This window comes from Lysinibacillus composti (assembly GCF_016908465.1).
GTDB lineage: Bacteria > Bacillota > Bacilli > Bacillales_A > Planococcaceae > Ureibacillus > Ureibacillus composti_A.
Genome location: NZ_JAFBDY010000007.1, coordinates 115,343 through 173,013 on the forward strand (window position 1 = coordinate 115,343; position 57,671 = coordinate 173,013).

The window sequence follows — 57,671 nt, forward strand, 5'->3', positions numbered from 1 at the left end:
TCATTATCATTGTCCGCTTCATCGAATTGAATTGGGTCTGGGAAGCGCATATCCTCTTCAAGTTCTGACCCATCACGCATGCGTTCCATTTGCTTCCCTAGAAAAATTAAATCTCCCATATTATTGGTCATATATCCACTTGGTTCTTGTTGTTTATCATTACCCATAGTTTCATCAACCTCCTAAATATATTATCTCCGAGTAATGAGATTTGAACCGTCACTTAGGATATTTTAATGTAGTAAACTGGAAATAGTTGAGCTATACTAAGATGAGAGATTTTTTATAACATGAGGAGGACTCTTCCATGAGCTTAATCTTAATTCTTATGGTTTGTATTTCATTCCTAGTTGCTATTTTCACAGCTGGTTATGAAGGCGACTATACAGAAAAATAATCTCGCTAAAGCATTACGAACAAAAAGGCAGCCGTTTATGGCTGCCTTTTTGTATGTAATAAAACTTTCCGGGAAAAATATACTGCTTGACATATGCCGTTATACAAAATAGACTAAGTTACATAAAGTAAGTATATTGTAAAAAATAACTTCGTGGAGGAATAAATACAATGACTACTCATTTTCATAAAAAACCAAATATGTATGTTTCTCATGTTCAAATAAAAGTTTCAAATTTAGAACGTTCAATTGAATATTACAAAACAATTATTGGCTTTGAAGTACTTGAACAAACGGATAAAACAGCTTACCTAACTTTTGACGGTTCAACAAGTATTCTTTCTATAGAGGAAGTTCCAAATGCACAACCATTACGCGGTGGTCAAACTGGACTTTACCACTTTGCCATTTTACTGCCGGAACGAAAAGATTTAGGAAACTTTATTGAACATTTAATTGATAAAAATGTTCGCGTTGGAGCTGGTGATCACCACGTTAGTGAAGCTTTCTATTTAAACGATCCAGATGGTAACGGAATTGAAGTATATATTGACCGCCCTGAAGAAAACTGGATTTGGTTCGATAATGGTATGGTTCATATGACAACTGAACAAGTAAATGTACAATCTGTTCTTGCAGAAGCAGATGGTACATGGAATGGTCTACCAAATGGTACTGTAATGGGACATATCCACTTATCTGTTGCAGATTTAGCAGAAACTGAAAAATTCTATACTCAAGCTTTAGGTTATGAGGTGGTTACTCGATATGGCGGCCAAGCATTATTCATTTCAACAGGTAAATACCATCACCACATCGGTTTAAACACTTGGAATAGCGCAGGTGGTACTCCAGTTCCTGAAAACGGTGTTGGCTTAAAATCATTTACGGTCGTTTTAGATAACGAACAACAAGCTGAAAAAATTAAAGCTAACTTAGCTGATATGGGGGCAAAAGTAGAACCTTTCAATGGCGCTCCAACTCACGGAGGCAATCAAGCATTCTCTACTGTTGACCCTTCAGGTATTCGAATCGTCTTTACTTTTGATGGTGAATAAGATTCTTTAGCTTGCGATTTGATGTTTGGGGAGATATTGTCACAAGTTGGGGCGATACTTTCACAAATTGGTGTGATTTTGTCACAAGCTGGGCCGATTCTTTCACAAATAAGGAGGATCACTTCATATAGTTAGCAAAATCATAAAAGCATCTTTACTCAAATTTTTGAGCAAAGATGCTTTTATTTATTTCAAACCTGGGTAATTTTGTTGTCTCAATGCTTCATAAATCACAATCGCCGCGGTATTTGATAAATTCAATGAACGCACTTTATCGCTTTGTGGAATACGTAAACATTTGTCACGACGCTCATAAGCAAAGTCTTTAGGTAAACCTGTCGTTTCCTTCCCAAACATAAAGTAAATATCTTTTTCTTGATCACTAAAATCATGTGTTGTATAAGGTTCATCACTATATGTTTCGATTAAATAGAGATCGCCATCTTTAGCATAGTCGAGAAAATCCTCTAAACTATCGTGATAGAAAATATTTACGTCATTCCAATAATCTAATCCCGCGCGTTTCAGCATTTTATCATCCGTAGAAAATCCCAGAGGACGGATTAAATGTAATGCGGTATTTGTTCCAGCACAAGTTCGTGCAATATTCCCTGTATTCGCAGGAATTTCTGGTTGGTATAAAACAATATGCAATGGCAAAACTAGACACTTCCCTTAATTCATTTTTGCATTTTTTATAATTCTTCAACTAACTGACAAACATAAAACTAACTGACCACTTAGAAAACTTAAAGAGTCTAATTAGGATTTATAAGTGCAGCTTAGCTTGATGAAATCCCTTATAGTGTTCAGACTCCTAATTATGGTCTTCATCGACTTGATGAAAACCTTTGCTACGGTTCGGTATTCCAGTTTTGGTCTTCATCGGCTTGATGAAGACCTTTTCTCTGATTCCGGTTCCTGATTTTGGTCTTCATCGGCTTGATTAAGACTTTTTTTGATCAGTTCAACAGCTTTTCGTCCGCATAGTCACTTGTTTCGTCCGTTCACGAGTTGATTTCGTCCGCTTAGCTGCCCGTTCCGTCCTTTCAGCCACATATTTCGTCCGCTCACGAGCTAATTTCCGCTCAGCTCCTCATTTCATCTGTTCAAGACTTAATCAACAAAAGCCCTTTTTCAATCTCCTTTAGTACCTCTACGTCCTTTTCTTTTTCAAGAGCCGTGCGTAATGCTTGTTCAGCTAAGGGTCCGCCGATTTTCCCTACTGCCCAGGCAGCAGTTCCTCGGATGACAGGGCGCTCATCTTTTTTCATTAACTCGACTAAATCTGGTACTGCATCTTGTTCCTTAAAGTGGGCCAACGCAATAATGGCATTACGCTGAATGGGTTTCTTCCCTCTCCAAGATCCAGACATTGGACCAAATTTTGATTTAAACTCTTTATTTGAAATGTTTAATAATGGCTTCAATAAAGGTTTTGCTAATTCTGGATCAGGTTTGAATTCATCGTGAATCCAGTTAAACTTTCTTTTATTTTTAGGACACACGGTTTGGCATGTATCACACCCGTAAATACGGTTACCGATTTCCCCACGAAATTCATCTGGCATAAAATCTTTTGTTTGCGTTAAAAAGGCAACGCAGTGTTGGGCATTTAGTTGCCCTGGCTGAACTAATGCACCTGTTGGGCAAACATCTAAGCAAAGTGTACAGTCGCCACATTCATTTTCGATTGGCTCATCTGGTTCAAACGGTATATTTGTAATCAACTCACCTAAATAGACATAAGATCCGAATTCAGGTGTAATAATTGAACAATTCTTTCCACTCCAACCGATTCCCGCACGTTCTGCAACTGCTCGGTCCACAAGTTCACCTGTATCAACCATTGATTTCAGTTTAACACCAGGAACTCTTTGTTCTAACCATTCTTCAATTAACTGTAGCCGTTCACGAACCGCAACATGATAATCGATTCCCCATGAAGCGCGAGCAAAGATTCCACGCCTTTCCCCTTTTTTTCCTGTCGGCGCATTCTCCATTTTCGATGGATACGCAAGGGCTATAGCAATGATGCTTTGCGCTGAATCTAAAAGACGAAGTGGTTCCGTTCGCTTCTCTATATCTGATTCTTCAAATCCTGATTGGTAGCCTAACTCTTGTTGTCGCTTTAATCGGTTTTTTAATTCATTGAACGGTGATGCGGTTGTAAAACCAATTTTATCGACCCCAATCGATCTTGCGTATTCAATTAAGTCGGTTTGTAATTGTTGGACGTTCACCTTCGCATTCCGCTCCTTATTTTGGTAATATATAGATATTTCAATGATAATAGATTAATTTAAAAACTAGTAGGTGATCGAATTGAAACTTTCCATCAATGATTCACTCTTTAATATTAATAGCCAACTAAAAATCGGCATGATCCATTATACCAAAATTGTCGTATCAGAATCTCCTCAAATGTTAAAAGGAAGAACTCGCCTTTATCAGGAAAATTTGTTTTTTGAACTTCAGGAAAAACCAGTAACAGAAAGACCGGGTATTGCGGAATGGCGGAAAGTGTGGAAATCCTTTGGAGCCGATCCAAATCGTTATCGTCACTCTGCCGAAAGCCTCATGCGTCGTATTGCTAAACAAAATTACTTAGACCCTTTCCATACAGCAGTCGATCTAAATAATTTCTTTTCCTTACAATACGAGATTCCAATTGGGGTTTACGACGTCAACCAGATTCAAGGGGATGTTGTGCTAACTTTAGGTGAGGAAGAAACAGGTTATGAAGGATTGAATGGGCGATTCAACTCATTAAAAAACATTTTATGTAGTGTAGATGATTTAGGTCCATTTGGTAGTCCCTTTGTTGATTCTAAACGCACCGCAGTAACAGAACTGACAACGAAAGCTTTACAAATTTTTTATTTACATCCTTCTTTAGATGAAGATGAGTGCCAAAAACTACTAGTATCTGCAGGAAAAATGTTTAGTCAAGTCAGTGGCGGTGACTATGAAACAGCATTACTCTCTGTAAACAATCCAATGATTTCAGTTCAAAGGGGCGAATAAGATGAAAACAATTCCACTTGCAGAAGCTGTAAAACTAAAAAGTATATTAACAAAGAAAATTTCAGAGTTAATAAAAGAAATTCACTTAGTGTCAAATGCAGTTGTTGAAAAAGGGAAAGATCCTAAGCCGTCTGGAAGAAAGTTAACTGAAGTCGAAGCTGAACTTGCGCAAGTGAGAAAGGATTCTAGAACTTTGGACAAACTAATCTATCGTGCTAATATAGATTATACACTCACATTTAAAGATGAAGAGCTTGCAATAGTTGAAGCAATTGAATTAGCAAGTCAACTTCGTGCAGAGGCAAGTCTTTGTAAAGATCTTGGAATGGCTGAAAAAGAAACACTTTATCATAGCACTGGCGATAGTGTAATTTTTTATAAAATGGCCATGTACGACCCTGCTGAGTATCGACATCGAGCGAACGAACTAGAAAAAGAAGCTCACCGGTTATCCAATTTAATTAACGCGAAAAATTATCAAGTCCAAGTTGAATTTGATGATTCGAGATATTTCTAGAAGTAAAATATTTTTTCCTCGGGGCGGTGAGAATCCAAACCGAGGCGTAACGGTCTGTCATGATTGTCTTTTTATATACCTATAATGGTAAACCAATCACCATTGACCAGTTACCTTGTTACCTTTCACTAATTACCAACCGTAGTAAAAGCATACAAAATGGATCAATAGTTTTTTTGAACAGACGACCGTTATGTAAAAAGGGCAACTCAAGGGGCGACCCTGAGTTTGCCCTTTTTTATTTATTGAACGCCCGGTAACAAACGAAGCCCTTTTTGATCTGCGTCTAAGATTGCTTCAACCCCTAATGGAATTGAAATATTAGGTTCACAATGCCCAATCATAAAGCCTGCCACTGCTGGTTTTCTAAGTGGTTTTAAATATTCATCAAATAGTCTCAACACATCTTCATTGCTTGTACCATCTTCTAGATTTGCAAAGTTGCCAATGACAAATCCAGCAGCATCATCTAACTTACGAGCAAGGCGCAGTTGATTTAACATGCCATCAATATTTTCTAATGACTCGCCTACATCTTCGAACAATAAAATTTTCCCTTTTGCATTAAGCTCAAATTTTGTACCTAGAGTGCTAACTAGACGTTGTAAGTTCCCGCCTGTTACTTCCCCACGAACTGAACCTGGAACGATTGTTTGAAGGGGTGAAATGTTTTCATCATATTGAATTTCTAATGGTGTAAACAATTGTTGAAACATCTTCTTCGATAAATCTGATAGTTCTTCTTTCGTAACGGAAGATAACATTGGTCCATGGAAAGTAACAATATTTCCATATTCTGAAATAGCATTATGAAGATAAGTTACATCTGAAAAGCCCCAAAAGACTTTTGGGTTCTCTTCAAAAGACTGATAATCGATTTTATCGGCGATTCGAGCAGCCCCATAACCTCCACGAAGACAAAAGATTGCTTTTACCTCTGGGTCACGTACCATGCTATGTAAATCGTTTAAGCGTTCTTCATCTGTACCTGCTAAATAGTTTCCTGTTAACCCCACAGATTGACCAACTTTATAGTTTAAACCTAATTCCTTTAGTAGTGCTAATTTTCCAGGTAACTTTTCCATTGCTAAAGGGCTACTTAACGTAACAACCCCTACTGTATCCCCTACTCGTAAACGGTTAGGACGAATTTTCATTTTGGTATTCCTCCATTCAGTATTAATGATGATTGTATCATATCGAATTATTATACTTTCAAAATATGGTTGAAGATTTTAAAGTTTTGTAGCTATAATTGTTTTATTATTTTGAATTTAAGGAGTCCTGTTTTATGAAATTTCCACCATTTGTCTTACTAATCATCGCGACCTTACTCTGGGGAGGAAATTTTGTTATTGGACGCGCGGTGACAGGGGAAATCCCCCCCTTTACCCTAGCATTCTTGAGATGGTGTCTTGCCTTTTTTGTGTTTCTTCCAATTTGTTATAAGCAATTAAAACGAGATTGGCAACAGATTAAAGCACATTGGCCGATTGTTTTGGTTCTTGCGTTAACTGGGGTTGCTGCATTTAACACCCTAGTCTATATAGGTGTATATTCTACCACTTCCATTAATGCCTCATTAATGAATTCAACAACACCAATCTTTATCTACATCCTATCATTTATCTTTTTAAAAGAACGTCTAACAAAATATCAAATTATAGGCACCGCCATATCTTTAATTGGGGTAATATTTATTCTTTCTGGTGGTTCATTAGAAAGTATTCAACACTTTCACTTTAATAAAGGAGACTTGATTGTTCTATTAGCCGTATTTTGTTGGAGTATTTATTCACTACTAGTCAAGCAATATAGTGATCGACTACCGGGGTACTCTACCTTTTTAGTAACTATTGCAATCGGAGCCATTATGTTATTACCCTTCACTTTCTATGAATGGTCCACATTATCAGGACCAATCGTCTGGTCTGGTAAAACTATTGGAGCAATTTTATACGTAGGAATCTTAGCTTCTATTATTGCTTTCTTAAGCTGGAATAAAGGGGTTGTACAACTGGGGGCAAACCGCGCGAGTATTTATTTAAATTTCATCCCTGTATTTGCAACAATCTTTGCTACTTTATTCATTGGTGAAAGTCTACAATTAGCGCAAATCATTGGTGGCCTTGCTGTTATTTGTGGGGTGATCCTAACGAATCGAAAATAAGTGTATGCTAATCAGGATTGTCTACAAAGCATATTTTCGATATATTGCTACTTCATTTTCCATTATTTATGTAAAATCATTAAATTATTCAAAAAAGATTGTATTTTCCTCAGAAATTAGTATAATTTAATATAAGTTAGTTGAATCAAAGGGGAGTAGTTTTAACAATAAAGCCGTCATTTCATGGGTAAGCCCATCGGTTTTATTGGCGACTTCGTGTTGTTAACAAGACCTTTGAATTATGAACTGTTTTTTTTGGTTCATAATTCAAAGGTCTTTACTTTTTCTGAGATTTAATAATTTTATAGGAGGTTTAAAATGGATTTATCATTATTTTTACAGTATGGTTCAATTTTATTAGTACTAATCGTACTCGAAGGTTTATTATCAGCAGATAACGCCTTAGTACTAGCAGTATTAGCTAAAGGTTTACCAGAACAACAACAAAAAAAGGCACTAGATATCGGTTTAGCACTTGCCTTTGTTTTCCGAATCGGTGCGATCTTCCTAATTTCTTTCCTATTTAATGTTTGGGAAGTACAAGCGCTTGGTGCCGCTTATCTATTATTTATTGCAATCAAACACTTCCTCAAGAAAGATGATGGAGAAGTTGAAGTTAAACAAAAGAGTTTCAAAGGCGCTGTTCTTCAAATCGCATTTGCGGATATTGCCTTTGCGATTGACTCAATTTTAGCTGCTGTGGCACTAGTTATTGCTTTACCGGCTACAAGCTTCGGTCATATTGGTGGAATGGATACTGCACAATTTATTATCATTGTATTAGGCGCACTTGCTGGATTAATTGTCATCCGCTTCGCTTCACAATTATTCATCAAACTATTAACTGAACGTCCAAGTCTAGAATCAGCTGCTATGTTAATTGTAGGTTGGGTAGGGGTAAAACTCGTTATGCATACACTTGCTCATGAAGCACTGCAAATCATTCCTCATAGTTTCGTAGAAGGTCCAATCTGGAATACAATCTTCTGGGTTGTTATGATTGGTATTGCTGTAGGTGGCTGGTTTGCATCAGGTAAGAAGAAAACAACAGAAGAATCAAGCCAATCATAAGTTAGCCAACTTTAACTAACTTATTTAACTAACACATACAAATGTTCACTACAAGGACATTTGTATGTGTTTTTTATTGTACTAATAATTTCTACAAAATGACTCAATTTATTAAGACTGTTCTTGTTCTGTATTTTCAACTATTATGTTAAAGATCCGCGAAAACATTAGGATCACTGCAAGATGAAGGATAGATAATGGTCTTTAAATTCCGATATATTCCGTATATAAAATATCGAGTGCAAAATAAATTTTACCGATAATATGTATTTGTAAAGGAGGGACATGAATGTTACAAGAATTCAATAATCTAATGGACTACATTGAAACACATCTGACGGAAGAAATCTCCGGAAAAGATATATCAAAAATTGTAGGACTATCTGATTATCATTTCAAAAGAATGTTTTCGTATATGGCTGGAATGTCACTGAATGAGTATATCAAAAACAGAAGATTATCCGTTGCAAATGTTGAATTAATTAACGGGGCAAAAGTGACAGATATTGCCTATAAATATGGATATCAATCAATAGAAGGATTTTCGAGGGCATTTCGTGAATGGTGTGGTTTTTTACCTTCAGAAGTAGCGAAGAACAAAATTCAAAAGTCATTTCCCAAGTTTACATTCTTTATAGATATACGAGGAGGAAAATCCATGGAATTTAAAATTGAAAGAAAAGAAAAGTTTAATATAGTCGGGGTATCGAAAAGAGTACCAATTCAATTTGAAGGTGTAAATCATGAAATTTTAGAACTTGCCCAGTCAATTACCGAACAACAAAGAAATGGTATGCATCAATTAGCCGATCTATATCCTCATCAGGTTTTGAATGTATCCTTTGATTTTGATGAAGGTTTCTTGGAGGAAAAAGGCTATTTAACTCATATGATTGGTTTTGCAACATCTAAAGAAAATCCATTCGATGATTTAAAGCAAATTACTATTGAAGAAAGTCTATGGGCTATCTTCCCTAACCAAGGGCCATTTCCTACTACACTTCAAGAAACAACTGCAAAAATTTATTCTGAATGGTTGCCTTCTTCAAATTATGAATTAATAGATCTACCTGGAATTTCCTTTACAAATCATAATGGTCCCTCAGAAAATGTATATAGCGAAATTTGGATTCCAGTAAAAGAAAAAAAATAGTTAGCGATAAATTCCAATGATTCATAGAAATGTTATTCTGTTAAACTTTTCATTTACATTAATAGACCAGTTAGGAAAAACCTTACTGGTCTTTTTAAAATTGATATAAGGCATTCTATTATGTATAATGCCTCCGATAGTTTTGGCTTCAACTTAATACATAAACGTCAGCTAATTATTGAACTGTTATGTTATCAAAAGGGATTGATTCACCATTCACTTGAACGTCTATTGCATGGTGTTTCGTATCTGTTGTTAAGTAGAATGTGTTTTGCTTTTCAACGTCATTTACTTGATTAGTTACATTAAACTTTATTATTAAAGTATCCCCTTTTGTTTCTATATCAGTTTCAACATCGCCACGTGAATAAAACACAATATAATATCCTTTTCCTCCATCAGTAATTGATTGAAGTTTTAAATTGGGATCAACTGCTTGTTGCACATTTTTAGGTATCTTTTCAATTTCCTTAAAACTCAATGTTGAAGAATTACAAGCCGCTAAAATCGAGATTAACAAAAACACTAATAAAAGTATTTTCTTCAATATATATCTCCCCCTTCTAACAGTTTTCCTATTTTTATTACCTATATCCAATTTTGTTCCCTTCCACTTTAAGATGCTTTATGTACTTTACTAAATTTAGGTGATCGAAATTTTTGACTCTCTGTTTTGGAACTATATATTGATATTTTACTTTTTATTTATGAAATTTTAATCAAAATCATTTCTATGCCCTTTTTAAAGAATATGCTTACTTGCCTGTAAGTACCCTATCTTAACGAATGAGAAATTTTTAACTTTTTTGATCTGCGTCCATTGAAATGTAGCTTTTCTAAAAAGTGTACTAAAATCAAAAATTAATTGCTCATGAATCTCATGTGTTAACCATATATTGATTTTGTAATTTAGAATGTGCATAAAAAGAGGAGGAAATATATATCGTGCAGACAAAAGAAGTGCGTTTACGACGGATTCAACATCTCGCTCATGAAATCATGGATGAAATTAATTTAAGTGAAGAACAAAGACAATCTGAGGAATCAAGGATTATAATTGATAATCTCTCCCGTGCAATTGGTGAATTTGCAGATCCATCAGGTTATTATTCGCTGGACTATATTGAAGAAAAAGTCGAAAATGCCCATCGTCAGTTAATTAGAAACCCCAAAAAAATCAAATTTCACCTCTAACATTTTAGAATATCCTGGCTAACCAACTAATATATAACCCCGTTTTTTATAGAGATAAAAAATATTCGATAAATTTGAATGAAAATGATAGTTATTATCAATACTATAAATAATAAAAGGTAACCAAATTTGGTTACCTAGAGAAAAATTAATGCTCTGGTTTAAACGTTTTACAATCTGTTTCTTCACTATTAGATGCTTGTTCACCTTTATTACTTACTACATAAATAGTATCTGCATTACATTTGTTTCCAGAACCCCAATACGTACAGTTATTTACTTCACAAAGAACATCTTGAGCCATAGTATCACACCTCCTTTATTGTTATCATTGACAATTTTGAGGAGGTTGATACTTTTTTTACCTAAAGATCAAAATATAATTTAACATCCCAAATTAGTTGATGGAGTCTTTTTACGAAGTGTTTCAAAAAAACTTACTAAACATTTACCACCTATTCATTTAGAATTACGTATTTCAAAATCATTGATAGCAATAAAAAGCCAAGCGTTAGTGAAAGAAGGAGATCTTGGCTACCCCCTTATTTTCGTTACCTTCCACCACTTACATTAATAATCTCCCCTAATATGTAATTTGAAGCATCGGAAGAAAGGAAAGCAATTACCTCTGCTATTTCCATTGGTGATGCTGCCCGTTTAATAGGTACCGATGAAACCATGCGCTCAAGACGATTATCGTTTGGAGCAAATTTCTCATGGAATGGCGTTTCTACCATTCCTGGTGCCACTCCATTCACAATAATTCCATATTCAATTAACTCTCTGGACATACCAATGGTCAATGTATTTACTGCTCCTTTAGTAGATGCATAGTGAATACTTTCTCCCGCACCTCCAATTCGAGCTGCTGCGGAAGATACATTGATGATTTTGCCATTTTTCTTAGGAATCATATGTTTTAATACGGCTTGAGAACATAAAAGAACACTATTTACATTTAATCGAAACGTTTCCTCCCACAGTTCTTCACTCATATCCATAAAGCTGCTTTGACGGATTCCACCTCCAGCATTATTAACGAGAACATCAATCGTATTAAATGAGGAAATAGCTTGATCGACCATTGATTTCACTTCCTCTTTTTTCGTAACATCAGCTTGAATCGCTATCACTTCTCCGCCTTTTTCTCGAATAAGTTTGACAGCCTCCATTGCTCCTTTTTCATTGGAATGAAAATTAATAATAACTTTCGCTCCTCTAGATGCCACTAAATTGGCTGTAGCAAGCCCAATCCCTGAACTTGCTCCAGTAATAAGAATCACTTTGCCTAACAAGCTTTGCATAGGCCTTCCTCCTGAAAAGTTTGATTGTAATAAGTTTTCTACCATTTAAGTCCAAACCCTTTTGTTGAAGAATTTTTTTAAAAAATTAGATTCTCAACAATCATGCTTTCAAAGGATTAAATAGATCATCGTGAAACTAAAATAGGCAGACACCCAACATATAGGCCTAAAAATAATAAAGAAGATGACTAAAGTTTTTTAATCATCTCCTTAAAAGTTATGTATTAATTTCCGAATACTTATACTTATTTCCAAAATATTGGATATACTCGATCGCTTTGTAAATTATTAACGATAAGTGCCATTAATACAATTAGTACTGTTCCTAGTAATATAGGCATAAATAAAAAGCTCCAGCTATGAGCTCCTAATATGACAATAATCGGATTTCCTCCTGCAGGTGGATGCGTTGTTTTAGTAAGCATCATTGCTGCAACCGCTAAGCCTACTGCTAATGCGATTGTCCACGGCTCATTTCCAAATAAATGATACATAATTAGGCCAACTAGCGAAGAAATCACATGCCCTCCAATTATATTTCTTGGTTGGGACAACGGTGAATTCCAGACTCCAAAAGCTAATGTACAGCTTGCCCCAAACGGCGCAATTAGCCAGTTTGTTGACGTATTTGTAGTTAAGCTGATCAGTATAAGGAGTGTAATAAACCCACCAATAAATGCTGCTATCACATCCTTCATGTTTACCTGTAGTGGATTTTCTGCTTGCCCCTTCATTTTAGAAAGAAATACTAAAATGAAGGGGCTTTTTTCTTTTGGAATCGTTTTTAAAACTTTGGTTAAAATAGTAGACACATCCTTTCTAGTTTATTTTCGATATTATTTGAATAATCAATTAATTATACAAAACTTCATTTCAATTATGCTAGATATTTTTTTATGAACCGTAGTTTTTATAATCACTTTATCGTGTACATGTGATTCTATTGCTCCATAAGCTAAGGCGAAATGCGTTTTCTTTTCGTATATAGTAAAACTTTTTCATAAACATCTAATGTGACCTTCTAACCGTACATTTATTCATTTTTTATAGATTATAGTTTTTTTTTTACAAATGATATGCTATTATTGGACCAGTGACCGAATTCGATTTATAGTCAGTCGAGGTGAAAAAATGAATAAAAAAAATGATATTTTAGAAGCAGCTACTAGGTCTTTTTCGATGTTTGGCTACAAGGCAACTACAATTGAACAAGTAGCAAAACTTGCAAAAGTCGGAAAAGGTACAGTTTATAATTTTTATGATAATAAGGAGCAACTGTTAAAAGAAGCCGTTCTATTAATGATTGATGACATGAAAAAAGAAACTGAAAACAACTTTGATCCTTCTATTAGTTTTATGGAAAATGTTCATCAATCCATTGTTCGACTATTAAACTATCGTGAGCAACATTTATTATTTGCAAAATTATTAGAAGAGGAACGGCAGCTACAAACACCAGAAGTAATCGAGATGATTTCGTCAATTAATCGAGAAATTGTTATGTATATATCCGAAAAATTAGGCTTAGCTGTTGAGCGAGGAGAAATTCGTCCATGTAACGTAGAGGTTGTTGCCTTCGTATTTTTAAAATCGTATTTAGCATTGGTTGTAGATTGGCAAACAACTTATTCTGAACCTTTAACACAACAAGAAATTGCAGAAGTAATCCAACAGACAATTATAAGTGGTTTATCGAAATAAGTTGCGTTAACTAATTTTTTTTAAGTTGAAATGACCAAAAAACGATTTTGGTCATAGCGGTTTTATTGAGAAATAGATATTATTGGGAGGAAAACAGGATTGTTAAAACAGGAATGGTTATCGATTTTGAAAGATAAAAAGTACTTTGCGTCGATCGCCGTCATGTTCATTATACCGCTATTATATAGTGGGATGCTTTTATGGGCATTTTGGGATCCGTACGGTCAATTAGAAGAATTACCAGTGGCACTTGTTAATAACGATAAAGGTGCAAATTTCGAAGGTGAATCTTTACAGTTGGGCGACGAACTAGTTAAAAATTTAGAGGATAGTGCAAAGTTTGATTTTAAACAAGTGACCGAAAAAGAAGCAAATAAAATGCTAGCGAATAAAGATGCATACATTGTCATTCAAATTCCTAAACATTTTTCAGAAAACGCAACAACGTTACTTGATGAAAATCCACAAAAATTAGAGCTCGAATATAAAATAGATGAAGCATCGAACTATATTACATCTAAAATTGGAGACAGTGCAATTAATCAAATTCGTACAGAAGTAAATGAACAAGTTTCGAAAACTTATGCTGAGCAGTTGTTTGCTGTGATTGAACGTTTAAGTGATGGTTACGGTGACGCTGCAGATGGGGCATCGAAAATAAAAGATGGCGTTGTCCAATTGCAAGATGGAACTGTAACGTTAAAAGATTACTTATATGAATTAGCGAAAGGCACTGTTACGTTATCTAGTAGTACGAGTAAGTTAGTAGATGGAGCTTCATCTGCTCAATCAGGTGCCGAAGAGCTAGCAAATGGTGCACAAAAACTTTCGCAAGGGAGTCAAGCGTTAAGCGACGGAGCAAGTACTCTACAAGAAGGAACATCTAGTTTATCGTCTGGTATTTCGCAATTTACAGGTGGTGTCGAAAAAGTTGCTTCAGGTCAGCAAGCACTTTTAGAAGGACAGCAAACATTCCAAACAAAATTAGATAGTTTTTCAAGTGGCACTGAACAAGTTGCAGCTGGTTCACAAAACTTAGCAGCGAGTACGGATCAATTAGCAGCTGGGATTGCTTCATTAGGCGACAATTTATCTTCTGCGTTAGCACAACTACCAGAAGAACAACGTCAAGCACTAGAAGCTTCAATTGCACAACTTGAAGCAAGTAGTAAGCAAATTGCACAAGGTGCAAATACGTTAGCAAGTGGTTCAAATAGCTTACAAGAAAATGCTCAGGCATTAGCGAATGGTCATGCAACTATTGTTGCAAATAGCGAGCAGTTAACAAATGGATTACAGGAATTAACTTCAAATTCGAATTCACTTGTCGAAGGTGCAACAAAGGTAGCAAACGGTGTGTCAAGTTTATCCGAAAATTTAGGGCAGTTTAATACAGGTGTTGCATCTGTAGCAAACGGTGCAAGTAGTTTAAATACTGGTTTAAGTACATTAGCAGATGGAGCTAAAAAATTATCGGATGGTACATCAACGTTAAGTGGAAAATCTGGTGAACTTGCGGATGGATCGAACGAATTAGTAGATGGAGCAGATAAACTAGTCGATGGTACAGAACAATTAACGGACACATTATCAGATGCGAAAGAGGAATCATCCATTTCAGTCTCTGATCAAAACTATGATATGGTTGCTTCTGCAGTAGAAGTTGATAAAGATGTAAAAAATAGTGTCGATAACTACGGAACAGGTTTAGCTCCTTACTTTATTTCATTAGGTTTATTTGTAGGGGCGCTTATTTTAACGAACGTTTATGCGTTTGTACAACCTGCTGTTCAACCAACAGGGTTATTACGATGGTTTGTAAGTAAATGTTCAGTACCATTTGTCGTTTGGATTTTCCAAACAGTGCTTTTATCGGTCGTATTATTATATGGTTTAAAAATGAATGTTTCGAACGTTCCGTTATTCTTATTGTTAATGGCTGTTACAAGTTTTGCATTTATAGCGATTGTACAGTTGTTAGTTGTTGTTTTAGATGATGTTGGCCGATTTGTCGCATTATTATTTTTAATATTACAGCTTGCTTCAAGCGCTGGGACATTTCCTTTACAACTATTACCAAAAACGTTACAAGCATTCAATTCATATATGCCAATGAGTTATTCTGTTGAGGCGTTCCGCCATGTGATTTCAACAACGGATTATGGTGTTGTATATGAAAATATAGCTTTACTTGCTGGAATAGGTATTGTATGTGTATGTTTAACATTCATGGTCTTTGGAATACTTTATAAACACCGATATTCAAAACAGGCAGTAGAAAATTAGTTTAATTGAAAGTGTGATTGGACATCTTAAAATAAATGAGCCAGTTTCCATCATTTTCAGCTCACTTAGGTAAAGAAATATTAGGAAAAAGCAGAAGGTCAATTGGAGTGCATAGTTGCACTTCTAAACCTTCTGCTTTTTTTATTTCAACGAATATTAAAATACATATACAATAAGAAACATCCTTTTAAAAGTATTTACTATAAAAGTCATGTCTTAGTTTTCCGCTTAACTGAGCATAAATTTTTGTAGTCTCACTCTTTTCATGACCTAGTAAACTCTGGATGACATCAATTGGAGCACCGTTATTAATCATATGCGTTGCATAGCTGTGTCGTAATTGATGGGGATGAATATTCTTTTTTATTCCAGCTCGATTTGATATGCGCTTGATAATATATCTTAGATTATCAATACTCATACGCCTTTTCGGTCTTCTGTCCGTAATAAATAATCCAGGATCCTCATCGTCCCGTTCATCTAAATACCTTTTTAACCAAATGGAGCAGCGAATATTAAAGTACACTTCCCTTTCTTTATCACCTTTTCCATGTACAATAACTGAATTCGTTCGAAAATCAATATCATCGCGATTTAATTTTGCAACTTCTCCAATACGGCAGCCTGTGGAATACAAAAACTCAAATAGCGCATTTTCCATCGTTGTTTGACAAGCTTCCCTTAGATGTTCTATCTCTAATTCTGAGAGAAACTTAGGAATCCTTTTCCCTAACTTTGGCTCTTTTAATTTAGCAGCGGGATTTTTTTTAATATAGCCCTCTTCATGTGACCATCTAAAGAGCGATTTAATGCAACGAATTCTGTGTCCTAAACTAGAGGCCTTTAAGTGATCTCCTGACTGTATTAAATATTCTTTTAATTTCTCTGTACTAAACTCGTTCATATCAATATCACCAAAAAATCGTAATAAAAGATTATATTGGAAAGAATACGTTTTTAATGTAAGTGATGAATATCCCTCGATTGTTTTATCTATTTGATATTTTTCCCACGCTTCGGATAATAACATGAGTCTTCCACTCTCCTAGAATTTAAATCTATTGTTCTAATTCTATTATGTTCAAGGAAAGTATTTTTCATACGAGGGTATTAAAGAATCTTAAAAAATAGAAGATTACCAAACCAAGTAATCCTTGTAAATCAAGAAAAGGACACTTCCCTTTTTACAGGAAGCGCCCGTTGTTTAATAAAACAGTTATAGAAAAATTTCCGTAGTATGATAGGCTATGATCATTATTATGGGCAACCATACAGAGTAGGCGAAATGGATATAATATGCTTTCGAATCTTGATCAAACCTTTTTGCCATGTATCCTCTAAATCCATACAATACAAAAAAATATAGTGAAACCCACAAATATTGTGGAATTGGATTTAATGGGCGATAGATATCCTTTTCAAGAACAGAAATACTCGACATAAATGCACCAATAACAAATATAATCGACATTAAAATTTCTATTAAAGATTGATTCTTAGTGAACTTTTTATTATATTTAATTTCCTTTGGAAGATTAAATTTCCGTTTTACCAGTTTTTCGAGATTCAAAAAACTAAGTATTAAGAGAAAATAGATGGTGAATGCGAACCAAAATATGGCTTTTCCCCTCCATGCAAAGTTTTATTTTTTATTTTATCATTAACCTCTTTTCACTTGTAAAAATCGTATGTTTCCTGTTATAACATGAAATGATTCACTTATTCGCGACTATGCATAAATATTGGATAAACTAAAATGCGAAATAAAGAGTTATTTGAACTAATAAAATCATTATTGAGTTAAAGGGTATAATAAAAAAGCTACCGTCTGCAAAATACAAACAGTAACTTCAGTGAGGTATGTGTTTTTTAATGAAATCTACAAAGGAGGTAAACTGTATAGATTTTATGCGTAATTAAGTAATGTTTGCTTTTCTGTAATTAACTTTAAAGCTTCTTCTTGCGATATGACTATACCAAAATATTGATTCATTAATTTTAAACTTGCTCTATTGGCTTCATTACTAAAGGCACCAACACCTTCATTCACGACAATCATGTCATAGTCTTTTTGATAACCGTCTCGTACTGTGCTTTCTACACAATGTGTTGTTACCACTCCACAAACGATTAAGGTGTTAATGCCTTTCATTCTAAGTAACGTTTCAAGACGTGTATCTAAGAATGCACTAAAACGATGCTTTATAATGATTTCTTCACTTGTTGCTGCAAGTTCTTTCAGTTCGTCGACAAATTGAGAATCCCAAGAATTTTTTATAGCTAGGTTTTTGGGTACGGTTTTACCGCGACGATTGTGTGGTAAAATACGATGTTTTTCCTTTGTAATATCATCTGCATAGTGATGTTGCTTCGTCCAAATGTCTAATATTCCTGCTGCTCGACATTCTTCTACAAGTTTTTTTACATGTGGAATAGTTGCATTCATTTGGCTTACATCTGCACCTGTTGAACCGATGCTACCGTTTAAATGGCAGTAGCCATTTTGCATATCGATAACTAATAATGCAGTTTCTTCAGGAATTAAATTGTATAATGATCTCATCATGGTCCCTCCATCTACTCTTTTATTAAATATTTAAATATTAATCCAATTACTATTAAAAGCAGAGCGAATAATATAAAGACACTTTTTATCCCTAAGAGTAAACTGGTTACATCTTCTGAATTTGTCAGTGTCAGCCATTGTGAAACCGGTGTAGTTGCAAAATGGTTGACGATTGCAATTCCTAATGCAGTTCCAATAACCATGCCGAAATTTCGAAGTAATGCAATGTTTCCACCGATCTCACCTAAAAAAGTTTTAGGTACACTGCCCATTATAAAATTGTAATTTGGTGAAGTAATTAAGCCCATTGAAACTCCTAGTAATGCTAACAATAGCGCTATATGCAGCAAGGGACTATGGATACTTGTAAAACTTAAACCGATAACAGCGATAGTCATTGAAATAATTGCTATAATAATTGTAGTTTTTAAATTATACTTTTGGACAAGGAGACCGCTAAATGGACCTGTAATCGACAAAAATAAAGGGTACACCATCAATACGAGTCCGGTGATTGTTATCGAGTAATGCATTACGCCACGTAGCAAAAATGGTAATATAACTACTGTTCCAAAACAAGTTGCATAGCTGACTACAATGACTATGGCACCTAAACATACTTTCTTTTGTTTGAATAAAGCAATTGTGATAAATGGTGTGGATTGTTTATTTGTCCAATAATAAAAAATGGTTAAACTACTTAAGCTAATTAATCCTATAATCCATTGTTCTTTATAGATAATACCCTCACCAAATTGATTTAATAGGAAGATAGCACCGACTAAGAAAATTGTGAATAGTACGGCGCCACCTAAATCAAATTTGGATTTTGTAAAGCGCTTATCTTTAGGTATGAATAAGATAGCGAATACTGAGACTATGGCAATAACAGGTAATTGGATTAAAAATAAATATGACCAATGGAAAAGTTCAATCAATACGCCTCCGATTGGAGCTCCTAGTAGACCACCTAAACCAGCAGCAGTTCCAACTAAACCTATCGCCTTCACCCTTTTATCTACTGAAACATTTTCCGTAATGATAACCATATTGACAGCTTGAAGCATCGCAGCTCCAACTCCCTGAATAAACCTAGCTATTAACAGAAACATAATATTGTTAGCGCTGAAGGAAAAGAGGACACCTACCCCAAACAATAAGTAGCCAACATTATGAATACGCTTTTTACCAAACTGGTCCGATAATTTACCCATAATTGGCAAAGAAATCATGACGGTCAGTATATAACCTGTTACGACCCATTGAGACATACCTAAAGAAATATGAAATTCCATGGAAATATCGGTTAGGGCTATGTTGACTAATCCAGCAGAAAAATTAGAGAGAAAGGTTCCAGGTATTACAGCGAGTAATAGTAAATAGAAAGCCATTTTTTCGTTATGAGTAACTTGATGTAGTTTTAGCTCAATATTCCCGAAAACTTCTCTCATCTCAATAACACGCTCCTCTATACTTGAATTACAGATACTTGTAATTCTTGTAAAATTTCTTCCGCTGTCAATACTTGACCAAAATACTGACTAATTGTATAAAGAGATGCATCATGTTGTTCTTGAGAGAAGGCAGCTGTACCATTAGATACTGCAACTACATGATAATCGTTCATGTAAGCATCACGTATTGTTCCCTCTACACATACATTTGTTGCAACCCCCGTTACTACAACTTTTTCCGTTTTAAATCGACGGAGTACACTGTCAAGTCGGGTATTAAAGAAAGCACTATAACGATGTTTAATTACAACAATATCTTGATCTGTTGGTGCAACACCGTAAAAATCAGCGCCCCAGCTATTACGGCGGCAGACGCCAGTATGTGTTCTGTTAGGATTATTACCACGTGCAATCCACGCTAACGAATCAGTGGCATTTTCATGAAAAGTCTGTATAAAAATTACAGGTAAACCTTTAGAATGATAAACATCGATCAATTTTTGAATATTGCCTACAATCTTCTCAGCCCCTGACGTATCTAGCTCTTGAATCCCAAGGGCACCTTTTGGATCACAATAGTCATTTTGCATATCAACAACAATTAACGCACTTTTATCCAATGTATTCATCCATAATCACTCCTATTTTTTAATAAATTGCATATCAATTAACTCATCGTAATCATAACCTTTTGTGAAGACTCCTGTTTTTTCTACTACATCCATTGTTTTTGCTAATGATTCTTCACTAATGAAACCATCTTTACTCCATAAATCATCTTCATATGCACGATCTAATGCTGCTTTTAAACTATCTTCCTCTGTTGTAGGGAATTCTTTTTTCAGTACTACTAAAGCTAACTCTGAATCTTTCTCTAGTTCTTTTAGTGCTTTGACAATGGCATTTACAAATCCTTGTACTTTTTCTGGTTCCTCTTCAATTGTTGATTCTTTTACACTTAATACAGAGAATGGATAGTCTCCTAAATCTGTAAATTTATAGAATGGTTCCTTCCAAATATTTTGATCGATACCATTTTTAATTATAGGTTCAAAGCCATTTGCTATATCTGCAGCACCACTTTTCACTAGCGATAAAACTGCTGACTGGTCTGCTGGTTCTTCTAGTTTTACATCTTCTCCAGGTTCAAGCCCAAGGTCTAGTAATAGCCAACGTGTTAGTAAGTTTAAGCTACCACCAAATCGCCCAGCTGCAATTGTTTTACCATCTAAATATTCTTTTAACTTTTCTGGATCAGTCGTTTGTTCATATCCCAGTTTTGAATCAGCCATTAAATATACATTTGCACGGTTAACGACATTTACGATAGATTTGATTGGATCAGAGTTTCCGACGTTGGCCATTGCATTTGATTCAGGTCCTCCCATATTGCCCCATGCTTCTCCAGATACAACAGAAGTTACGTGAGCACCACCTGTTGCGGTTAATATCTCTACATCTAATCCTTCCTCAGCAAAATAACCTTCCTGATCAGCAACGTATAACGGCAGGTATCCAATCGAATGAATCGGTTCAGCTATAACAATTTTCTCCAAATCCTTGTCATCTTTCCCAGCTCCTTCTGCATCTGAACACGCAATTAACGCTAATGCTGTTGCTGAAATTGCTGCTAACTTTAAGTAGTATCTTTTCATTTTTCTCATTCGAATCCACTCCTATCTGTTAACGTTCATCCCTTTTGATAAAAATTTCTCTACATAAATTGTTACTAAATACATCACAATTGATAAAAGTGATAGTGCTACAACACCTACCCAAACTAAGTTTGTATCCATGATTTGACCTGCATATAAAATCATTCGTCCTACACCATATTTTGAAGCAATAAACTCACCTACAATTGCACCTGCCAGAGCTAGGGCAATGTTAATTTTTAAGCTACTAATAATCCATGGCATAGAAGATGGGATAACCACTTTTACAAAGACTTGTCTTTTTTTGGCACCAAGTGAATAAAGGAGTTTTTCCATATCTGGATCAATAGCTTTTACACCGCTGTAAGCTGCTAAGGCTGTAACGATGACAACCATTAAGAATGCAAGCGTTACTTTTGATGTAAAGCCTATTCCTAGAAGGATTACTAATACGGGTGCTAAAGCTAGTTTAGGGACAGAGTTAAAAGCAACTAAGTATGGCTCCATAATTTTTGAGTAAAAAGGAGACCACCAAAATGATAATCCTAGACCTGCACCTATAAAAGTCCCTAATATAAAGCCAATTATTGTAGCGACAGAGGTATAACCTAAATCTATTAACAATGTGCCTTGCGTTAGTGCTACCCAACCTGTTTGAAGAATCGTTGTAGGACTACTCCAGTAATAAGAATCTAATATACCGATACGTGTCAGGACTTCCCATAGAATAATGAATAATGCACCGAATGAAACTTGCCCAAAAGCGATTTTTTTTCTCTCTTTTTTTCTGAGGACTTCCTCATCTAAAACTTCAATAGTTATTGAGTCATCTACTACACTACTGTTTAATACAACACTTTCAGTACCAATTACACCTGTTTTTTGCTTCATGAGCGTTCCCTCCTATATAGCATGATCTTGGTCATTTTCATCTTTTAATAGATCCAGTAATTTTTGTTTTAACTCAATATATTCCCGTGATAACATAGTTCCTTCATTTCGAGGGCGAGGTAAATCAACGGTTATTTTAGTTTTTAAACGACCAGGACGAGGAGATAAAACGTAAATGTCATCAGATAAATAAATAGCTTCGTCAATATCGTGAGTTACGAATAAGATAGTTTTCTTTAAATCTGTCCAAATGTTTAATAACCAATTTTGCATCATTAATCTTGTTTGGGCATCTAATGCTCCAAAAGGTTCATCGAGCAATATGATTTCCGCATCATATAGTACGGTTCTTAATAATGCTGCACGCTGTCTCATCCCACCTGAAAGTTCATTAGGGAAGTGATTTTCAAATCCTTTTAACCCGTATTTATGAATTAGTGGTAGTGCTTTAGCGATGTTTTCCTCTTTCTTTCCACCTTTAACTTCCAAACCTAATACGACATTCTCTAAGATTGTTCGCCAAGGGAGAAGTAAGTCTTTTTGTAACATATAACCAACATGCCCATTCTCACCAATAATGTTTTTCCCATCTAATAACACTTGTCCTTTTGTCGGTTTGATCAATCCTGCAATAATATTAAAAAGTGTGGATTTCCCGCAACCACTCGGTCCAATGATACTAACGAAACGACCTTCAGGAATTTGAAGCGAGGTATTTTCTAAAGCAATAAACTCTTGTCCATTTTTTTTAAAAATCTTAGTGTTATTTAAAATCTCAAGTTTATATCTCCCTTCCATAAAAACCCTCCCAATGTAATATTTCCTAACATGTTTAAAGACTAACATGTTATAATTTATTTGAAAAATACATAAATCAAATAAAATCTATTTGATTATTTAATACATAACAATAAAAAAGCACTTTCATAACATTGAAACCGCTTAATGATGTTATAAAAGATTACATAAGGGGGATGTTTATGGATATAAAACATTTAAAAAATTTCGTTACGGTAGTAAATGAGGGAGTCAATTTATCAAAGGCAGCGAAGAAACTTCATATTTCTCAACCGCCACTTAGTCAACAAATGAAAAATATCGAGGACACATTAAATGTTCAAATTTTTGAACGAGGGAAGAGAAATTTACAATTAACTCAAAATGGGGAAGTATTATATAAAAGAGCTAAGAAAATCGTACAGCTATATGAGGAAATGGAAAAGGAAATGACAGAAATGGGTTCGGGTGTCAAAGGGCAACTCAATATTGCTATTTCTACTTTTTACAGTTCATTATTTCAAAACTCAACGACTTTCAGAAATATTCTGCAATTCAGCCAAAAATATCCTGGTGTCAAATTAAAAATAATGCATACAGACGGCAAAAATTTACAAGAACGAATGGAAAATAAAGAAATGGATTTTGCCATTATTAACCTCCCAATCGAAGAACAGATCTTTGATCATTTCAAACTAGAATTAAAAAATTTCTCATTCATTATGCCAGCTTCTTGGGAACTACCAACATCAACGGATTTAATTGCTTTTAACGACATTCGTCATTATCCATTAATTTTATTAAAAAGAGATACAGGGATTGGCCTCTACGAAAAAGTGTTAGAGCACTGTGCCAAAAATAACTTTAAACCCAAACTTGTTGCGGAAAGCAATAATACTAATACCATTATGTCTCTCGTTAATGCTGGAATAGGTGCAACTATTCTACCGAGTACGTCTGTTGATAAACTGTATAATTTTAATGTAAAAGTAATACGATTTACAGATGCAAATTTTTTTACAGAAACGGTTTTAGTTTGGTTGAAGGAACGTTATTTATCTGCTCCTGCTAGAGCTTTCTTATCAATTTTGCAAGAAAAAAATTTATAAATAATAATAAACAATTTAATTTAGTGTGATAATGTCTCTTAAAATACAAAAGATGATTCTTAATAGACTGATGAATTTTATATTACAGAATTCAAAAATATCGTTAATGTCTTATAAAACTTCATGCAATTCTTTAACGATATATAGATTTAGAAAATATGTTATCTTATTTATTAGATATATTGGAACAGAGAAATAAATTTAAAGCTAATATGGAATCTTAATATTTTTCAAACTTATAATAAAACAGCACCTTCCTCAAAAAAAACGGAGCTGTTACTATTTAAAGGAAAACCGCAATTATTGATGAATTGACTTGATTGCTTGATAAAAAGTTTCTTGCGTTAATTCTTCTGCTAAATCCACATTCGATGTTAAACAAATAAGAAACCGTTTTACTTCATCTGCATAAGATTGATATATTCTACTTAAATCCTCCACCTGCCCCCTCCTTCCATCAAATATTAACTGGGATACTTATATATAGATTTAAAACGATTTTCGTTACAAGAAATTGTAATTTTTATAAAAATGTTCTATCTTACTTTACTATTTATTTTCTATCATAGTGAAATTACCATTTTAGCGACCAAATAAGAAAAGGTTTGGTTTTATGTTACTTAAAACCAAACCTTTTTCGATATTTAGAAATTCTTTTCTCACTCAATAAATAATTTCTTATTTCAGAAACGCGCCCGATTGCTGAGTTATGGTATTCATTCTAAAAAACATAAAGGACAATTACTGCATTAAATCTTGAAGGGCAATAATAAATAAAACAATTCCAGCAATATAGAAAGCAATTTTTTGAGCAACGATACTATTTTTCTTATACAACAAGTAACCGCTTATAAAAAGACTAAGGCTAAGTGACATGTAAAATAATAGAGCTACAACCATATTATCTGAAATAGCGAGGTACATAAATAAAATCAGAGCAATTATTGTAATGACTTTTTGAATTAACAGTATTAATCCATTTCGATTTTCTAAAACTTTCGCCCTCTTTGTCTCATTCATAAAAAAACTCCTTCTTTTCAATGTATTACTGCAATTTCATTTAAGTAAATCATTTCATAATCCTATATATATTAACGCAAATATCCAATTTTCTTTTTGAGTGTTATTTAAGATAATGGCCCTAAAAAACAAAAAGAGCGCAATTCATCCTCTGAAAACGCGCCCTTTAGTGGAATAACAAGTTGGTTTGATATCAATAGAATTTCTCTGAAATATTAAGCACTTAGAATAAAAATAATCCTACTATTAAGCCTATTAAACCTATATAAAATAAGTAAGTAACTGTATCTGCTGGTTCTGTAAGCATTAATAATATTGCTAATCTCTCTTTATTTGATTCTGCATCTAAAATACTTTTAACTATATTTATGAGTGTAATACTTATCAATATAACACTTATAAGAATAATAAATATTTTCAAATTCAATCATTCCTTTAATATCACTCTAATCATTCCTAATAACTCATTATTCCACAACCTGGCCCTAGAATGTAAAATAAGCGCCAATTCCTCAAGAATGGCGCCCGTTTGTTGAATAAGATAAAGGTCAGTTTAACTCACCTATAAACCAATTTTCTCCTTCTGAATAGTAATCCTCTTCAGAGATTATTTCTTTAAAACCTTTTATCTGTATATCAGAAGGGCAATTAAGTTCCCACTCTTGAATGAGATTTCTTGATTTATCTAGGGGTAGCCATTTTTGTTCTTCACTATCCCTTTCAAAAAATCCATCAAACCAACTATTATGAGGATATACTACAAGCTGTGAGTCGAATAAATTAGGAAGACTAACTAATGCGTAAATTCTATATTCAGCTTGTCCTTTTGACTTTATACTTTTTAAATAGCTAACTCGATCAATTAAGATTTGCATTATTTCTCGTCTGAATTTGTTTGGAAGTTTGCTTGAATATATGTACGATTGGGCAAATGGCAAATGTAGATGCCAATAACCTAATCCAGATTCACTAGGATTCGGCATGTGTTCGGTAATATCAGAAATATAATTTATTAGTTCCTCTTTTCTCCTTTTTAGCCCTCTAACTTTCTTCTTATAATCATTTTTAAAGTTCCATCTATTCAATGAGATCATCCCTTTGTATTATTGTGCCATTTTCCATTTAATCAACCTACCTTTTATTGATTAAATGGAAAAAGGACTGATTAGACAGTCCATTCTTACTCAATTTTTGCGCCCGATAAATGAATAAGACCCGTTTACAATAAAAGCGAAAAACAAAATAAAGATAATAAGATTAATCCAATTGAGACAATAATCAATAATCCTTTCATTACCTTAAGCGGCATTGCTCGTAATATTCGATTAATTATCTCGAATAAGATTATTTGTTCAGAAGAAGCAGTAGGATCATTAACATACTCTTTTTTATTATGTGTTTCCAAATTTAAATGTTTGAATGTCCAAATAAATAAAGTAATTCCACATAACAAAATCATTGTTGCAGCAAAAATAATATACATTTTAAAATTCTTCTCCTTGGCTTCTTATGACAGAAACACATTATAGCCAGATACCTAAAGAAAGAACGAATTTCTACTCTGGAAATGCGCCCATTTGCGGAAGATCGTTAATCAACTAAAGTCTCCGTTAATGAAAGTATTAAGATTTATTTAGATAAATGTTTGTACTCCAATATTTCAATATTGAACCCATGATTACATTTCTGCTTATTAATTTTGTCACTATCACAAGAGGGGGATATTCTAACCTTAACCAAATCTTCTTTAACATTAACATTTAGCTTTTTTGGAGGAATCTCAATTCTTACAGTAACATCATAGGAATGATTGTCATTGTAACTAATACCAATAATCCTTTTCAATTGCCAGTCAAAAAAATTATCTCCACCGTACTCTTTGATTACTCTTTTATCAATAGTTGGGAATATGATGTCCAAGATAATGTCCTCTGTTGTAACATACATCTCTTCTGCCTCTGAATTAGTTTCTGATTTAACAATTTGCGTAGGAATAAAAACTATAAATACAAATCCTAGTAAGGCCAAGTATTTCTTAACCATCGAGATTCACCTCAGAATTATGTTTAATTCTTATTCTTTGCTTATTGTTATTTTTTATTAAACTAACTTTGTCCTTTAATGAAAACAGATGTATTTTTCAAGAGAAACGTGCCCGTTTGTAGATTAGTGGAAAGGAGAGAGATGAAGTGTTGACTCCCAACTATTTTACTAATGCCCACTATAATTAAATTACAACTTATTTATTTTGTAATTCACTATAGTTAATTTCTTTCACAATCTCTTTAGAACCATCATCTTTAACTATCATAACTTCTACATCGTTCGTTTGACTAATTGCATACCAAAACCTTTTACCCTCATCAACATTAATGATTTTTGCAGGTTCATCGCCAGCAAATACCTCAGTAATTGAACGATCACTAATTGCACCAGAATAGATAAACGGTGGTTGATTCATTGATTTCCATTTTACTTGGGAATTCCATTCAGAACCTCTTGTTCGCATCCATTGCCATTGATTATCAACTTTCTCAAGATAAGCTATAAATACTTTTTCTCCAAGTTCATCATGTTCTTTGAAAACTGCGATTGCATCATTTTCGTGAACTATATTAAATTCCTTGTGAACAAGCTCATAAGAATACTCCTCTTCCCCAAAATGCATTTCCTCCATCTTTTTATGAAAGAAGGACTCAAATGTTTGTTGTTGTGAACAACCAGCAAATAAAAATATTGAAAATACGGCTATTGCTATCTTTCTACCCATTCTATCCCCCTATATATTTGGAAAAATTCCTATTCATAACCTACTCTTCCTTTCAAGTAAATTGCTTATAACTCTCTTTAAATTTTAACATAAATATCCAATTCCCTTTAGAGATTACTCTAAATTTGGTCCCTGAAATGGAAATAGACGCATTCCTTATTAGTGAAAGCGCCCTTTTATTGAATACCATTATGCCAGTGCATTAACAATTAGCCATCATAAATCATCTTTATAATTAAAATAGGTGGTTGGGTCATTTATATCGATAATTTTATCACCGTTTGTTTCATTACTTATAACGATTGTATTATTATCTTGCCATTCAATAATTAAATCTTCTGCTCGATACAACCAATAAATCGTTTCATCATCAAATTCTTTATTTTCATCAGTAATAGAAGTGACAGAAACTCTATTCTGAAAGGCTACCGTTGCGCCCCCTTCGTTTATAATATAAGAATTAGCTTGATATTGACCATTAGGCGAAATAAATGATTCTTCTAACTCCCCTTTACCATTTAGCTCTTTCAGGTCAACACTTATATATGAATTCAATATCAGAAACAGAGAAACTATTATAACTATTGGTGATAATATTGTTATTATTATAACTTTTCGCTTATTCATTTCTTTATATCTCCTTAATAAATTAACTTACAATAAAAACTGTTCTAAAGAGTACAGGTTCCATTTTAACCATATTTAACCAATAGCAAGTAAAATCAAAACCACCAGTCGAACTGGTGGTTTGCTCTACGCGTGAAACGCTGGGTTACTGGCTCATGTCTAAAGACATTCTGAAAGGTCCGCCAACCGCACTCCGTTTCCTCACTGACCGCTAAAGCGGTTTAATTTATTTTCTCTTTTTCTTTATTTCTTCTCCTGTGAATGGGTCGATGAATTCTTTCATTGTCATCTGATCCTCCAGGATATCTTCTTGTAATTGGTTTTTGATATATTCTTGGATTACTTTCCGATTTCGACCTACTGTATCTACATAGTAACCTCTACACCAAAATTTTCTGTTTCCATACCGATATTTTAAATTGGCATGTCGATCAAAAATCATCAAACTACTTTTTCCTTTTAAATACCCTACAAATGCCGAAACACTTAACTTCGGTGGAATACTTACAAGCATATGTATATGATCCGGACATGCTGTTGCTTCTATAATTTCTACTCCTTTTCTTTCACATAGTTGACGCAATATTCTCCCTATATCTACTTTGATTTGAGCATAAATAATCTGTCTTCTGTATTTTGGCGCGAAAACAATGTGATACTTACAATTCCATGTTGTATGTGCTAAACTTTTATTATCCAATTTTGGAGCTCCTTTCGTACGAAGTCGGTTGACCAGACCTGACTTTATTGTACGACTGGAGTTTTTTTTATGTCCATAGCTAAAAGCTTTCCGGAACCCCCTGCATAGCAGGGGGTTTTCAAACCATACAATAAAAGCGCCAATTCCTCAAGAATGGTTGGCAATAGGTAAGCATTTGAAGTTATCTCCAGCTTTTCCCCTGCTCCACACGGAACGTGATAGTTTCCCATCATTCCGCGTTCCATCTAGCGATGGTTTTGTTAATTATAAGTTTCAAGTTCCTCTTAGTGATTTGGGTTATTTGATTAGTTCCAATTCACATTTCTTCCGATATTTATTAATATTTTCAAGAATCGGTTGTGTGATACCCAAACTCTTCATGAGTGTGTTTATCTTAGTTGTATCAGTCATATGGATTAATTTATGAACATCTTTATGGAGGATGCGTAGGTTATTGAACTTGTCGTTTCCACCTAGATACAAAGGAATATAGTGATGACAGTGCACATCTTGTGCTTGAAGGAATGTACCTGTAATTTCACAGTTTCCTTTATTCATACTGTATCGACTAATCAGGTTATCCATATATTCGACACTGCGTGTCAGAATCGTCGATTCCATCAGTAAGGCTATTTCTTGCTTGATATTTTTATGTAGATTTTTATAAATCTGAGCTCTACCTTCTACCGAGAATGGTGTTAGACTTTGAGTAAAGCAGATAGTATTCTTCGTCTGAACATTAGCTAGTGGATAGAGATAAATATTAGCAATTTTAAATGTTTTACATCCCAAGCTGTAAAATTTCTTATAAGATGGGGGTGGATTCGTTGGATGTGCATACTTCCCGATTGACCTAAGACGATTGTACATCATTGCACTGATTTCATAGGCAAGACGTGAGAACGCTAAGTTGACGTGTGTCGCTCTATTAAAGTAATTATGTAACCCTAAAACAAAGCTATTGAAACGCATAACGTTTTGAATGGTTGGTGAAGAACGAAGTTCTTTTACTCGTTTTTTCGCTTCAGCTTTTATTTTCTGTATCTTTTCGGCACGAACAAAAGTGTGAGCTACTCGCTTTTTACCTTTTCTATTTGCTCGAATAGTGAAACCAAGAAAGGCTGATTCATTTTTACGTAGGTTAATAATCTTCGATTTTTCTGGTGAAATATCGAGTTTTAGCCGTTCTTTAAGAAATAGCTTTACAGCATGAAACCACCTTTCGGCCGTTTTAGCATCTCGACAGAGAATTTTAAAGTCATCAGCATAACGAACTAGATATCCTTCCTTTAGTTGGGTACGCTTTTTAGCAAGTAGTTGACCTTCTCTTGTCTTGAAGGGTTTATGTAGAGGGAACAACTCCCATTGCTTTGCTACCCAATGATCTAATTCATTTAATACAATGTTTGATAGTAGTGGTGAGAGCAGCCCACCTTGTGGAGAGCCTTTTGAGGGTACACCTTCTCCATCAATCTCTGATTTTAGCATTTTGGCTATACAGGCGAGGACTTGCCTGTCTCTAATACCTAAATTCCAAAGTTGTTTAATCAGTAAGGTGTGATTAATATTGTCAAAAAAGCCCTTAATATCAATGTCTACAACGTAGTGGAGTTGTGACTGATTGACTAGGTATTGGATTCTCGCCATTGCATGATGAGTAGACCTTAACGGTCTAAATCCATAACTATGATTGAAGAAATGGGCTTCTGCTATAGGTTCTAATACTTGTTTGAAACACTGTTGAATAATTCTATCGAGGATACATGGAATGCCGAGTGGTCTCATTTTGCCATTATCTTTTTCTATTAGCTTCCGTCTTACTTTCTTCGGGCGATAATTCTTGAGCTGTTTTCGTATTTCTTCTATTAAATCGTTCTCAGTATATTTCTCAATATCTAAAATGGTCTTTCCATCTGTACCTGGGGTCTTGGAGCCTTTATTTGACTTGATTATACGATACGCCAATAAGATATTATTCCTCGACGTGATGATGCCGTATAAATGGTGGAATGTTTCCTTATTTTTAGCTCGCTTATGTAAGTCTGTATAGGTTTCGGTCATACCATAATAATCCCAGTATCGTAGAGCTTGCACTGTGGCATCATTCCTTCATGAGGTGATGTTCCCACATTCTTACCCGACCGGTGCAATACACATTTGAAAAATAATTATTAACTACCACTAGACTTGGGGCTGTTCCTCCACCTTCATTACAAAGGCTTCATCAGTCGTACCCCTACCCTCACAAGGATGAATGCATTTCGATTAAAATTCTTATGGCAACCGTTTCAGGTGACAGCCTTTATTACAACGTTCCTTGCTTTCCAAGTACCTTACAACGTAGCTATCCATTCTTAACGTAGGTGCTTCCTATAAGCCTGTGAACTAGATACCGCCATTGTCCGGTATAGTGTATTTCAGAGGGCGCATTTTTACTCCACACCATTCACCCCATCGTAAGATGGTACATGCGTTTCCGCATGCTCAATCTATAGACCCTTACCTTCGGAAGTTTGTCAGTTATTTTATGATAGAACTATTCTCACCATATTAAGTTTTTCAGCCGTGCGGCATATCCGTTGGCATACCTTCTCTAAAGGAGTGGCTACAGCCTTCGTTCTGCCGAATCCACCTGTGCTTCACACCCTATCACCTGTCAGTCATAACGCATGCAGGAGTATTGACGGGATAGTTTCAGAAAACATGGTTTCTTCATTCCTATCCTTCGTTATAAAGTTAAGATTTTGCCGAGCAAACTCTCCTGTATTTCACGTAGTGAAACGCTTATAACAGAACTTGTCGCGCGCGCCCGATTGCGGAAGAACGTTTATCTACTAAAACCCCAATAGTTAAAAGACAAAAGAACCTTTTTTAAATTCGCATTCAGTTCGTTTTTAAATTAATAAAAGTAAAATTCGATTCCGGATTACGAGTAAGTTTACGATATAGCCTCACTTCTTCGTTTGAAAGCCATTTAAGTTCACCTAGGAACATATCAAATAAAAAAACATTAGGCTTTTCTTCTGTGACTAACTTTTTTGCTACAATTTCATTTCTTTTATTTATTACAATAAGATTTACCGTACCTTTATACAAGGTTAATTCACACTCAACCATTGCCTTATATTTTCTGTTTGGGCATGATTTTGGTTTTTTCCAAACGTATTTACACTCATAATTTAGGTTCTTTATTTTCTCATATGTTTCAATGAAAGGAGCTTCATCCCAATTAAATTCTTTACATACCCAAAGAACACCTATCTGTAAAAGTTCTAAGAGTTCAATTTTTTTATTTATATCATTTAGCCCGAAAAATTCCTCAACATCATAGGGAATATTAATCTCTAAAAAACCGTCAATATGTTCTGTAATATTTATATCCTTAAAACTCAAACCGCAATTCAAGATAATTTTTTTTGTATTTTCCGTTTTAAAATTCGGAAAATTATTTTCATATAAAGTTGTAATACAATTTGTTTCAAAGGTAAAGTCCTTAAATTTTTTTCCATACTCACCCCTATTTTCAAACATTTGAAATTCCTTAAGTATCATGACTTCCTCCTATTTATTTGGATCTTTATCTTTTATACAATACTTTAATTACACTACATCACAATCAAACCAAATCTTTTAAATTGCCGTTATCCCACTCACTTATTAACATTTCAACTGAAAATCCAAAAAGTTGAGGTTTACTTCCCAATTGCTTTAATACCTCTTTTGCTTTTTCTTCTTTTACGGAAAGTAAATGTGTGGCAGAACTATATTTAACATAATCATTTGAATGATCGAGTAATTTTTCTAATTCAACAATTCCTTCACTTCCAAGACCTTTTAATGTTTTGAAATTCTTAAAATTCTTATCATATAAGCGATTTGTCTTTCTTGAATTTTCTACAACTTCAAATGCAGAAAAACCGTATTCAATTGCTGAATTTATACATTTTTCTACCAGGTTATTAATATCCACAAGATGCACTCCATCGAACTTAATTTTTTTATTCTTTAACATTCACTAATGTTATTAAACGTTCCTGCTCCTATAGTTTAAGTTCAATAATTCAAAAACACCATACTAGCATTATGTATTAATTATTCTTGATATTCTTCCTCCATTAAATGGTCCAAACAAAAAGAAAAGCACAATTCTTAAGACAGAATTGCGCCCTTTAATTGAACAACGAAAAGTTTCAATCGTTTAGTAAAAGAAGAAACCTTTATTTTTCAAATCTTACTAACATTTTTTCCGGTATTTCGATTTGGTCAATATTAAAGTTATTCATCTGAACGACTAACTCACCATCTCGATTGTCAGCTTCTTCACCCACCCAACAACTATATAATTCAAAAAAGTCCCCTTTTTCAAGGTAACTGTCCATAATTTCACATAATCTTATTAGCTTCTTTTTCGATTCAGCACAAATTTCTGGTGTCGTATATTCAGAAATCTTAATGCCCCAATGACTAGATACTTCATAAACATACGGAGTAGTAAATTGATAATTCTTTACATTTTTAAAGTTATGCACATCTGCAAAACAATCACCAATTATAATTATATCGTCTGAATTTTCATCACTCAGCGCTATTTCAATATTACAGCCAATATAGCTAGCTAAACTCATTTCTAATCACCTTCTTTTTATCTTTCTTTATCCTGAATATCCAGGTCCCTCCACAATCTGATCCATAACGTAAGGAAAAAACACAATTCTTGCTCCAGAACTGCGCCCGTTTGTGGAATAACGAAAAAATTAAAAGAAGTTTTAATTATTATTAACCCTAAATTCAATCTGTGCATTTATTTCATAATTCTTCTTTTCTTTAGTATCCCCGTTGTCGATAACATTAAAGTCTGCAAGTCCATTTACCACATAATAACCCTTTGGAAATTCATTATTCATAATTCGTTTCATAAATTCTATGTATTCTTTTTCGTCCTGTGAACCATAACCACCACTACCCAAATATTCTTCACGGAGTGGCTTCCCTTTAATAAGTTTAGTTATTTTCAATGGTAGAGTCATAAAATAATCGATTTCATAATTTCGTGTAGTTTCAACGATTGGAAAATAGAATGGGGAATTTCTATGAGAAATTTCAATTTCTTCTTTATCCCCTATATATTCAAGTTCCGCATATATTTTTATGGCTTCATTCTCACTATACTCTGCCTTTTCCGTTACGAGCCGATAAACAAAAGCTTCTTCTTTCACTTCAGCCTTCGTTTTCATGTTTTGTTGGAAAACAAATAATATAACCATTACTAGTATACAAAGAATAGTAATACTTATTTTTTTCAAGTTTTTTCACTCCCTTACACAAATAGATTTTCCATATAAAACCAAACTCTACTCAAACTATACTACAACTATTTTAAGTTCACTCCTTAACAATCCCTACTATTAACAAAAGAAGGCACAATTCCTTTTCAAGAAATGCGCTCTATTGTAGAAGATCGTTTCCTCAACTAACGCACCCCAATAGTTGAAGATATTTAATGATTTGAGGCAAAACCGAATTTAATTCCTTTTATCAACCAAACAATTGCTGTAACAGTTATTGGCAATGCTATGCACCAAGAACTTAAAGAAATAGAAGAATGATATAATGCTGAATAAATAATATCTGTAATCATTGTTAAAATGAGTGTCACTAATGGTGCTAACCACCATTTTTTTGTTTTAAAATATACTATAAGTGCTGGTACAATCGTAATGATAGGCACGATGATTAACTGCCAAATAAAACCGTCAATTGCAAAGTCCCCCATACAAAACCCCTCCCTAAAATATATATAATCTAATCCTAACATACATATTTCAGTACCTTTTTAATTACATTAACCTGCACCGTTAGTTTAAGTACATTGCTTCACAAACTCACACCAACATTAACATAATTATACATTTTTATTTATTAGTGTTATTCCGTTAAATGGCCCTAAAAAGAAGGAGCGTAATTCTCTCGCTGCAGATTCGCGCCCAATTGTTGAGTTTTTTTCGTGAGAGCTATTGTAATGCATTCGTTAAATTCGTTCTAGTATGTACCAGCTAAAGTTCCAATAGCAATGCTCCATACAATTATGACAAAAGATGTTGTTAACCAAAATGTGTTAACAGCAGTGGGTTGTTCTTTCTTTACTTTCTTTATTATTTCAACAAGATTAAGACAAAATATAATTGCTAAAATCGGCATTACATAAATATTAATAAACAAGAACACTAACATAGATTGATCACCTCCATACGATTATACCAAATACTTACATTTCAGTTTCTCCTTTATTCATGAATATGGTTCTTATCTGAATAAAACGCAGATCCATCTCTGGAAAGGCGCCCTATGACAATTAACAATCGAATTAACAAGATAACAATAGTTGTTGTTATGTGACAAAAACATGCTAATTAAGTTGTTAATTACACTAAAGATGCCTTCTATTGAGTAAAAAGTTTCCAAGAATACTCTTAGGAATATTTACCAAATAATAGTATAGTATAAACAAGCTGTTCTTTTTGGGGTTTATTTCAACTAAGTAACTTTTAGTATTTAATTAATATCTATAAAGGGGGGAATTGTATAATGAAAAAATTGTTTATTTTATTTATGGTAATTAGTTTTGCATTAGTCGGATGTTCTGATAGTGAAAAAACTGCTAAACAAAATGGTAGTGGCATTTCAGTCGAAATAGGGGATAATGACAACATTCGTTATTTAAATCTTACCCTTTATGTAGATGGGTTATTTTGGGGTTCTGAGGAAGTAATTAGTGAAGAAAACGAGTCCTTTCAAAATCAGGGAATTTTTTGGTTTAATACCCCTACTTTCCAAAACATCGATGTAGAAATCGAACTAATTTATAGTGAGAATATGGATGGAACTAACTCTCAAATCACTAACAAAATTGATATTACACAAGCAAAAAAATGGGTTAATATAAAACTAAATGATGAATTACAATTAGAAATATTAGAATTTAAGTAAAGTTAGCGTTCGTTGAAAACGAAATAATGATAAATGGCTTAGTTCATCAGAACTAAGCAATTTAATTTGTGAAAACTATAGCCAATATCAGTGTTAATTACATTGTTCTTTAATACGTTAATTTGGTTGTTATTTTGAATGTTTGTACCACTAAACTGAACGGGTTACTCATATCAAGCGGTTTGTCCTTTTAGAATTCTTAATCAATCGAATTTGCAACCTCTATCAATAATTCTAACGCTTTATCAGTAGCATCTTTATTAAGAGAAAGAATATACTGCCATTCATTCATCTCAAATACAAGATTATTAGTTCCCATACTCATAGTAGTACTGTAAATTGCGTAAGTGCCATTATTCAATTTGAGTTCCTCATCAATCATTTCTTCCCTAATTGGAATCTTATAATCGATAGGTCGAACTTCAATACTGTAGTCGTTAGCTCCAGCATTTTCATCTACATATCGAACTTCAAGGCGATCATTCGCATCACCCTTTGGATTAGAGAATCTACCAAAACTATGTGTAAAGGTAATTGGTATTTCATTAGGTAGAGCAATATTTCTTTTAAAGTGCTCTTCACTTTTAGCTAGAGCTTCATCAATTTCTTCATATCCTACCTTCGAAAAGTTCCTATCAAATTTATACTCATTTGCATAAGTTGATGTGGCTAAAAAGATAGAAAAAACGAAAAATGAAAATAATAAAAGTCTATTTTTGTTCATAACGTCACCTCTTCAAATATTATGAGGATAAATCAATTTATTATTTAACAATTTGAATAAAAAAGTCTTCCTTCATTATATTACCTTTAAATGAAAAGGACGCATTTCTTATTATGGAAACGCGCCCTATTGTGGAGGAGCGTTCTTCAACTAAAGCCTACATTAGTGAAAAGATTATCATTTATATTTTGGATTTATTAAATTTTCATCATGTAGTTCTTCCTTAAAAACTTCACCTTTGAAGTATCCTAAGTATGCAATTTCTAACCGTTCAATATAGAGGTTTAATTTATTCTTGGGCACACCTTTTACCTTATACATATCCTTGGGATGAAAATGCCATAGAAGACTTCTCATAATAAAAACATACGTTGTACTCAACATCAATGACAATTCTTGATCCAAGCTATCTTGAAGTAAAGTTTCGTTTGTTAAATCTACTATACTGTTGTAATAATCCCAAAAAGCACTCTTATTAAATTTACATTCTTCGTGTAAAGAATAAATAAAACTACCTTCTTTGCCTTCATAGTTACTTTTTAATACTTCTACCGCTATACTCATATTTCACATCCTTATGCATTACTAATGTATTTAAACCCTTTTGACCAGATATTTTGTTAACCAATTTTGCATCTCTTGTTCTGCGTTTGCTGCTTTTGGCATTCTAATGAAAACCTTGTTTAATTGATCTATATCCGTCTCGAAAAAAAGGATCTTGTCATTAGTATTTTTCGCATAATAACAATAACCTTCATATTCGTTTTGATTTATATATACGGTAGGATGTTCGTGTTGCATCGTGCAAAGAATCATCTCAGCATTTAAATTTCCATATATAGATTCAACTTGATGTAAAAAATCTTTGTGTACAGGGATGGCAGGATTATATATATATTCTCTTTGTTTATCACCTAAGTATCGTTCCTCAACAAAAATTAAATAATAATCCGATTCTCTAAACGTTTCTTTTTCACGTTCTCCAAGAAAAATATTGATAAATTTATTTGAAAGTTTATGTAAATGTCGATGTGGAGGAAGATTCTCTCCAAATAATAATAACGTTAATTCTTCCATTTAATACTCCTGATTTCTACCTTATTCTTAACTAGTATACATTATTTCATCTTCGACTAACTGTTCACTACACTTACCCATAAGGCAGAAAGAGCGCAATTCTACACTCTTAAATCGAGCCTGTTTGTTGAAAAAAGTTTGCTCTTTTTTACTCTTTAAAATCACTTTCATAAGGATTAGCGTAAAGATCTACATCAATTTCAGCTTCAATACTTGAAGCAAATTTTATTATTTCTCTATCCATATATAAAGCAGGCGTATTTCCATTTTCTATTTTAATAACAATAAAGATTTTACACTCTAAAGAATAAGTGTCTTTTATTTCGTTAATTATTAATGTCTTATTTTGTAATTTGCCTAAAATTTCTTGGAGTTGCTTATTAACATCAAGTGAGTTTTGGTAGCCTGTTCCTAAATCCCAACTCGTTTCTTTTCTATAACGAATCTTTGAACGATTTGGAATTAAATCGCCCTTTTTATAAGTCTTAGTAGGAATTACTTTTAACTTTTCCGTAACCTCTTTTATTGGAAATTCATCTCCATATAAGCTGAAATACACATTTACTTGAGTCTTATTCAAGTTTAATTACACCTCCCAGTAAGTGTTAACCTATATATTAAATTTATTTATTGAAATTAAAAAAGGGCACGATTCTACTCTTAAATCGCGCCCGATTATTGAAGATTGTTATACCCTAAAACACTGTAAAGTTTAATAACTCTTTTCTTATTACTCATCATATTCTTCAAAAATTCGAATGATAAATTGCTCTAAATTAGGTGCATATTCTTCCAATTCTGCAGTTTCCTGATACCAAAGATAAATGGTATCTTCCAATTTCCCATTCCTTTTTTTAAAGCACAGTATATCTCCTGAACCATCATCACCAATCAGTATAAGGTCTTCAGAGGTTCTTTCATCTCTTACTTCCTTATTATGTCTAACAACATCATCCCAGGTTTTTTTAGAATTTATTTTGGTTTTAATAGGATAGAGAATCCATTCACCAATCTCGGCATTATTGACTAACTTAAAAAGCTCTCTATATTGTTCTGGAAAAATAACACCTAACTTTTCCTCTGTAAGCTTTATATCCGATTCATTAACGCCAGGTTTCTTTGTTTCGATTAAGCTCCTTACATTCTGCATTAAAATAGGACTCCTTCCCATAAATCTTTAATTAATATATTAATTAAATAAACAACTTAATAATTTCCTTTTTCAAGTAACCTAGACTGATAGTTTAAGTAAATCCCTTCAAAGCAAAAAGATCGCAAATTCATCCTCTGAAAAGCGCCCTATTGTAGAATATTGCTTTGGATTACACTAGATTTAACTAACTAAAAATATTGTTAGTAGCTTAAGCTAATTATAAAAAATACAGTACTGGCTATTATTGATATAATCAGTATTATTGTTTTGTATTTTAAATCTTTAAATGCTGGATACACATAATAATATAAAATCCACCATAATCCTAGCAACATCACCCAAAAAAATATTCTACTTGATATTGTAGGTTGTATTGTTATAGCTTCTGGAATTGAAGCTAAAGTAAATATTAAAATTAACGGAGTAGTAAGAAAAAAATATATTATCAACATTTTGATATAAGACCATTTTTTGTTCACTGAATTTTCTCCTTTTATAATTACCAGAGATATAGTTTCTTATCAATTTGGCACTTAAATGAAATCAGACACATTTCTTAGAGAAACGCGCCCTTTTCTGGAAGAACTTAAATATCATTTATCTAAATGAAATCCTAGGTCTTGAAATGAGAGTCCTATTTTAGTGTATTTTTAACCAATTAATACAAACTTTCTACAGGAACATGATCCGGTAGTTTAAATGGATTTTCTTTGTTCATACGATCATAAAACATAACACCGTTTAAATGATCTATTTCATGTTGGATAACTATTGAACCATATCCCTTAAATTTGTATACTACTTCTTTCCCCGTTATGTCATACGCTTTTACCTTAATTCGTTCATATCTCGGTACATATCCCTTAACTTCTCTATCCACTGAAAGGCAACCTTCACCTTCAGGTAGATAAACCATATTAACAGAATGACTAATTATTTTTGGGTTAATCAACATATATTCATGATCTTCATTCTTGTCATCCTTAAAAAGTGCAGCAAACATACATTTATCAAGGCCAATTTGATTAGCAGATAATCCTGAACCAGGACGTAATTTGTATTTCCTTGAGATAGTTGGGTTTTGGCTATTTTTTAAATATTGAAGCATACATAATAATGCTTCTTTATCTTCCTCAGATACAGGAGTATTAACTTCGAGCGTCTTTATTTGTAATACTTCAGCCCCTTCTTTTACTATATCTTTCATCGTAATCATGTAATTTGAATGATATTTACTCATAAATAAACACCTCATCTACTTTCTTATTTAAAACTTTTGCAATTTTAAAAGCTAATTCTAGAGTAGGGTCATACTTATCATTTTCAATACAATTAATCGTTTGTCTTACCACTCCACATTCCTTAGCAAGAGTTTCTTGTGTAATTCCTAATTTTTTTCGTAATACTTTAATTATATTTTTCAAATTATCACCACATTTGTCTAAAGTATTGGACATATATATTGTATAATAATAATAAAAAATGTCCAGTATATTGGACATTTTAATTAACATTCTTATTAAAATTATACAAATTTGACCCTACCCTATCTTCCGTAATATGGCCCGATTGTGGCATAAGTCTATAAACAATGCTTCGCCGTAATTTCAATACTTCAACAATAAATCTTTAATCCTTTTTAAACAACAATAAGAAAAAACGAATTCTATAGTCAGAATTCGTTCTTCGTAAATTTTTATACTAACTCTAACAAGGTAACTGCTTCAAATTTTTTGGAGCTTATGCCTTTTTTATATTAGTTAAGTTCTTATTTAGTTGAATCTAAGGTGTTGCGACGTAATCAAAAGCGTTCCATCGTTAAATCGGTATTTACTGCAAACGCAGCTTTATTACCTTTAGCAGCTGAAATCATTAAAGAGGATGGTTTAGATCTTTCTGTTTCTCCTGCAATATATACATTTTTTTGTGTTGTTCTACCGACACCATCTGTAATAACTTCTCCATTTTCATGAATATCACAGCCAAGCTTCTCTGCAAATTGATTAGGGCGATAATAAGATGGCGCAACAAATCCAGCCGATCTTATAATAGTTTCTCCTGTTTCAAACTCTATTTTTTGTAAGTAACCATCATTACCTATTAATTCTTTTATTTTTTCCGAAATAATTTGGATATTGTGTTTTTGTAACTCTGTTTTACCTTCTTTAGATAATTGAACCCCATTCGTTAAGACAACCAAATCCTGGGACCAATTATAAACTAACTTAGTCAAATGCAGAATATGCTCTTCTTTTTCCGCAATAACTACTAATGGCTTATCTTTTTGCTCCCAACCATCACAATACGGACAACTAAATAAACTCTTCCCATAAAACTCTCTTATACTTGGTATAGAAAATATCTCTTGAATACCGGTAGCGAGTATTATTTTTTCCGAAACAAATTCCTCACTAGTAGATGTTTTGACAGTAAATCGCTCATTACCTATATCCTTGATGATTTCAGTAACTGTTGCATTAAAATATGATACGGACGGGTAATTCTCCAACTCTTTTAACGCTATCTCTTTAAATGCTTGTGGTTTTATTCCATCTCGAGTAATAAATCCATTTGACGCTTGTGTCACTCTATTCCTATTCGTTCCATCGTCAAATAATGCAATGTTTCTCCTAGCCCTACTTAAAGTTAAGCTAGCACTTAACCCAGAAGGACCTCCACCAATAATAATACAATCAAGGACATTCATTTTTTTACCTCCGTATTGATTTGCTTTTTTGTATTGTTATTTTCAAAAGACTACAACATTTCCCATATACTAGATTTTCATCCTTAGACACAACTATTAAATATGTAAAGAGTTACGGTGTGTTTAGCGTCAACAGGAGATATAGCTGAGAATTCAAAATAAGTTATATCAAATAAAAAAAAATCACTTTATCGTTATTTTTAAAATCACCCTATTTTATATTGATTTATTCAGTTTAATAACAACTATTCAAAATCTTCACAATGTGCGAAGTGTATGTGGGCAACACATTTGTGATAGAAGGTTTAATTGATTGGCTTGATCTTCTCAAATTGGGACGTGATTATTGTGAAAGGGAATATTAAATTTTTAACCAGAGTGGGCTTCGGTATATGCAACTTCTTAAGAAATAATTATTATGTAGAATATCGAGGATCAGAAATTTTAACTTTTGAACCATTTTGTTAGTTAATTAATCTGATATTGATAAGAATAACACTTAACAATTGAACTTTATTTCACAATTATGGCTCTAGAATATTAAAAGAAGCGCCTATTCCTTAAGAATGGCGCCCAATTGTGTAACAATTCTCCAGATGGAAAATGGACGTTTCTACGATACTCATCAAACTATATTAAGGTGAAAATTATGTGCTCTGGATTCTCAAATAATTGTAATTAAACCGATTATAGTAAACATCTTTTCTTCGTGGTTTTTGAGAAGTTGTGCTATATTCAAAGTGTCAGGAGTGAGTTCATGAAAAAGTTTTTAACAATTACAACAATTGTTCTTGTTTTACTCGGAACAGCTGGCTATGCTGTGTGGCATTTTGGGACAAATATCGCTTCAGAAAAAATACTCGAAAAAGTAGAGTCTACCTTAGATGACGAAAATCTAGTAGAACTAAAATCTAATATCGAGAACGATTCGCAAGTTCAACAAATTGTAAGCGAAGCAGCAACTATTAATCCGGATACTCTTCCCTTCCAAACTAAGGAAGAAGCGACACGTGTGTTAATAAAAAAAGTGGGCGTTAATCGTCTACTTGAAATTCAGGAACAAGCGCAAGCCGGTTCAATTAATAAAGATGAATTATTATCCGAAATGGAAGGTAAACTGTCTGAAGATGAAATTTCTGCTTTAAAATATGTATTATATAAGGAATTAAATAAATAAAATTTGCCATATAGACTCGATTCCGATTTAGTGGAATCGGGTTTTTTCTTATGTGAGAGCTCTACTCGATAATATGGCAGAGAAATTGGAATAAGCGCTATTCCTTGCTATAGGAAAGCGCCAATTGTTGTAGATCCGTTATTCAACTAAAGCGACTGGATTTTTCTAAACGATTGAAAATGTAGATTTTTACCGTTAATAAATTGAACCAGTCTATATACAGATTTTCATCTCAAAAGTCTTCTTTTAGATATGTTTATACCTTTTCATAATAAAGACAATATGTAAAGGGATATTCACGAAATGTTGATCTCACAGCATTCCCTGGATTTTCCCTTTCAAACTTTCATTTAGAATCGTTATTTAAAACTAATATGTATAGTTCAATTATTTTCTATTTACTTATATTTTAGAAGAGACAAGAATAAATCTAACATTACACTTCCTAAATTTTCAGTAGACTGAGAGAACCTAAATCTTAAATACGTCCATAACTAGTAAAGTGTGATTTCCAGTAACTAGATTGAACAGATGCAATATTTACATTTGATCCACTGGCACTAATCATTTGACCCTTACCTAGATAAATGCCTACATGAGAAACACCTGGTTTATACGTATTACTGAAGAATACTAGATCCCCAACCTGTGGAGAAGTAACTTTTTTAGCCATATTATAATAGCCTGCTGCTGTGTTGCGGCTAATTGATTTTCCTGCATTTTTAAATACATAATAAACAAAACCAGAGCAATCAAATCCAGATGTTGTAGTTCCTCCGAATACGTAAGGTACACCAAGATAATTCTTCGCTACACTTACCACTTTAGAATTGGTTGTTGATGTTGTAGTAGTAGATGCTGTACCATTAATCTTTAATTTTTGGCCAACCTTAATGAGGGTTGATCTCAATCCATTTAATTTCATAATTTCTGTGTATGTCGTACCATATTGTTTTGCTATACCTGATAATGTATCATTGCTTTTCACGGTATATGTAGCTGCAGATGCGCCAGATGCCGTTGAAAGTAATAAGGATGTACATAAAGTTAATGATGCTACAGTTTTTACTAATTTATTCATAATAAAACTAAACCTCTTATATTTAATATTTTTGTGAAATTATTTCTTTGTCAGATAAATAGTACCAAAAAATATATTACATTTTTATTACATTAAGGTTAAATAAAAAAGTCTATACTACAACAAAACTATTACATGCTACATCACCCAAAACATAGTTAGGGTGAAACTAATACAATACTCGTTGTGATCTAAAGAACAAACTCATTATATTAATATCATTCATTTTAAAAAAGTTGGACAAGAAAAAATCCTGTATTTCAACACAGGATTATAAAATTCAAAATATGTTTAGAAGTTTTCCTCCTTGTTCGATTTTTTTAGATGAACTTAATTTTAATAATTTAGCTTAAAAAGATAATAAATTTCTTTTAACCCCAAATTACGACCTCCCTAATTTCGTATTACACCTTTTGAAGCATTCTATCGCCTCTAATTACCAATTAAACTACCAAATTATAATACCTACGCGTTACAAATAACATTCTAATTATGCTGAAATTAGGCAAACAAAAACACTCTTTAGGCACCCCCCTTGTTATTGACACTAGTATATAAATTGTTAAAAAATCTCGTAAAACGCTCCCTTTTATAGGAGCCAGTTTACAAAAATACTATCTCAAATGAGAGAGTTAATAAAAAAATATATTCTGATGTATTAATAAAATAGTCTCCCACTTTAATAAAATAGAATTAACGTGATTAATATTTTCAAAGACTGGATAGAATTGTGGTATATAAAATATTTGTTGGAGGTTATTAACATGACTAAAATACAAGTTAAAGATATGAACATGATTGAAGGACACACTATTGAATGTAATGGAAATGTATGTTTTTGTGGGGAACGAATATTTTTCACTGAGGAAATGTTGCAAAATAACATCATCATAGTCGATACATCACGCGAAATGGAAATAGAAGAAGGTATAGTTACTAATCAGACAATTGAAATCCTTTATGCTAACGATCTCTATTCACAACAAATTTTGCTTTATCATGGACCAAATTTGAAAGATATGTTTGATAGTCTATTAAAGAAAGAGATTGCGACACAATTTACAGTAAATACAATCCAGAATTTCATGTTAAATATGGTAGCTCTTTCGGAGTCGAATATGACTTCAGTTGATTTATTTGATTACTATGAGGCAATTGAAGTAAAAGAGATTATTACAAGCAAAATCAACACTATCAAACAGTATTTAACAAATTAGTATAGTACACAACATTTACTTCGCGAATTTTCTAATCGTTCTTCTTCCATCCATCTCGTCAGAACATCTTGACTATAAGATATGATATTCAGTTTATAAAAAAGCTACTTATACAATGCCTGATTTATTGCATTGTAAAGTAGCCTTAACTTAACACCTATTTAATTTACTAAATGCTTAGTTTGACACTTCGCCTTCAACCTGCATTTCATGATTAACTCGATTTCTGAAGAAGTATCCTATAAGTGCACCGATTAAACCAGTAATCAACCATCCAGCACCCGCTGTAAATAAAGGGATAAATGCAAATGTATTATTGATTTCCTCAACCATAAATTTAGCGTCTTTTAGTGCATCCAAAATCGCTACAACTGAAGTCCCTGTCATTGCCCCCACATAAACGCTTTGTGCACTATTAAACCATTTATCTGTAAAGGTAAGGATTATTAACGTAATTGCTATTGGATATAATAACATTAATACTGGTGATGCCATTGATAATATTTTTGTTAGTCCAAAGTTTGTAAATACTACACCTAAAGAAGCAAAAATAATTAACCATCTTTTATAAGAGATTTTAGGAAGAATACGTGCAAAATATTCAGCTACTGCTGCTAAACAGGCTACATTTGTTGTAATACCTGTTAGGAAAATAACAATTCCAATTAAGTAAATACCTACTTGTCCAAACAATGTTTTAGATGCTAACGCAATAACTTCGCCACCATTCGCCATGTACCCTATAGATTCTACGCTAGATACTCCAATCCAAGCCATAGAAACCTGTAAAGCAATTAACCCTATTACTGTAATAAGTCCAGCTTGGAAGAAAACCTTTGATATTTCTTTTTGACTCTTTAAATTTAATGATTCAATAGACTTAATGAATATACCGCCAAAAACAAATGCAGCCAGTACATCCATTGTATAATAACCTTGCGTAAAACCTTTTAAAAAGGCAGCCATACTTGTTTCATATCCTGCATCTATTACTGGTGCTTGAGCATTACCCATAGGTGTGATAATAGACTTTGTTACAATAATAATTAAAAGTGCAGTGAATACAGGTGTAATTAGCTTTCCTAATCTATCAACAAACTTTGAAGTTTCCCATGATAAATATACTGTTAGTACTGTAAAAATAATAGAGAAAATCAATAAATACAATATGTGATTCGCTCCACTTGGGAATAATTGTCTTAATCCAATTTCATATACAACTGATGTTGTACGAGGAATTACATAAAAAGGACCTAAGGCAAGAAATAGCAAAATAGAAAATACTAAAGAGAATTTTGGGGAAACTCTATTTGCTAGATTTTCTACTGTGCCTCCCCCTTTATTTAAAGCGACTATTGCAAGTAAAACCAATCCAACCCCTGTAATTAAGAAGCCTGCCATTGCAATCGGTGTATTTATTCCAGCCTGTTGACCCACCATAGGAGCAAATATTACATTTCCTGCCCCTAAAAACATTGCAAATAACATAAAGCCTATTAATAGAATGTGAATGAAAGATATTTTATTCGTCATAACCCAATCCCCTTTTTGTTATATTTGAATAATTAAACGACAAACCCTTCTGGATAAATGTCTGATGAATGAAGCATAAATTTATGCTCTCCTATAATCCAAGCGGAACCTTGAATAGTTGGAATAATTGCTTCATAATCTCCTACATTAGTTTTATCTAATATCTTTCCTATAAATTTTGAACCAATAATACTTTCCTGAATAATTGTTTCTCCTTCATCTAGTGAAAGTGTTGCCATTTTTGCACATGTCCCCGTTCCACATGGTGAACGATCAATTTGTTCATTCCCGAAAACAACAACATTTTTAAAATGATTGTCTGCAATTTTCTCTGAAATCTCTACCAAATCAACAGACTTAATTTCTTCAATGAATGGATGCTTAATTTCAATATTTGTATTGATGTATTTCCTAATAAGACTTGCGTATTTAATAATTTCTTGCTTATTATTCAAATCGATTTTAATGTTCAACTCGTTTGAATTTACTATTGCAAAGAAACTTCCTCCGAAGGCAATATCTAATTGAATTGGACCTAAGCCATCTACTTCAAGGTGTAAATCCTTATGTAGAACAAAAGCCGGAACATTTTTAAACTCCACAGATTCAACGTACTCACCGTTGTAATGAACGAAACATTCAATAATGCCTGATGGAGTGTCAACTAAAACCCTATCTTTTCTTTCTATCAATCCCCTATTTAAACACATTGTTACGGTACCTATTGTTCCGTGACCACACATATTTAGGTAAGATCCACTATCCATAAAAATTACACCGATATCACACTGTTTATTGGCGGGCTTAACTATAATTGCACCGAACATATCTTTATGACCACGTGGCTCATTCATTAGCAACTTTCTTATATGATCATAATTTTCCATAATAAAACTCTTCTTTTCCATCATCGTATTTCCTGTGATTTCTGGAAAACCATCTACAACGATACGAGTTACTTCTCCCACTGTATGTGTATCAATAGTCTTAATTTCGTATTTATAACTCCCCATATTTATGCCTCCCTTAGAATATTTTGGTTAATTTGGAATTAATAATATACACCATAAAACATAATTCTGAATTTTAAAAGACTTTTTTTTCTGAATATTAATATAATATTTTTTTATTTTTTCAAAATACCAATAATATCAAGTGTTTTGTAGATTATTTTGTTATGTAAAAATATTTTTCAAAAAATTTTAGTAGTTTTATTTTTCAAAAAAGTGATATAATCGCCATCAAACGAAAATTTTTTGCAATGGAGGAAGAAAAACTATGGCATTAAAAGACTTTTTTATTTACCTTTCAGAAAACCGTATATTAAATTCCGCAGCTCAAAGATATGGTCTTAGACTGGGTGCACAAAGCGTAGTAGCAGGAGTTAGCATCGAAGAAACTGTTAAATCTATTAAAGAACTTAATAAACAAAATATTTCTTGCACAGTAGATAATCTGGGTGAATTTGTTTATGAGAAATCAGAGGCTATTGAAGCGAAGAATAAAATTTTAGAAGTAATTCAAGTTATTCATGATGAAAATTTAGATGCACACATTTCACTAAAACCATCTCAATTGGGATTAGATATTGAATACGAATTCTGTAAAGAAAATTTAAAAGAAATTGTTGCTCTTGCTCATCAATATAATATTTTTGTGAACTTTGATATGGAAGATTACGCTCGTCTACACAGCTCATTTGAATTACTTGAAGAGCTCAACAAAGAATTCGATAACATTGGTACAGTTATTCAAGCTTACTTTTTTGAATCAGAAGAGCTTATTGAGAAATACAAAGATTTTAGATTACGAATTGTAAAAGGCGCTTATAAAGAACCAGAGAATGTTGCTTACCAAACAAAATCAGAAATTGATAAAAACTATATAAAATTAATTGAATATCACCTACTAAACGGTAAATTTACTTCAATCGCTACACATGACCATAGAGTTATTAATCATGTAAAAGCTTTTGTTAAAAAGCATAATATCCCTAATGAGAAATTTGAATTCCAGATGCTTTATGGCTTCAGAAAAGAAATGCAATATGATCTTGCAAAAGAAGGTTTTAACTTCTGTACGTATTTACCGTTTGGTAAAGATTGGTATGGTTATTTCATGAGAAGACTTGCGGAACGCCCACAAAACCTATCACTTGTTACAAAACAAGTATTTAATAAAAAGACCAATACAGCTATCGGTCTTGCAACAACTAGTTTTGTAATAGGTCGTTTATCTAAAAAATCTAAAAAAGTTAAACAATAAGGCTAGTCCCTTTCGTAAATAGAAAATGAAAAAGTCGATTTGTCACAAACATGTGAGACAAATCGACTTTTTATATTTAAAAACCTAAATGAAAAGAATTCTATTCCTCATGTTTATCAGATGAACTTCTTGATTCTGTGTATTTTCTGATTCTGTATTGTAAACTCTGTCTTTTAATTCCAAGTGCAGTTGCAGTTTTAGATACATTACCATCAAAAAGTTCCAAGGCCCTTGAAATATAATAGTCCTCAACCTCATTCATATAAACATCTAGTGGCCTTAGTTCATTTTTATTCATGACAACAAATATATCACTTTGAGCAATATCTTGATTCTCTGGTGACTCTATATTTTGTATTTTCCACTTGAAGTGGGCTGGCAACATATGAGCTTCAACCAAACTTTCAGTAGTTATTAACGAACTAATATCATCTAACAATACTTCTAACTCCTTTAAGTTACCTGGCCAATTGTAATTTAAGAATATTTCTTTCACCTCATCGGATAATCCACTAATAGCTGATCCATAACTTTCTCTATGTCGCTTAAAATAGTCTTCGACGAATGGCATGATATCTTCTTTACGATTTCGCAGTGCCGGAATGTAAATAGAAATATCTGAAAAGTGGCGATAAAGTGCCTTAGATAGCTGTCCTTTTTGGATAAGGTCAAAAGGATCTTCACCAACACTTGCTATAAATATGTGATGATGATTTGTATGATTTGCTAATAATTCTACAATCTTCTCCTGGGCTTCCTTAGATAAATATTCAATTCGTTCAGCAAAAAATGTAATATTCTTTTTTTCAACAATATACTTTTCTAACTGACTTATCACCGACGCCTCATCACGTCTACAAATTAGCGTAATAAACATATCATTTTTGTCTTTAAGTTCATGATGAATCCCTTCAGCAATCATATCTATCCCTGTTCCAGATTCACCAACTAAGATAACAGGCATTCTACTATAGGCAACAATCTTCGCCTTTTCGATTACCTTTTTCATTTCAGTTGAGATCGCAGTGATAATTTCGAATGTAAGAGGTTCATTGTATCTTCTAAGTGGCTGATACATCATATATTCTTGTTGAGTAATGTCTCGTGCAAATTCTACCGCACCTACCAAGACATCTTGACTATATAGCGGATAAATATTACTAATTAGAGTTACTTCTTGTCCTTTTTGATTCCAAAAAGTCTTTTTCTCATTCAAAATGGGTTGTTCATCTTGTAAAACTCTTAATAATCCTCCTTTCTCCGTATTAAATCCAACAATCTCAAGAGCTCTTCTTTTCTCGAATTCTTCATCACTAATACCTTGTAGCTCACGCATTTTTTTATTATAAATTATGAGTTTTCCAGTATTATCAACTACGCAGATTCCATTATCCCCTTTTTCAACTATAAATTTATAAATATCAAGTAATGTTTCGTGTTGCATATAGTGCCCCCTGTATTAATCTCTTAATAATAAGTGTACCACTAACAATATTAGTTTAAATATTTATAAAATTTAAATTTTTGTGTTGCAATGTGCCAAGAAATATTGCATCATAATTAATATACAAAAACAATAAGTGCAAAATGATTATGCACCATATTACGATTGGAGGATTAATAATGATTAAATACAAGCATGAACCACTTATAGATTTTTCAGTGAAGGAAAATAAGGAAGCTTATGAAGAAGCACTTGCAAAAGTAGAAGCAGAATTAGGTGCTGACTACCCACTTATCATCGGTGGTGATCGTATTACAACAGAAGATAAGATTATTTCTTACAATCCAGCGAAGAAAACAGAAGTAATTGGCTCTGTATCAAAAGCTTCTAAAGAACTTGCAGAAAAAGCAATGCAAGTAGCAGATGAAACTTTCAAGACTTGGAAAAAGGTTAAGCCTGAGGTTCGTGCTGATGTTTTATTCAAAGCAGCTGCTATTATCCGTCGTCGTAAACATGAATTTTCAGCGCTTCTAACAAAAGAAGCAGGTAAACCTTGGAATGAAGCAGATGCTGATACTGCAGAAGCAATCGATTTTCTAGAATACTACGGTCGTCAAATGTTAGAACTAAAAGATGGTCGCAAAGTGGAAAGCCGTCCAAATGAGTTTAACCGTTATGACTATATCCCACTTGGTATAGGTGTAATTATCTCACCTTGGAACTTCCCATTTGCTATTATGGCTGGTACGACAGTAGCTGCAGTAGTAACTGGTAACACGGTTTTATTAAAACCAGCTTCAACAACTCCAGTTATTGCCTATAAATTTATTGAAGTATTAGAAGAAGCAGGTCTTCCTGCAGGTGTTGTTAACTACGTACCAGGTTCTGGTGCTGAAGTTGGTGACTACTTAGTAGACCATCCAAAAACTCGTTTTATCTCATTCACAGGTTCCCGTGATGTAGGTTTACGTATTAACCAACGTGCATCTGTCTTAAACGATGGTCAAATTTGGATTAAACGTGTAATCGCCGAAATGGGTGGTAAAGATACAATTGTAGTAGACAAAGAAGCAGACTTAGAATTAGCAGCACAATCTATCGTGAAATCTGCATTCGGCTTCTCTGGTCAAAAGTGTTCAGCATGTTCACGTGCAGTCATTGTAGAAGATGTTTATGATGAAGTGGTAGAACGTGTTACTAAACTAACAAAAGAATTAACAGTTGGTGACCCAACAGATCCATCTAACTTTATGGCTACTGTTATCGATGCAAATGCATTCAATAAAATTACAGAGTACATTGAAATTGGAAAAGGTGAAGGTCGTTTAGTTGCTGGTGGTACTGCTGATGATTCAGTAGGTTACTTTGTTCAACCAACCGTATTTGCTGATGTAGATCCATCTGCTCGTATTATGAAAGAAGAAATCTTCGGACCAGTTGTAGCCATTACAAAAGCAGCAACATTTGAAGAAGCAATCGATATTGCGAATGATACTGAATACGGTTTAACAGGTGCAGTCATTACAAATAACCGTTTAAACTTAGAATATGCTCGTGAAGAATTCCATGTTGGAAATCTTTATTTCAACCGTGGTTGCACAGGTGCAATCGTAGGATACCAACCATTCGGTGGCTTTAATATGTCAGGTACTGATTCAAAAGCTGGTGGTCCTGATTATTTAACATTACACATGCAGGCGAAAACTACTTCAGAAGCTTTTTAATTACCAACAATATAATAGAAGAAACTCCTCAAAAAGGGCTCCTTAGTTTGGAGGAATTTGTACGAGGTGAATCTAGTCATTCTAGTATAGAGGTGATCTTTATTTTTGTAATAGCTAAGTATATTGACCAATGCGTAACTTTTTATGAATTCGAGTGCCAACAAGAGGCTATTGAATTTTACAATAATATAGATGGTACAAAAATCTTTACAACAATTGTTGATCCCCCTGCATTATCCCTAAAGAATCAAACTCAGGCAATCGTTGAAGTAACGACAAAAGTAGCAGCCTTGAGATAATAATTAAAAAACCTCACAAAAGTTAATTTCAACTTTTGTGAGGTCTTTTAGTGGGAAAACTAATAAAATACGTATTATTAAACAAACGCGCCCTTTAACAGAAGTATAGATTTCAGGAAGATTAACACAGGATTTTTAATCAACCTTTTCATTAACGTCTTGACCTTTAATTTGTAGCGAGTACTACAAATAGCTCCCCTTAATCTACTAATTTACTAAATGTTTCATAAGCCCTTTGGGACAAATATTTAGCTGCTTCCCTCATTGCCATATCGGGTGTAATCGAATCATTCACTACTGATACAACCTCTTCAAAATGTTGAGCTAATATTTTTTTATCATGTTCATCAATACTACCCGAGATTAATACTGTAGGAATATCAAGTTCTTTTGCACTATGTAATACTCCGATTGGTGCTTTCCCATGCAATGTTTGGCGATCTGATTTTCCTTCTCCCGTTATAATTACCCGCGCACCCTGTACTTTCTCACGATACTTCATGACATCCAGGACAAGATGAATCCCTTGATGGAATTTCCCTTGAAGGAATGCAATTAATGCACCACCCATCCCCCCTGCAGCTCCTGCCCCTTGATAGTCATGTAATCGGATTCCTTTTTCCGCTTCAACAACATTTGCCCAAAGAGTTTGTGCCTGATCAAAATAGGCTATTTCATCGGCTTTTACCCCTTTTTGTGGACCAAAGACCGCAGTTGCCCCATATTCCCCAACTAACGGATTATCTACATCACATGCAATGGCAACCTTAGAATCTTTCAACCTTGTATCCCAACCAGAAAAATCTAAACTTTTTACTTCATATAATCCATCAATTGATTTTTGTACATCTCGTCCATTTTGATCTAATAAACGTAATCCTAATGCTCTTAACATCCCGACACCTGCATCATTTGTCGCACTTCCACCGATACAGATAATAAAGTCCCTATACCCCTGATCCAACGCTGTTCGAATAAGTTGTCCAGTTCCAAAAGATGAGGCAATTCTTGGATTTCTCTCATCAGGATCCAACAATGTAATCCCTGAAGCGGAGGCCATTTCAATTACACAAGTAGATTGATTTCCAAGTACACCGAAGGAAGCCTCGATTTCACGACCAAGAGGATCAAGAACAGTTGCTTTATTGATGTGACCGTTTGTTGCTAAAACCAGGGCGTCCATCGTTCCTTCTCCGCCATCCGCAACTGGAAGTAAAACCGTCTCTACTTCTGAATTTGCTTGCTTAATCCCCTGTTCGATAGCTTGGGCTGCTTCTAGTGCTGTTAATGTACCTTTAAATGAGTCTGGACTTATTACAACTTTCATATCGTAGTCTCCTTCCCATTAAGTGCTTACAATTCATTATAGTGACAAACTATGGAAAAAATCATTAGAATAATACGAAAATTAACTTTAGATTGGTACATTTTTATACGAGTTAGCAAATAAAATTGCAGTTTATCAATAATATTTTTTATCCGAGGAAAATGAGAATGCATCGAATATTATTAATTCCGTTTTGATACTATACATCCGAGGTAAATCTATCTCTTTTTTCGATTAAATTTATATCATTCAAATATTATTTACAGAAAATATTTAATACACTTATAATATAGAAGAGTGCTAATAATTCGAAGTGATTCTACTATTTAAATAGTATCAGCTAAAATGGTAGTTTCATTTCTCACTAAAATTATCTAATTAAGAATAAGGAGATAGATAAATGAGTAAAATTAAACTTGGTATTGTTGGATATGGAAATTTGGGGAAAGGTGCAATTGAAGCTATTAAACAAACACAAGATATGGAGTTAGTGGCGGTTTTCACAAGAAGGGATCCGCAACACTTACATTTAGATGATCAGAATGTAAAAGTTGCACATATTTCAGAAGCTAGTGATTATAAAAACGACATTGATGTTATGTTGCTGTGTGGTGGCTCTGCAACTGACCTACCTGAACAAACTCCCTACTTTGCAAGTATGTTTAACACTGTAGATAGTTTTGATACACATGCAAAAATCCCTGAGTTCTATAAGTCTGTAAATGAGGTTGCAACAAAAAATAATACAACTGCAATTATTTCAGTAGGATGGGATCCAGGCCTATTCTCGATCAACCGTGTCATGGCAGATGCAATTATTCCAAATGGTGAAAACTATACGTTCTGGGGAAAAGGTCTTAGCCAAGGTCACTCAGATGCAGTAAGAAGAGTTACCGGTGTTAAAAATGGTGTACAATATACAATTCCATCTGAAGATGCAATCGAAAACGTACGTAGCGGTGAAAATCCTGAACTATCAACTGCAGAAAAGCACAATCGTGTTTGCTATGTTGTTGCAGAAGAAGGAGCAGATCAAGCAGCAATCGAACATGAAATCAAAACAATGCCAAACTACTTTGCTGAATACAACACAGAAGTGAACTTCATCTCAGAAGAAGAGTTAAAACGTGACCACTCAAAAGCTCCACATGGTGGATTTGTGATCCGTGGTGGAAATACAGGAGCGGGCCACAAGCAAATTTACGAATTCTCACTTAAACTGGACAGTAATCCTGAATTTACATCAAGCGTATTAGTAGCTTACGCAAGAGCAGCTTATCGCCTAAATAACGAAAAACAGTTTGGGGCAAAAACGGTGTATGATGTTGCACCGGGTTATATTTCCCCACGCTCACCTGAAGAATTAAGAAGAGATTATTTATAAGAAAGTATTATAAAAACAACTCCCTTTAAGGGGGTTGTTTTATTATCTTATAGGGATTTAACAAGTAATGTAATTCGTAAGCAACAGATTAATAAGAGAAGTTCCTCCAGAACCCGCAACCAGAGTCTATAAGCTGCGCAAAGTTCTTTCCGTCTCTTGATAGGTATAAATTAAAAAATGTCTTCTTCCTATAATATTAACTGTAAGAACAAGACTAAAAGTTTATTGGGATACTTGTTCTCGCATATTTGTTTGAACAAGCTGTTTGTATCCTTTCATTTGCATTCTGACAAAAATATTATTTGCCACAAGTGAAATAATGATAAAAACAGTTCCTAAAATATCATAAATCGTTACATTATTCCCCTGATAGATGGAGATTATGAGTGTCGTAACGGGAACAAAGTTAATAAATAAAAGTGCATTAATTGGTGATAAAATACTTACGCCAACGTTCCAACCGAGCAGTGCAATAAGTCCAGGAAAGATAATCATAAAGATTAAATGTGGACTTGTTACAATCATAACCTCTTTTGTTGGGATTGATATATATCCAAATACTGTAGCTCCTACTACAATGACCACTGCCGTAATGGTTCCAAGTAAACAGCTTAAAGTTGAATATCGTAAAACTGACCAACTGCTAAACTCGCTTCCACCCATTGTGTAAATAACCCAACCAATAACAGCTACTAATATAAGAATTGTAGGAATAAAGTTATTTGTGGCACTTAGAAAAGCTTTTATATCCCCTTTTGTAATAACTAAGATCGCTCCAATTAATGATACAATTACACATATTAATGTAAATAAATGAGGACGTTTTTTAAAAATCATCCATACAATTACAATGGAGATCATCGGCATTAAGGATTCCATAATTGAGGCAACCATAACCCCTGATTCACCCATCATATCTTCACCCCAGAAGATTAAAAGATTATAGATTGTAAATGCCATTGTACCAAAGAACCATAACGGTAATCCTTTTCCTTCAAATCGAAAAGCTTGTTTCCCTTCTTTCCACAAAAGCAATGCTACCAAAATAACTGTAACCGCTCCATAACGAATGATTGTAAAATAAAAAGGATCAATATGTTTGAAGGCTGCGTGTGCAACAGGAAACATTGCTCCCCATGAAACTGCCGCAAGAAAACATAAAAAGGATCCCCACAAAACATTATTTCTCACTTTCCTTCTCCCTCCCTATATATAACAAATCCAATTATCTAACTTTATCGATATCAAGTAAAATGAATAATAGTGATGATTCGCTATCATTTTTAGTGATATCATAGAATTACTGAATATATAGAGGAGAATAAGTGATGGAATTAAAAGACTTAGAGATATTTCAATTGGTTGCAGAAAAAGGAACGATCACCGAAGCTGCAAAGGAGCTCAATTATGTACAATCAAATGTTACATCTAGAATACGCAAATTAGAAACTGAAATGAGTTCACCTTTGTTTAATAGACATTCTCGGGGTATGAGCTTAACACCAGAAGGAAAAAAACTATTAACCTATAGTAGGAAGATATTATCGTTAACAGAAGAAATGAAAAAAGCAGTCCAAACAAATAAGGAACCCTCTGGAAAATTAGAAATTGGTACAGTCGAAACCGTTATACATCTACCAAAGATTCTATCTAGTTATATTAAAAAATATAAAGATGTTGATGTATCTATCTTTACTGGTGTTACTAAAAATTTAGTAGAGGAAGTATTAAATCATAAGTTAGACGGCGCTTTCATTACAGAATTAGACTTTCATCCCGACTTAGTGTCCCATGAAGTATTTCAAGAGGAACTCGTTTTAATTTCTAGTTCCCATGCATCCACTCTAGAGGAAATTAAAGAGGAACCGATCTTATGTTTTAGCAAAGGTTGTGGTTACCGCGCACGCCTAGCACAATGGTATCGCGATCAAAACATTACTCCAAAAAAAATAATGGAATTCGGTACATTAGAAACAATTCTAAGAAGTACTGTTATGGGACTTGGCATTGCATTCGTACCAAAGTCAGAAGTTGAACTTTTGGAAAATAATGGGCACATCCGATTTCATAAACTACCGGATAAATACAGTAAAATAAAAACTGTCTTTGTTAGGAGAAACGATAC

Annotated in this window: 63 protein-coding genes (2 of these 63 running past the window's edge); 18 read left to right on the plus strand and 45 right to left on the minus strand. The window is 33.5% G+C overall.

What is annotated here, in order from left to right; all coding sequences use genetic code 11:
* On the minus strand, positions 1-167 hold the 5' portion of the coding sequence (locus tag JOD29_RS09775; protein WP_124764443.1) for a hypothetical protein. 31 nt of this gene lie to the left of the window's left edge; the window shows 167 of its 198 coding nt (coding positions 1-167); it begins with the start codon at positions 165-167; its stop codon lies off the left edge, out of view.
* Positions 168-567: 400 nt separating this feature from the next.
* Between JOD29_RS09775 and JOD29_RS09780 the strand changes: the two genes are divergently transcribed.
* Complete coding sequence (locus tag JOD29_RS09780; protein WP_124764445.1) at positions 568-1,455, plus strand: VOC family protein; 888 nt, start codon at positions 568-570, stop codon at positions 1,453-1,455.
* Between the two features lie 186 nt (positions 1,456-1,641).
* Here JOD29_RS09780 and trmL read toward each other — a convergent pair whose 3' ends face one another.
* Positions 1,642-2,115, minus strand: coding sequence for a tRNA (uridine(34)/cytosine(34)/5-carboxymethylaminomethyluridine(34)-2'-O)-methyltransferase TrmL (trmL, locus tag JOD29_RS09785; RefSeq protein ID WP_124764447.1), 474 nt, complete (start codon positions 2,113-2,115; stop codon positions 1,642-1,644).
* 449 nt (positions 2,116-2,564) lie between these two features.
* The gene (gene queG / locus JOD29_RS09790) at positions 2,565-3,698 is read right to left on the minus strand and encodes a tRNA epoxyqueuosine(34) reductase QueG (protein WP_124764449.1); all 1,134 of its coding nucleotides are present in this window, start codon (positions 3,696-3,698) and stop codon (positions 2,565-2,567) included.
* Between the two features lie 82 nt (positions 3,699-3,780).
* Between queG and JOD29_RS09795 the strand changes: the two genes are divergently transcribed.
* Positions 3,781-4,482 (plus strand): B3/B4 domain-containing protein, encoded by a 702-nt coding sequence (locus JOD29_RS09795; RefSeq protein ID WP_124764451.1) that lies wholly within the window; start codon positions 3,781-3,783, stop codon positions 4,480-4,482.
* A gap of 1 nt (position 4,483) precedes the next feature.
* The gene (locus tag JOD29_RS09800) at positions 4,484-4,999 is read left to right on the plus strand and encodes a DIP1984 family protein (RefSeq protein ID WP_124764453.1); all 516 of its coding nucleotides are present in this window, start codon (positions 4,484-4,486) and stop codon (positions 4,997-4,999) included.
* 242 nt (positions 5,000-5,241) lie between these two features.
* On the opposite strand, the gene JOD29_RS09805 is transcribed toward JOD29_RS09800, so the two are convergent.
* Positions 5,242-6,156, minus strand: coding sequence for a S66 peptidase family protein (locus JOD29_RS09805; protein ID WP_124764455.1), 915 nt, complete (start codon positions 6,154-6,156; stop codon positions 5,242-5,244).
* 134 nt (positions 6,157-6,290) lie between these two features.
* On the opposite strand from JOD29_RS09805, the gene JOD29_RS09810 reads away from it, so the two are divergent.
* The 3 genes from JOD29_RS09810 (at position 6,291) to JOD29_RS09820 (ending at position 9,393) form a co-directional block, all read left to right on the plus strand.
* Positions 6,291-7,169, plus strand: a complete 879-nt coding sequence (locus tag JOD29_RS09810) for a DMT family transporter (RefSeq protein WP_124764457.1) — start codon at positions 6,291-6,293, stop codon at positions 7,167-7,169.
* Positions 7,170-7,487: 318 nt separating this feature from the next.
* Positions 7,488-8,240 (plus strand): TerC family protein, encoded by a 753-nt coding sequence (locus JOD29_RS09815; protein ID WP_124764459.1) that lies wholly within the window; start codon positions 7,488-7,490, stop codon positions 8,238-8,240.
* Between the two features lie 289 nt (positions 8,241-8,529).
* Entirely contained in the window at positions 8,530-9,393 is an 864-nt protein-coding gene (locus JOD29_RS09820; RefSeq protein ID WP_124764461.1) for an AraC family transcriptional regulator, read from the plus strand.
* A gap of 175 nt (positions 9,394-9,568) precedes the next feature.
* On the opposite strand, the gene JOD29_RS09825 is transcribed toward JOD29_RS09820, so the two are convergent.
* Positions 9,569-9,940 (minus strand): peptidylprolyl isomerase, encoded by a 372-nt coding sequence (locus JOD29_RS09825; protein WP_124764463.1) that lies wholly within the window; start codon positions 9,938-9,940, stop codon positions 9,569-9,571.
* Between the two features lie 398 nt (positions 9,941-10,338).
* Here JOD29_RS09825 and JOD29_RS09830 point away from each other — a divergent pair, with 398 nt between their 5' ends.
* Positions 10,339-10,587, plus strand: a complete 249-nt coding sequence (locus JOD29_RS09830) for a hypothetical protein (RefSeq protein WP_124764465.1) — start codon at positions 10,339-10,341, stop codon at positions 10,585-10,587.
* Between the two features lie 148 nt (positions 10,588-10,735).
* Here the strand turns inward: JOD29_RS09830 and JOD29_RS09835 are convergent, their stop codons facing one another.
* The 3 genes from JOD29_RS09835 to JOD29_RS09845 form a co-directional block, all read right to left on the minus strand.
* Positions 10,736-10,891 carry a DUF1540 domain-containing protein gene (locus JOD29_RS09835; RefSeq protein WP_124764467.1) on the minus strand — a complete coding sequence of 52 codons (156 nt, stop codon included), beginning with the start codon at positions 10,889-10,891 and terminating at the stop codon, positions 10,736-10,738.
* A 247-nt stretch (positions 10,892-11,138) separates the two neighbouring features.
* Positions 11,139-11,891, minus strand: a complete 753-nt coding sequence (locus JOD29_RS09840) for an SDR family NAD(P)-dependent oxidoreductase (RefSeq protein WP_124764469.1) — start codon at positions 11,889-11,891, stop codon at positions 11,139-11,141.
* Positions 11,892-12,136: 245 nt separating this feature from the next.
* Positions 12,137-12,625: an HPP family protein gene (locus JOD29_RS09845; RefSeq protein ID WP_124764471.1), complete on the minus strand. Its 489-nt coding sequence runs from the start codon at positions 12,623-12,625 to the stop codon at positions 12,137-12,139.
* 397 nt (positions 12,626-13,022) lie between these two features.
* On the opposite strand from JOD29_RS09845, the gene JOD29_RS09850 reads away from it, so the two are divergent.
* Together JOD29_RS09850 and JOD29_RS09855 are read left to right on the plus strand one after the other, a co-directional pair.
* Positions 13,023-13,592: a TetR/AcrR family transcriptional regulator gene (locus tag JOD29_RS09850; protein ID WP_124764473.1), complete on the plus strand. Its 570-nt coding sequence runs from the start codon at positions 13,023-13,025 to the stop codon at positions 13,590-13,592.
* Between the two features lie 99 nt (positions 13,593-13,691).
* Positions 13,692-15,878, plus strand: a complete 2,187-nt coding sequence (locus tag JOD29_RS09855) for a YhgE/Pip domain-containing protein (RefSeq protein WP_124764475.1) — start codon at positions 13,692-13,694, stop codon at positions 15,876-15,878.
* A 187-nt stretch (positions 15,879-16,065) separates the two neighbouring features.
* Here the strand turns inward: JOD29_RS09855 and xerA are convergent, their stop codons facing one another.
* The 8 genes from xerA to JOD29_RS09895 all read right to left on the minus strand — a co-directional run bounded on the left by xerA (position 16,066) and on the right by JOD29_RS09895 (position 23,242).
* A complete protein-coding gene (xerA, locus tag JOD29_RS09860) occupies positions 16,066-16,908 on the minus strand; it encodes a site-specific tyrosine recombinase/integron integrase (RefSeq protein WP_124764477.1) in 843 nt (280 codons plus the stop codon).
* 186 nt (positions 16,909-17,094) lie between these two features.
* Positions 17,095-17,448 carry a DUF4181 domain-containing protein gene (locus tag JOD29_RS20810; RefSeq protein WP_158610555.1) on the minus strand — a complete coding sequence of 118 codons (354 nt, stop codon included), beginning with the start codon at positions 17,446-17,448 and terminating at the stop codon, positions 17,095-17,097.
* Between the two features lie 336 nt (positions 17,449-17,784).
* Positions 17,785-18,441 carry a cysteine hydrolase family protein gene (locus tag JOD29_RS09870; RefSeq protein ID WP_158610556.1) on the minus strand — a complete coding sequence of 219 codons (657 nt, stop codon included), beginning with the start codon at positions 18,439-18,441 and terminating at the stop codon, positions 17,785-17,787.
* Positions 18,442-18,455: 14 nt separating this feature from the next.
* Complete coding sequence (locus JOD29_RS09875) at positions 18,456-19,895, minus strand: MFS transporter (protein WP_124764481.1); 1,440 nt, start codon at positions 19,893-19,895, stop codon at positions 18,456-18,458.
* A gap of 17 nt (positions 19,896-19,912) precedes the next feature.
* Complete coding sequence (locus JOD29_RS09880) at positions 19,913-20,527, minus strand: cysteine hydrolase family protein (protein WP_124764483.1); 615 nt, start codon at positions 20,525-20,527, stop codon at positions 19,913-19,915.
* A 12-nt stretch (positions 20,528-20,539) separates the two neighbouring features.
* Positions 20,540-21,562, minus strand: a complete 1,023-nt coding sequence (locus JOD29_RS09885) for an ABC transporter substrate-binding protein (RefSeq protein ID WP_205101656.1) — start codon at positions 21,560-21,562, stop codon at positions 20,540-20,542.
* Positions 21,563-21,574: 12 nt separating this feature from the next.
* The gene (locus tag JOD29_RS09890) at positions 21,575-22,444 is read right to left on the minus strand and encodes an ABC transporter permease (RefSeq protein WP_124764485.1); all 870 of its coding nucleotides are present in this window, start codon (positions 22,442-22,444) and stop codon (positions 21,575-21,577) included.
* A gap of 12 nt (positions 22,445-22,456) precedes the next feature.
* Complete coding sequence (locus tag JOD29_RS09895; protein WP_124764487.1) at positions 22,457-23,242, minus strand: ABC transporter ATP-binding protein; 786 nt, start codon at positions 23,240-23,242, stop codon at positions 22,457-22,459.
* A gap of 182 nt (positions 23,243-23,424) precedes the next feature.
* On the opposite strand from JOD29_RS09895, the gene JOD29_RS09900 reads away from it, so the two are divergent.
* Positions 23,425-24,330 (plus strand): LysR family transcriptional regulator, encoded by a 906-nt coding sequence (locus tag JOD29_RS09900; protein WP_158610557.1) that lies wholly within the window; start codon positions 23,425-23,427, stop codon positions 24,328-24,330.
* Positions 24,331-24,630: 300 nt separating this feature from the next.
* Here the strand turns inward: JOD29_RS09900 and JOD29_RS09905 are convergent, their stop codons facing one another.
* The 15 genes from JOD29_RS09905 to JOD29_RS09975 form a co-directional block, all read right to left on the minus strand.
* Positions 24,631-24,771 carry an RNA polymerase sigma factor gene (locus JOD29_RS09905; RefSeq protein ID WP_239585651.1) on the minus strand — a complete coding sequence of 47 codons (141 nt, stop codon included), beginning with the start codon at positions 24,769-24,771 and terminating at the stop codon, positions 24,631-24,633.
* A gap of 300 nt (positions 24,772-25,071) precedes the next feature.
* On the minus strand, positions 25,072-25,350 hold the full coding sequence (locus JOD29_RS09910; RefSeq protein WP_124764491.1) for a hypothetical protein: 279 nt from the start codon (positions 25,348-25,350) through the stop codon (positions 25,072-25,074).
* 548 nt (positions 25,351-25,898) lie between these two features.
* Positions 25,899-26,435, minus strand: coding sequence for a DUF3916 domain-containing protein (locus tag JOD29_RS09915; protein WP_158610558.1), 537 nt, complete (start codon positions 26,433-26,435; stop codon positions 25,899-25,901).
* A gap of 544 nt (positions 26,436-26,979) precedes the next feature.
* Positions 26,980-27,393 carry a DUF3888 domain-containing protein gene (locus JOD29_RS09920; RefSeq protein WP_124764495.1) on the minus strand — a complete coding sequence of 138 codons (414 nt, stop codon included), beginning with the start codon at positions 27,391-27,393 and terminating at the stop codon, positions 26,980-26,982.
* 196 nt (positions 27,394-27,589) lie between these two features.
* Positions 27,590-28,120: a hypothetical protein gene (locus JOD29_RS09925; protein WP_124764497.1), complete on the minus strand. Its 531-nt coding sequence runs from the start codon at positions 28,118-28,120 to the stop codon at positions 27,590-27,592.
* Between the two features lie 216 nt (positions 28,121-28,336).
* Positions 28,337-28,747 carry a DUF5412 family protein gene (locus tag JOD29_RS09930; protein WP_124764499.1) on the minus strand — a complete coding sequence of 137 codons (411 nt, stop codon included), beginning with the start codon at positions 28,745-28,747 and terminating at the stop codon, positions 28,337-28,339.
* Positions 28,748-28,973: 226 nt separating this feature from the next.
* Positions 28,974-29,447 carry an IS200/IS605 family transposase gene (tnpA, locus tag JOD29_RS09935; RefSeq protein ID WP_124764501.1) on the minus strand — a complete coding sequence of 158 codons (474 nt, stop codon included), beginning with the start codon at positions 29,445-29,447 and terminating at the stop codon, positions 28,974-28,976.
* A gap of 44 nt (positions 29,448-29,491) precedes the next feature.
* Positions 29,492-29,692 carry a hypothetical protein gene (locus JOD29_RS09940; RefSeq protein WP_205101658.1) on the minus strand — a complete coding sequence of 67 codons (201 nt, stop codon included), beginning with the start codon at positions 29,690-29,692 and terminating at the stop codon, positions 29,492-29,494.
* A gap of 52 nt (positions 29,693-29,744) precedes the next feature.
* Positions 29,745-31,541: a group II intron reverse transcriptase/maturase gene (gene ltrA, locus JOD29_RS09945; RefSeq protein ID WP_192894219.1), complete on the minus strand. Its 1,797-nt coding sequence runs from the start codon at positions 31,539-31,541 to the stop codon at positions 29,745-29,747.
* A gap of 789 nt (positions 31,542-32,330) precedes the next feature.
* The gene (locus tag JOD29_RS09950) at positions 32,331-32,999 is read right to left on the minus strand and encodes a hypothetical protein (RefSeq protein WP_124764503.1); all 669 of its coding nucleotides are present in this window, start codon (positions 32,997-32,999) and stop codon (positions 32,331-32,333) included.
* 64 nt (positions 33,000-33,063) lie between these two features.
* Positions 33,064-33,417 (minus strand): DUF2019 domain-containing protein, encoded by a 354-nt coding sequence (locus tag JOD29_RS09955; protein WP_158610559.1) that lies wholly within the window; start codon positions 33,415-33,417, stop codon positions 33,064-33,066.
* Positions 33,418-33,664: 247 nt separating this feature from the next.
* The gene (locus JOD29_RS09960) at positions 33,665-34,072 is read right to left on the minus strand and encodes a hypothetical protein (protein ID WP_124764507.1); all 408 of its coding nucleotides are present in this window, start codon (positions 34,070-34,072) and stop codon (positions 33,665-33,667) included.
* A gap of 141 nt (positions 34,073-34,213) precedes the next feature.
* Complete coding sequence (locus JOD29_RS09965) at positions 34,214-34,750, minus strand: hypothetical protein (protein WP_239585652.1); 537 nt, start codon at positions 34,748-34,750, stop codon at positions 34,214-34,216.
* A gap of 194 nt (positions 34,751-34,944) precedes the next feature.
* The gene (locus tag JOD29_RS09970) at positions 34,945-35,220 is read right to left on the minus strand and encodes a hypothetical protein (protein WP_124764509.1); all 276 of its coding nucleotides are present in this window, start codon (positions 35,218-35,220) and stop codon (positions 34,945-34,947) included.
* A gap of 266 nt (positions 35,221-35,486) precedes the next feature.
* A complete protein-coding gene (locus tag JOD29_RS09975; protein WP_124764511.1) occupies positions 35,487-35,678 on the minus strand; it encodes a hypothetical protein in 192 nt (63 codons plus the stop codon).
* A 354-nt stretch (positions 35,679-36,032) separates the two neighbouring features.
* On the opposite strand from JOD29_RS09975, the gene JOD29_RS09980 reads away from it, so the two are divergent.
* Entirely contained in the window at positions 36,033-36,434 is a 402-nt protein-coding gene (locus JOD29_RS09980; RefSeq protein ID WP_124764513.1) for a hypothetical protein, read from the plus strand.
* 199 nt (positions 36,435-36,633) lie between these two features.
* Here JOD29_RS09980 and JOD29_RS09985 read toward each other — a convergent pair whose 3' ends face one another.
* The 8 genes from JOD29_RS09985 to JOD29_RS10020 form a co-directional block, all read right to left on the minus strand.
* On the minus strand, positions 36,634-37,158 hold the full coding sequence (locus JOD29_RS09985; RefSeq protein WP_124764515.1) for a hypothetical protein: 525 nt from the start codon (positions 37,156-37,158) through the stop codon (positions 36,634-36,636).
* Positions 37,159-37,335: 177 nt separating this feature from the next.
* Entirely contained in the window at positions 37,336-37,722 is a 387-nt protein-coding gene (locus JOD29_RS09990; RefSeq protein WP_124764517.1) for an Imm41 family immunity protein, read from the minus strand.
* Between the two features lie 30 nt (positions 37,723-37,752).
* Positions 37,753-38,235 carry a hypothetical protein gene (locus JOD29_RS09995; protein WP_124764519.1) on the minus strand — a complete coding sequence of 161 codons (483 nt, stop codon included), beginning with the start codon at positions 38,233-38,235 and terminating at the stop codon, positions 37,753-37,755.
* Between the two features lie 148 nt (positions 38,236-38,383).
* On the minus strand, positions 38,384-38,815 hold the full coding sequence (locus JOD29_RS10000; protein ID WP_124764521.1) for a DUF4279 domain-containing protein: 432 nt from the start codon (positions 38,813-38,815) through the stop codon (positions 38,384-38,386).
* Between the two features lie 150 nt (positions 38,816-38,965).
* Positions 38,966-39,385 carry an SMI1/KNR4 family protein gene (locus JOD29_RS10005; RefSeq protein WP_124764523.1) on the minus strand — a complete coding sequence of 140 codons (420 nt, stop codon included), beginning with the start codon at positions 39,383-39,385 and terminating at the stop codon, positions 38,966-38,968.
* 661 nt (positions 39,386-40,046) lie between these two features.
* A complete protein-coding gene (def, locus tag JOD29_RS10010; RefSeq protein WP_061184386.1) occupies positions 40,047-40,628 on the minus strand; it encodes a peptide deformylase in 582 nt (193 codons plus the stop codon).
* Positions 40,621-40,812 carry a helix-turn-helix transcriptional regulator gene (locus JOD29_RS10015; RefSeq protein ID WP_061184385.1) on the minus strand — a complete coding sequence of 64 codons (192 nt, stop codon included), beginning with the start codon at positions 40,810-40,812 and terminating at the stop codon, positions 40,621-40,623. Before JOD29_RS10015 ends, def begins: the two co-directional genes overlap by 8 nt.
* A gap of 377 nt (positions 40,813-41,189) precedes the next feature.
* Positions 41,190-42,095, minus strand: coding sequence for an NAD(P)/FAD-dependent oxidoreductase (locus tag JOD29_RS10020; RefSeq protein WP_124764527.1), 906 nt, complete (start codon positions 42,093-42,095; stop codon positions 41,190-41,192).
* Positions 42,096-42,852: 757 nt separating this feature from the next.
* On the opposite strand from JOD29_RS10020, the gene JOD29_RS10025 reads away from it, so the two are divergent.
* Complete coding sequence (locus JOD29_RS10025; protein ID WP_124764529.1) at positions 42,853-43,272, plus strand: hypothetical protein; 420 nt, start codon at positions 42,853-42,855, stop codon at positions 43,270-43,272.
* A gap of 478 nt (positions 43,273-43,750) precedes the next feature.
* Here the strand turns inward: JOD29_RS10025 and JOD29_RS10030 are convergent, their stop codons facing one another.
* A complete protein-coding gene (locus JOD29_RS10030) occupies positions 43,751-44,353 on the minus strand; it encodes a C40 family peptidase (RefSeq protein WP_124764531.1) in 603 nt (200 codons plus the stop codon).
* A 764-nt stretch (positions 44,354-45,117) separates the two neighbouring features.
* Between JOD29_RS10030 and JOD29_RS10035 the strand changes: the two genes are divergently transcribed.
* Positions 45,118-45,570, plus strand: coding sequence for a hypothetical protein (locus JOD29_RS10035; protein WP_124764533.1), 453 nt, complete (start codon positions 45,118-45,120; stop codon positions 45,568-45,570).
* Positions 45,571-45,747: 177 nt separating this feature from the next.
* Here JOD29_RS10035 and brnQ read toward each other — a convergent pair whose 3' ends face one another.
* Positions 45,748-47,103: a branched-chain amino acid transport system II carrier protein gene (brnQ, locus tag JOD29_RS10040; protein WP_124764535.1), complete on the minus strand. Its 1,356-nt coding sequence runs from the start codon at positions 47,101-47,103 to the stop codon at positions 45,748-45,750.
* Positions 47,104-47,135: 32 nt separating this feature from the next.
* Positions 47,136-48,116 (minus strand): proline racemase family protein, encoded by a 981-nt coding sequence (locus tag JOD29_RS10045; RefSeq protein WP_124764537.1) that lies wholly within the window; start codon positions 48,114-48,116, stop codon positions 47,136-47,138.
* A 265-nt stretch (positions 48,117-48,381) separates the two neighbouring features.
* On the opposite strand from JOD29_RS10045, the gene JOD29_RS10050 reads away from it, so the two are divergent.
* Entirely contained in the window at positions 48,382-49,368 is a 987-nt protein-coding gene (locus JOD29_RS10050; RefSeq protein WP_124764539.1) for a proline dehydrogenase family protein, read from the plus strand.
* Between the two features lie 100 nt (positions 49,369-49,468).
* On the opposite strand, the gene JOD29_RS10055 is transcribed toward JOD29_RS10050, so the two are convergent.
* Positions 49,469-50,812 carry an AAA-type ATPase lid domain-containing protein gene (locus JOD29_RS10055; protein ID WP_124764541.1) on the minus strand — a complete coding sequence of 448 codons (1,344 nt, stop codon included), beginning with the start codon at positions 50,810-50,812 and terminating at the stop codon, positions 49,469-49,471.
* A 179-nt stretch (positions 50,813-50,991) separates the two neighbouring features.
* Between JOD29_RS10055 and pruA the strand changes: the two genes are divergently transcribed.
* Positions 50,992-52,536, plus strand: a complete 1,545-nt coding sequence (pruA, locus tag JOD29_RS10060; RefSeq protein WP_124764543.1) for an L-glutamate gamma-semialdehyde dehydrogenase — start codon at positions 50,992-50,994, stop codon at positions 52,534-52,536.
* Positions 52,537-52,583: 47 nt separating this feature from the next.
* Positions 52,584-52,835, plus strand: coding sequence for a hypothetical protein (locus tag JOD29_RS10065; protein ID WP_124764545.1), 252 nt, complete (start codon positions 52,584-52,586; stop codon positions 52,833-52,835).
* 199 nt (positions 52,836-53,034) lie between these two features.
* Here the strand turns inward: JOD29_RS10065 and JOD29_RS10070 are convergent, their stop codons facing one another.
* Positions 53,035-54,162, minus strand: coding sequence for a glycerate kinase (locus tag JOD29_RS10070; protein WP_124764547.1), 1,128 nt, complete (start codon positions 54,160-54,162; stop codon positions 53,035-53,037).
* Between the two features lie 400 nt (positions 54,163-54,562).
* On the opposite strand from JOD29_RS10070, the gene JOD29_RS10075 reads away from it, so the two are divergent.
* A complete protein-coding gene (locus tag JOD29_RS10075; RefSeq protein ID WP_124764549.1) occupies positions 54,563-55,546 on the plus strand; it encodes a diaminopimelate dehydrogenase in 984 nt (327 codons plus the stop codon).
* Between the two features lie 222 nt (positions 55,547-55,768).
* Here the strand turns inward: JOD29_RS10075 and JOD29_RS10080 are convergent, their stop codons facing one another.
* Entirely contained in the window at positions 55,769-56,737 is a 969-nt protein-coding gene (locus JOD29_RS10080; protein WP_124764551.1) for a DMT family transporter, read from the minus strand.
* 137 nt (positions 56,738-56,874) lie between these two features.
* Between JOD29_RS10080 and JOD29_RS10085 the strand changes: the two genes are divergently transcribed.
* Positions 56,875-57,671, plus strand: the 5' portion of a protein-coding gene (locus JOD29_RS10085; protein WP_124764553.1) for a LysR family transcriptional regulator. It continues 58 nt past the right edge of the window; the window shows 797 of its 855 coding nt (coding positions 1-797); the start codon lies at positions 56,875-56,877; its stop codon lies beyond the right edge, outside the window.

Coding starts and splice junctions, on each gene's coding strand:
- JOD29_RS09820 (WP_124764461.1), top strand. CDS start 8,530: ATGTTACAAGAATTCAATAATCTAATGGACTACATTGAAACACATCTG.
- JOD29_RS09840 (WP_124764469.1), bottom strand. CDS start 11,891: ATGCAAAGCTTGTTAGGCAAAGTGATTCTTATTACTGGAGCAAGTTCA.
- JOD29_RS09930 (WP_124764499.1), bottom strand. CDS start 28,747: ATGAATAAGCGAAAAGTTATAATAATAACAATATTATCACCAATAGTT.
- JOD29_RS09975 (WP_124764511.1), bottom strand. CDS start 35,678: ATGTTAGTGTTCTTGTTTATTAATATTTATGTAATGCCGATTTTAGCA.
- JOD29_RS09810 (WP_124764457.1), top strand. CDS start 6,291: ATGAAATTTCCACCATTTGTCTTACTAATCATCGCGACCTTACTCTGG.
- JOD29_RS09895 (WP_124764487.1), bottom strand. CDS start 23,242: ATGGAAGGGAGATATAAACTTGAGATTTTAAATAACACTAAGATTTTT.
- JOD29_RS09835 (WP_124764467.1), bottom strand. CDS start 10,891: ATGGCTCAAGATGTTCTTTGTGAAGTAAATAACTGTACGTATTGGGGT.
- JOD29_RS09900 (WP_158610557.1), top strand. CDS start 23,425: ATGGATATAAAACATTTAAAAAATTTCGTTACGGTAGTAAATGAGGGA.
- JOD29_RS10055 (WP_124764541.1), bottom strand. CDS start 50,812: ATGCAACACGAAACATTACTTGATATTTATAAATTTATAGTTGAAAAA.
- JOD29_RS10045 (WP_124764537.1), bottom strand. CDS start 48,116: ATGGGGAGTTATAAATACGAAATTAAGACTATTGATACACATACAGTG.
- JOD29_RS09970 (WP_124764509.1), bottom strand. CDS start 35,220: ATGGGGGACTTTGCAATTGACGGTTTTATTTGGCAGTTAATCATCGTG.
- def (WP_061184386.1), bottom strand. CDS start 40,628: ATGAGTAAATATCATTCAAATTACATGATTACGATGAAAGATATAGTA.
- JOD29_RS09920 (WP_124764495.1), bottom strand. CDS start 27,393: ATGGTTAAGAAATACTTGGCCTTACTAGGATTTGTATTTATAGTTTTT.
- JOD29_RS09980 (WP_124764513.1), top strand. CDS start 36,033: ATGAAAAAATTGTTTATTTTATTTATGGTAATTAGTTTTGCATTAGTC.
- brnQ (WP_124764535.1), bottom strand. CDS start 47,103: ATGACGAATAAAATATCTTTCATTCACATTCTATTAATAGGCTTTATG.
- JOD29_RS09780 (WP_124764445.1), top strand. CDS start 568: ATGACTACTCATTTTCATAAAAAACCAAATATGTATGTTTCTCATGTT.
- JOD29_RS10030 (WP_124764531.1), bottom strand. CDS start 44,353: ATGAATAAATTAGTAAAAACTGTAGCATCATTAACTTTATGTACATCC.
- JOD29_RS10075 (WP_124764549.1), top strand. CDS start 54,563: ATGAGTAAAATTAAACTTGGTATTGTTGGATATGGAAATTTGGGGAAA.
- JOD29_RS09990 (WP_124764517.1), bottom strand. CDS start 37,722: ATGAGTATAGCGGTAGAAGTATTAAAAAGTAACTATGAAGGCAAAGAA.
- JOD29_RS09850 (WP_124764473.1), top strand. CDS start 13,023: ATGAATAAAAAAAATGATATTTTAGAAGCAGCTACTAGGTCTTTTTCG.
- JOD29_RS09910 (WP_124764491.1), bottom strand. CDS start 25,350: ATGAATGAGACAAAGAGGGCGAAAGTTTTAGAAAATCGAAATGGATTA.
- JOD29_RS09875 (WP_124764481.1), bottom strand. CDS start 19,895: ATGAGAGAAGTTTTCGGGAATATTGAGCTAAAACTACATCAAGTTACT.
- xerA (WP_124764477.1), bottom strand. CDS start 16,908: ATGTTATTATCCGAAGCGTGGGAAAAATATCAAATAGATAAAACAATC.
- JOD29_RS09880 (WP_124764483.1), bottom strand. CDS start 20,527: ATGAATACATTGGATAAAAGTGCGTTAATTGTTGTTGATATGCAAAAT.
- JOD29_RS09870 (WP_158610556.1), bottom strand. CDS start 18,441: ATGAGATCATTATACAATTTAATTCCTGAAGAAACTGCATTATTAGTT.
- JOD29_RS10070 (WP_124764547.1), bottom strand. CDS start 54,162: ATGAAAGTTGTAATAAGTCCAGACTCATTTAAAGGTACATTAACAGCA.
- JOD29_RS09890 (WP_124764485.1), bottom strand. CDS start 22,444: ATGAAGCAAAAAACAGGTGTAATTGGTACTGAAAGTGTTGTATTAAAC.
- JOD29_RS09815 (WP_124764459.1), top strand. CDS start 7,488: ATGGATTTATCATTATTTTTACAGTATGGTTCAATTTTATTAGTACTA.
- JOD29_RS10005 (WP_124764523.1), bottom strand. CDS start 39,385: ATGCAGAATGTAAGGAGCTTAATCGAAACAAAGAAACCTGGCGTTAAT.
- JOD29_RS09985 (WP_124764515.1), bottom strand. CDS start 37,158: ATGAACAAAAATAGACTTTTATTATTTTCATTTTTCGTTTTTTCTATC.
- JOD29_RS10020 (WP_124764527.1), bottom strand. CDS start 42,095: ATGAATGTCCTTGATTGTATTATTATTGGTGGAGGTCCTTCTGGGTTA.
- JOD29_RS10035 (WP_124764533.1), top strand. CDS start 45,118: ATGACTAAAATACAAGTTAAAGATATGAACATGATTGAAGGACACACT.
- JOD29_RS09995 (WP_124764519.1), bottom strand. CDS start 38,235: ATGGAAGAATTAACGTTATTATTATTTGGAGAGAATCTTCCTCCACAT.
- JOD29_RS10025 (WP_124764529.1), top strand. CDS start 42,853: ATGAAAAAGTTTTTAACAATTACAACAATTGTTCTTGTTTTACTCGGA.
- JOD29_RS09925 (WP_124764497.1), bottom strand. CDS start 28,120: ATGGGTAGAAAGATAGCAATAGCCGTATTTTCAATATTTTTATTTGCT.
- JOD29_RS09805 (WP_124764455.1), bottom strand. CDS start 6,156: ATGAAAATTCGTCCTAACCGTTTACGAGTAGGGGATACAGTAGGGGTT.
- JOD29_RS09885 (WP_205101656.1), bottom strand. CDS start 21,562: ATGAGAAAAATGAAAAGATACTACTTAAAGTTAGCAGCAATTTCAGCA.
- JOD29_RS09950 (WP_124764503.1), bottom strand. CDS start 32,999: ATGATACTTAAGGAATTTCAAATGTTTGAAAATAGGGGTGAGTATGGA.
- JOD29_RS09845 (WP_124764471.1), bottom strand. CDS start 12,625: ATGAAGGGGCAAGCAGAAAATCCACTACAGGTAAACATGAAGGATGTG.
- JOD29_RS09800 (WP_124764453.1), top strand. CDS start 4,484: ATGAAAACAATTCCACTTGCAGAAGCTGTAAAACTAAAAAGTATATTA.
- pruA (WP_124764543.1), top strand. CDS start 50,992: ATGATTAAATACAAGCATGAACCACTTATAGATTTTTCAGTGAAGGAA.
- JOD29_RS09940 (WP_205101658.1), bottom strand. CDS start 29,692: ATGGAACGCGGAATGATGGGAAACTATCACGTTCCGTGTGGAGCAGGG.
- JOD29_RS09960 (WP_124764507.1), bottom strand. CDS start 34,072: ATGAGTTTAGCTAGCTATATTGGCTGTAATATTGAAATAGCGCTGAGT.
- JOD29_RS10050 (WP_124764539.1), top strand. CDS start 48,382: ATGGCATTAAAAGACTTTTTTATTTACCTTTCAGAAAACCGTATATTA.